53 protein-coding genes and 2 pseudogenes (2 of these 55 cut by a window edge) are annotated in these 56,147 nt (G+C 75.4%); 16 read left to right on the top strand and 39 right to left on the bottom strand.

Features of this window, described 5'->3' with window-relative positions; genetic code table 11:
* Positions 1-516 carry the beginning of an excinuclease ABC subunit UvrC gene (gene uvrC, locus ND486_RS01310; protein WP_208821210.1) on the bottom strand. The gene continues 1,464 nt to the left of window position 1, outside the view, so only the first 516 of its 1,980 coding nucleotides appear in the window; it begins with the start codon at positions 514-516; its stop codon lies off the left edge, out of view.
* Between the two features lie 190 nt (positions 517-706).
* Here uvrC and ND486_RS01305 point away from each other — a divergent pair, with 190 nt between their 5' ends.
* Both ND486_RS01305 and ND486_RS01300 read left to right on the top strand, forming a co-directional pair.
* Positions 707-1,039 (top strand): DUF2786 domain-containing protein, encoded by a 333-nt coding sequence (locus ND486_RS01305; protein WP_251782389.1) that lies wholly within the window; start codon positions 707-709, stop codon positions 1,037-1,039.
* On the top strand, positions 1,039-1,506 hold the full coding sequence (locus ND486_RS01300) for a hypothetical protein (protein ID WP_251782388.1): 468 nt from the start codon (positions 1,039-1,041) through the stop codon (positions 1,504-1,506). Before ND486_RS01305 ends, ND486_RS01300 begins: the two co-directional genes overlap by 1 nt.
* A 4-nt stretch (positions 1,507-1,510) precedes the next feature.
* On the opposite strand, the gene ND486_RS01295 is transcribed toward ND486_RS01300, so the two are convergent.
* The 11 genes and pseudogenes from ND486_RS01295 to metK all read right to left on the bottom strand — a co-directional run bounded on the left by ND486_RS01295 (position 1,511) and on the right by metK (position 13,612).
* Positions 1,511-2,014, bottom strand: coding sequence for a PH domain-containing protein (locus tag ND486_RS01295; protein WP_374107477.1), 504 nt, complete (start codon positions 2,012-2,014; stop codon positions 1,511-1,513).
* Positions 2,015-2,045: 31 nt separating this feature from the next.
* Positions 2,046-2,537, bottom strand: coding sequence for a 6,7-dimethyl-8-ribityllumazine synthase (ribH, locus tag ND486_RS01290; RefSeq protein ID WP_251782387.1), 492 nt, complete (start codon positions 2,535-2,537; stop codon positions 2,046-2,048).
* A 69-nt stretch (positions 2,538-2,606) separates the two neighbouring features.
* Positions 2,607-3,875: a bifunctional 3,4-dihydroxy-2-butanone-4-phosphate synthase/GTP cyclohydrolase II gene (locus ND486_RS01285; RefSeq protein ID WP_251782974.1), complete on the bottom strand. Its 1,269-nt coding sequence runs from the start codon at positions 3,873-3,875 to the stop codon at positions 2,607-2,609.
* Positions 3,876-3,949: 74 nt separating this feature from the next.
* Positions 3,950-4,582, bottom strand: a complete 633-nt coding sequence (locus ND486_RS01280; protein WP_251782386.1) for a riboflavin synthase — start codon at positions 4,580-4,582, stop codon at positions 3,950-3,952.
* 12 nt (positions 4,583-4,594) lie between these two features.
* Positions 4,595-5,626, bottom strand: coding sequence for a bifunctional diaminohydroxyphosphoribosylaminopyrimidine deaminase/5-amino-6-(5-phosphoribosylamino)uracil reductase RibD (ribD, locus tag ND486_RS01275; protein WP_251782973.1), 1,032 nt, complete (start codon positions 5,624-5,626; stop codon positions 4,595-4,597).
* 70 nt (positions 5,627-5,696) lie between these two features.
* On the bottom strand, positions 5,697-6,383 hold the full coding sequence (gene rpe, locus ND486_RS01270) for a ribulose-phosphate 3-epimerase (protein WP_073575281.1): 687 nt from the start codon (positions 6,381-6,383) through the stop codon (positions 5,697-5,699).
* Between the two features lie 77 nt (positions 6,384-6,460).
* Positions 6,461-7,912 (bottom strand): annotated as a pseudogene (locus ND486_RS01265) (RsmB/NOP family class I SAM-dependent RNA methyltransferase); the annotation flags it as partial.
* Between the two features lie 716 nt (positions 7,913-8,628).
* Entirely contained in the window at positions 8,629-9,561 is a 933-nt protein-coding gene (gene fmt, locus ND486_RS01260; protein WP_251782385.1) for a methionyl-tRNA formyltransferase, read from the bottom strand.
* Positions 9,558-10,106, bottom strand: coding sequence for a peptide deformylase (gene def, locus ND486_RS01255; protein WP_062403164.1), 549 nt, complete (start codon positions 10,104-10,106; stop codon positions 9,558-9,560). The genes fmt and def overlap by 4 nt, the downstream gene beginning before the upstream one ends.
* A gap of 103 nt (positions 10,107-10,209) precedes the next feature.
* Positions 10,210-12,312 carry a primosomal protein N' gene (locus ND486_RS01250; protein ID WP_251782384.1) on the bottom strand — a complete coding sequence of 701 codons (2,103 nt, stop codon included), beginning with the start codon at positions 12,310-12,312 and terminating at the stop codon, positions 10,210-10,212.
* A gap of 97 nt (positions 12,313-12,409) precedes the next feature.
* A complete protein-coding gene (gene metK, locus ND486_RS01245) occupies positions 12,410-13,612 on the bottom strand; it encodes a methionine adenosyltransferase (RefSeq protein WP_238590020.1) in 1,203 nt (400 codons plus the stop codon).
* Positions 13,613-13,958: 346 nt separating this feature from the next.
* On the opposite strand from metK, the gene ND486_RS01240 reads away from it, so the two are divergent.
* Positions 13,959-14,480 carry a hypothetical protein gene (locus ND486_RS01240; protein WP_224402321.1) on the top strand — a complete coding sequence of 174 codons (522 nt, stop codon included), beginning with the start codon at positions 13,959-13,961 and terminating at the stop codon, positions 14,478-14,480.
* Between the two features lie 73 nt (positions 14,481-14,553).
* Here ND486_RS01240 and coaBC read toward each other — a convergent pair whose 3' ends face one another.
* From coaBC to pyrR, 10 genes and pseudogenes are all read right to left on the bottom strand, one after another.
* Positions 14,554-15,771, bottom strand: a complete 1,218-nt coding sequence (gene coaBC, locus ND486_RS01235) for a bifunctional phosphopantothenoylcysteine decarboxylase/phosphopantothenate--cysteine ligase CoaBC (protein WP_251782383.1) — start codon at positions 15,769-15,771, stop codon at positions 14,554-14,556.
* Between the two features lie 9 nt (positions 15,772-15,780).
* On the bottom strand, positions 15,781-16,050 hold the full coding sequence (gene rpoZ / locus ND486_RS01230; protein ID WP_020627644.1) for a DNA-directed RNA polymerase subunit omega: 270 nt from the start codon (positions 16,048-16,050) through the stop codon (positions 15,781-15,783).
* A gap of 38 nt (positions 16,051-16,088) precedes the next feature.
* Positions 16,089-16,679 (bottom strand): guanylate kinase, encoded by a 591-nt coding sequence (gene gmk / locus ND486_RS01225; RefSeq protein ID WP_251782972.1) that lies wholly within the window; start codon positions 16,677-16,679, stop codon positions 16,089-16,091.
* A gap of 33 nt (positions 16,680-16,712) precedes the next feature.
* A complete protein-coding gene (gene mihF, locus ND486_RS01220; protein WP_020627642.1) occupies positions 16,713-17,027 on the bottom strand; it encodes an integration host factor, actinobacterial type in 315 nt (104 codons plus the stop codon).
* A 509-nt stretch (positions 17,028-17,536) separates the two neighbouring features.
* The gene (gene pyrF / locus ND486_RS01215; RefSeq protein WP_251782382.1) at positions 17,537-18,370 is read right to left on the bottom strand and encodes an orotidine-5'-phosphate decarboxylase; all 834 of its coding nucleotides are present in this window, start codon (positions 18,368-18,370) and stop codon (positions 17,537-17,539) included.
* Positions 18,367-21,678 (bottom strand): carbamoyl-phosphate synthase large subunit, encoded by a 3,312-nt coding sequence (carB, locus tag ND486_RS01210; RefSeq protein WP_251782381.1) that lies wholly within the window; start codon positions 21,676-21,678, stop codon positions 18,367-18,369. The genes pyrF and carB overlap by 4 nt, the downstream gene beginning before the upstream one ends.
* A 680-nt stretch (positions 21,679-22,358) precedes the next feature.
* Positions 22,359-23,462: pseudogene (gene carA / locus ND486_RS01205) on the bottom strand (glutamine-hydrolyzing carbamoyl-phosphate synthase small subunit); the annotation flags it as partial.
* Complete coding sequence (locus ND486_RS01200) at positions 23,462-24,754, bottom strand: dihydroorotase (RefSeq protein ID WP_100877621.1); 1,293 nt, start codon at positions 24,752-24,754, stop codon at positions 23,462-23,464. The gene ND486_RS01200 and the pseudogene carA, both read right to left, overlap by 1 nt.
* The gene (locus ND486_RS01195) at positions 24,751-25,695 is read right to left on the bottom strand and encodes an aspartate carbamoyltransferase catalytic subunit (RefSeq protein WP_179762644.1); all 945 of its coding nucleotides are present in this window, start codon (positions 25,693-25,695) and stop codon (positions 24,751-24,753) included. The genes ND486_RS01200 and ND486_RS01195 overlap by 4 nt, the downstream gene beginning before the upstream one ends.
* On the bottom strand, positions 25,692-26,285 hold the full coding sequence (gene pyrR / locus ND486_RS01190) for a bifunctional pyr operon transcriptional regulator/uracil phosphoribosyltransferase PyrR (RefSeq protein WP_062395627.1): 594 nt from the start codon (positions 26,283-26,285) through the stop codon (positions 25,692-25,694). The genes ND486_RS01195 and pyrR overlap by 4 nt, the downstream gene beginning before the upstream one ends.
* Positions 26,286-26,868: 583 nt before the next feature.
* Between pyrR and ND486_RS01185 the strand changes: the two genes are divergently transcribed.
* Positions 26,869-27,360, top strand: coding sequence for a transcriptional regulator (locus ND486_RS01185; protein WP_020625790.1), 492 nt, complete (start codon positions 26,869-26,871; stop codon positions 27,358-27,360).
* A gap of 107 nt (positions 27,361-27,467) precedes the next feature.
* Here ND486_RS01185 and nusB read toward each other — a convergent pair whose 3' ends face one another.
* Together nusB and efp are read right to left on the bottom strand one after the other, a co-directional pair.
* Positions 27,468-27,887 (bottom strand): transcription antitermination factor NusB, encoded by a 420-nt coding sequence (gene nusB / locus ND486_RS01180; protein WP_073574690.1) that lies wholly within the window; start codon positions 27,885-27,887, stop codon positions 27,468-27,470.
* 1 nt (position 27,888) lies between these two features.
* Positions 27,889-28,449 carry an elongation factor P gene (efp, locus tag ND486_RS01175; RefSeq protein WP_073574689.1) on the bottom strand — a complete coding sequence of 187 codons (561 nt, stop codon included), beginning with the start codon at positions 28,447-28,449 and terminating at the stop codon, positions 27,889-27,891.
* Between the two features lie 105 nt (positions 28,450-28,554).
* Between efp and ND486_RS01170 the strand changes: the two genes are divergently transcribed.
* The 4 genes from ND486_RS01170 to ND486_RS01155 are packed head-to-tail and all read left to right on the top strand — an operon-like array spanning position 28,555 to position 33,476.
* Positions 28,555-29,220, top strand: coding sequence for a response regulator transcription factor (locus ND486_RS01170; RefSeq protein ID WP_073574688.1), 666 nt, complete (start codon positions 28,555-28,557; stop codon positions 29,218-29,220).
* Complete coding sequence (locus tag ND486_RS01165) at positions 29,207-31,312, top strand: histidine kinase (protein ID WP_251782380.1); 2,106 nt, start codon at positions 29,207-29,209, stop codon at positions 31,310-31,312. Before ND486_RS01170 ends, ND486_RS01165 begins: the two co-directional genes overlap by 14 nt.
* Positions 31,313-31,341: 29 nt before the next feature.
* The gene (locus ND486_RS01160) at positions 31,342-32,277 is read left to right on the top strand and encodes an ABC transporter ATP-binding protein (RefSeq protein WP_251782379.1); all 936 of its coding nucleotides are present in this window, start codon (positions 31,342-31,344) and stop codon (positions 32,275-32,277) included.
* Positions 32,274-33,476 (top strand): ABC transporter permease, encoded by a 1,203-nt coding sequence (locus ND486_RS01155; protein WP_251782378.1) that lies wholly within the window; start codon positions 32,274-32,276, stop codon positions 33,474-33,476. The genes ND486_RS01160 and ND486_RS01155 overlap by 4 nt, the downstream gene beginning before the upstream one ends.
* Here the strand turns inward: ND486_RS01155 and ND486_RS01150 are convergent.
* Complete coding sequence (locus tag ND486_RS01150; RefSeq protein WP_251782377.1) at positions 33,463-34,542, bottom strand: Xaa-Pro peptidase family protein; 1,080 nt, start codon at positions 34,540-34,542, stop codon at positions 33,463-33,465. The two genes, ND486_RS01155 and ND486_RS01150, sit on opposite strands and share 14 nt — an antisense overlap.
* Before the next feature lie 46 nt (positions 34,543-34,588).
* On the opposite strand from ND486_RS01150, the gene ND486_RS01145 reads away from it, so the two are divergent.
* Both ND486_RS01145 and ND486_RS01140 read left to right on the top strand, forming a co-directional pair.
* Positions 34,589-35,305 (top strand): MBL fold metallo-hydrolase, encoded by a 717-nt coding sequence (locus ND486_RS01145; RefSeq protein ID WP_251782376.1) that lies wholly within the window; start codon positions 34,589-34,591, stop codon positions 35,303-35,305.
* Positions 35,306-35,329: 24 nt separating this feature from the next.
* The gene (locus ND486_RS01140) at positions 35,330-35,845 is read left to right on the top strand and encodes a hypothetical protein (protein ID WP_251782375.1); all 516 of its coding nucleotides are present in this window, start codon (positions 35,330-35,332) and stop codon (positions 35,843-35,845) included.
* Here the strand turns inward: ND486_RS01140 and ND486_RS01135 are convergent.
* Positions 35,801-36,748: a YhjD/YihY/BrkB family envelope integrity protein gene (locus ND486_RS01135; RefSeq protein ID WP_308215785.1), complete on the bottom strand. Its 948-nt coding sequence runs from the start codon at positions 36,746-36,748 to the stop codon at positions 35,801-35,803. The genes ND486_RS01140 and ND486_RS01135 overlap by 45 nt on opposite strands.
* Before the next feature lie 122 nt (positions 36,749-36,870).
* Here ND486_RS01135 and ND486_RS01130 point away from each other — a divergent pair, with 122 nt between their 5' ends.
* Complete coding sequence (locus ND486_RS01130; RefSeq protein WP_251782374.1) at positions 36,871-37,455, top strand: HdeD family acid-resistance protein; 585 nt, start codon at positions 36,871-36,873, stop codon at positions 37,453-37,455.
* Between the two features lie 18 nt (positions 37,456-37,473).
* Here the strand turns inward: ND486_RS01130 and aroB are convergent, their stop codons facing one another.
* From aroB to ND486_RS01110, 4 genes are read right to left on the bottom strand one after another with little or no spacing between them, the layout of a single operon-like run.
* The gene (aroB, locus tag ND486_RS01125; protein ID WP_251782373.1) at positions 37,474-38,607 is read right to left on the bottom strand and encodes a 3-dehydroquinate synthase; all 1,134 of its coding nucleotides are present in this window, start codon (positions 38,605-38,607) and stop codon (positions 37,474-37,476) included.
* Positions 38,604-39,290, bottom strand: a complete 687-nt coding sequence (locus tag ND486_RS01120) for a shikimate kinase (RefSeq protein WP_307799306.1) — start codon at positions 39,288-39,290, stop codon at positions 38,604-38,606. The genes aroB and ND486_RS01120 overlap by 4 nt, the downstream gene beginning before the upstream one ends.
* Entirely contained in the window at positions 39,287-40,489 is a 1,203-nt protein-coding gene (aroC, locus tag ND486_RS01115; protein WP_073575277.1) for a chorismate synthase, read from the bottom strand. The genes ND486_RS01120 and aroC overlap by 4 nt, the downstream gene beginning before the upstream one ends.
* A 13-nt stretch (positions 40,490-40,502) precedes the next feature.
* Complete coding sequence (locus ND486_RS01110; protein WP_251782372.1) at positions 40,503-41,180, bottom strand: A24 family peptidase; 678 nt, start codon at positions 41,178-41,180, stop codon at positions 40,503-40,505.
* An 87-nt stretch (positions 41,181-41,267) separates the two neighbouring features.
* On the opposite strand from ND486_RS01110, the gene ND486_RS01105 reads away from it, so the two are divergent.
* The gene (locus ND486_RS01105; RefSeq protein ID WP_251782371.1) at positions 41,268-42,140 is read left to right on the top strand and encodes a spermidine synthase; all 873 of its coding nucleotides are present in this window, start codon (positions 41,268-41,270) and stop codon (positions 42,138-42,140) included.
* Positions 42,141-42,148: 8 nt separating this feature from the next.
* Here ND486_RS01105 and ND486_RS01100 read toward each other — a convergent pair whose 3' ends face one another.
* The 5 genes from ND486_RS01100 to shbA all read right to left on the bottom strand — a co-directional run bounded on the left by ND486_RS01100 (position 42,149) and on the right by shbA (position 48,669).
* Positions 42,149-43,201: a 2,3-butanediol dehydrogenase gene (locus tag ND486_RS01100; RefSeq protein ID WP_251782370.1), complete on the bottom strand. Its 1,053-nt coding sequence runs from the start codon at positions 43,199-43,201 to the stop codon at positions 42,149-42,151.
* A gap of 104 nt (positions 43,202-43,305) precedes the next feature.
* Positions 43,306-44,400: an endolytic transglycosylase MltG gene (gene mltG, locus ND486_RS01095; RefSeq protein WP_251782369.1), complete on the bottom strand. Its 1,095-nt coding sequence runs from the start codon at positions 44,398-44,400 to the stop codon at positions 43,306-43,308.
* A 141-nt stretch (positions 44,401-44,541) separates the two neighbouring features.
* On the bottom strand, positions 44,542-44,991 hold the full coding sequence (gene ruvX / locus ND486_RS01090) for a Holliday junction resolvase RuvX (protein ID WP_251782368.1): 450 nt from the start codon (positions 44,989-44,991) through the stop codon (positions 44,542-44,544).
* On the bottom strand, positions 44,988-47,660 hold the full coding sequence (gene alaS / locus ND486_RS01085) for an alanine--tRNA ligase (RefSeq protein ID WP_208826926.1): 2,673 nt from the start codon (positions 47,658-47,660) through the stop codon (positions 44,988-44,990). The genes ruvX and alaS overlap by 4 nt, the downstream gene beginning before the upstream one ends.
* A gap of 259 nt (positions 47,661-47,919) precedes the next feature.
* Positions 47,920-48,669, bottom strand: coding sequence for an RNA polymerase sigma factor ShbA (gene shbA / locus ND486_RS01080; RefSeq protein ID WP_308215784.1), 750 nt, complete (start codon positions 48,667-48,669; stop codon positions 47,920-47,922).
* A gap of 375 nt (positions 48,670-49,044) precedes the next feature.
* Here shbA and ND486_RS01075 point away from each other — a divergent pair, with 375 nt between their 5' ends.
* Positions 49,045-50,097 carry a S1 family peptidase gene (locus tag ND486_RS01075; protein WP_251782367.1) on the top strand — a complete coding sequence of 351 codons (1,053 nt, stop codon included), beginning with the start codon at positions 49,045-49,047 and terminating at the stop codon, positions 50,095-50,097.
* Between the two features lie 10 nt (positions 50,098-50,107).
* Here the strand turns inward: ND486_RS01075 and ND486_RS01070 are convergent, their stop codons facing one another.
* Entirely contained in the window at positions 50,108-51,478 is a 1,371-nt protein-coding gene (locus tag ND486_RS01070) for a replication-associated recombination protein A (RefSeq protein ID WP_251782366.1), read from the bottom strand.
* A gap of 44 nt (positions 51,479-51,522) precedes the next feature.
* Entirely contained in the window at positions 51,523-52,869 is a 1,347-nt protein-coding gene (locus tag ND486_RS01065) for a hypothetical protein (RefSeq protein ID WP_251782365.1), read from the bottom strand.
* A gap of 179 nt (positions 52,870-53,048) precedes the next feature.
* Between ND486_RS01065 and ND486_RS01060 the strand changes: the two genes are divergently transcribed.
* The 3 genes from ND486_RS01060 (at position 53,049) to ND486_RS01050 (ending at position 55,011) form a co-directional block, all read left to right on the top strand.
* Positions 53,049-53,267 (top strand): hypothetical protein, encoded by a 219-nt coding sequence (locus ND486_RS01060; RefSeq protein WP_062395679.1) that lies wholly within the window; start codon positions 53,049-53,051, stop codon positions 53,265-53,267.
* Between the two features lie 77 nt (positions 53,268-53,344).
* Positions 53,345-53,860, top strand: coding sequence for an Lrp/AsnC family transcriptional regulator (locus ND486_RS01055; RefSeq protein WP_073574671.1), 516 nt, complete (start codon positions 53,345-53,347; stop codon positions 53,858-53,860).
* Positions 53,857-55,011 (top strand): aminotransferase class I/II-fold pyridoxal phosphate-dependent enzyme, encoded by a 1,155-nt coding sequence (locus tag ND486_RS01050; protein ID WP_100877600.1) that lies wholly within the window; start codon positions 53,857-53,859, stop codon positions 55,009-55,011. Before ND486_RS01055 ends, ND486_RS01050 begins: the two co-directional genes overlap by 4 nt.
* Before the next feature lie 161 nt (positions 55,012-55,172).
* On the opposite strand, the gene ND486_RS01045 is transcribed toward ND486_RS01050, so the two are convergent.
* Both ND486_RS01045 and ND486_RS01040 read right to left on the bottom strand, forming a co-directional pair.
* Positions 55,173-56,039 carry an SGNH/GDSL hydrolase family protein gene (locus ND486_RS01045; RefSeq protein WP_251782969.1) on the bottom strand — a complete coding sequence of 289 codons (867 nt, stop codon included), beginning with the start codon at positions 56,037-56,039 and terminating at the stop codon, positions 55,173-55,175.
* Positions 56,040-56,135: 96 nt separating this feature from the next.
* Positions 56,136-56,147 carry the final stretch of a hypothetical protein gene (locus tag ND486_RS01040; protein ID WP_251782364.1) on the bottom strand. Its footprint extends 1,185 nt past the window's final position, so the window shows 12 of its 1,197 coding nt (coding positions 1,186-1,197); its start codon lies off the right edge, out of view; the stop codon is at positions 56,136-56,138.

The raw sequence follows: 56,147 nt of genomic DNA, 5'->3' as shown, positions 1-56,147 counted from the left end.
CAGGCAGGGCCGCCCGATCTGGCCGTGCCGCTTGAAGACCCCCGTCGAGCAGGTGCGCGCGGGGAAGACCCGCAGCAGCAGGTCGAGGGTCTCGCGGATGGCCCAGGCGTGGGCGTACGGGCCGAAGTAGCGGACGCCCTTGCGGCGCGGGCCGCGGTAGACGTGCAGCCGCGGGTACTCCTCGTGCATCGTCACGGCGAGCACGGGATAGCTCTTGTCGTCGCGGTAGCGGACGTTGAACCGCGGGTCGTACTCCTTGATCCAGTTGTACTCGAGCTGGAGGGCCTCGACCTCGGTCCCGACGACCGTCCACTCCACCTTCGCCGCGGTGGTGACCATCTGCCGGGTGCGCGGGTGCAGGCCGGACAGGTCGGCGAAGTAGGAGTTCAGCCGCTGCCGCAGGCTCTTGGCCTTGCCGACGTAGATCACCCGGCCACGGGGGTCGGAGAAGCGGTACACCCCAGGCGACTCCGGGATCGTCCCGGTCGCCGGACGGTAGGTGCTGGGGTCGGCCATGGTGACTCCCAGGGTAGTTGCGGGCACCGACGGTCCCGGTCCGGCCCCGGCCTCGGCGCGGGCCCCGGACGAGGTGTAGGGACGCGTGTCGGCCGGGGACCTCGCGCGGCCCCACCGGAACTGTCGGTAGGGTCCGGTACACCTCGCCCTCGAACACGAGTTCGACCATACCGAGCCCGAGGAGACCGCCGTGAGCACCGCGCAGGAGACCGGCCCCCGCACCGACATCGGCACCGCGCCGGGTGAGCAGGTGCCCGGGGCCCGGCTGGACCGGATCCGCAAGCTACTGGCGAAGGCGGAGCGGGCCGGCACGCCGGACGAGGCCGAGATCTACACCGACAAGGCGTTCGCCCTGATGGCACGGCACGGGATCGACGAGGCGCTGCTCGCGGCGGCCCCGGCGCCGGGGCGGCGCGGGCCGACCCGATCGGGCGGAGCCGGATCACCGTCGACAACCCCTACAGCGGGGCGAAGGCGCGGCTGCTGGGGTGGACGGCGTCGGCGCTGCGGTGCCGCTGGGTGATGCACGACCAGCGGGGCGGCTCGGTCGCCGCGGTCACCGTGTTCGGGTTCGCCTCGGACCGGGAGCGGGTGGAGCTGCTCTACACCTCGCTGTTGCTGCAGGCCACGGCCGCGCTGGCCGCGGTCCGCCCGCCGGACCCCGGCGAGTCGGTGGCGGCCTACCGGCGGTCCTGGATCTACGGCTTCGCGGGCCGGGTGTACGAGCGGTTGTGCGAGGCCGAGCGCTCCGCGCTGGGCGAGACCGAGGCGGAGACCGGGCGGGCGGCGGCGTCGACCGAGCTGGTGCTGGCCGACCGGGGCGCCGAGGTGGACCGCGCCTACGACGCCGAGTTCGGCCGGCTGCGCCGCGCCCGCCGCCCGCAGGTGTCGGGCAGCGGTTTCCGGCACGGGGCCGCCGCGGCCGACCGGGCCGACCTGGGCGGCCCGCGCCTGGACGGCCGGGCCGGGGCGCCGAGCATCGGCGCCTGACCCGTCACTCCCCCAGGACGGCGGTGCGGTGCAGGGTGCGCAGGGTGCGGACGTGGCGCACGGCCAGCCCGCGGTCGACGGCCTGCACGGCGAGCACCGACTGGTACTCGTCGTCGGGCAGCTCCAGGCGGGCCGAGGCGGCACCGTCGGGGAACGAGACGCCGTGCACGTCGGCCCAGTCGTACCACCGGGCGGTGATGACGTTGCGGACCTCGATGCCGTGGCTGTCGGCGCGCACCCGGGGGCGGGCCATGAGCAGCAGACCGCCGGCGACGAACGCCCCGATGACCATCATCGCGACCTGGTCGGCCGGCTGGAAGATGACCCCGGTGTCCTCGGCGGGCATGAAGTAGGCCGCGATGAGGAAGAACACCATCACGCCGGCGGCGCTGAGCCAGGCGGTCCAGCGGATGACCCGCGGGCGCAGGGTCACCGCGTCCGGTCCGGGTCCGGTCCGGGTCTGCGCCGCCGGGGCGGGGGCGGTGGAGTCGGTCGGCTGCTCGGTCACTGGAGTCTCCCTGTGCTGACCCGGGTCGGGATCACGGGCGGGTCGGGGCGCCGGCGCGCAGGTCGCGCAGCGTCAGCGCCGATTCGAGTGCGGCGATGCAGGCCTCGGACCCCTTGTCCTCGGCGGCGCCCGGCGCACCGGAGCGGTCGACCGCCTGGTCCACCGTGTCGGTGGTGAGCACGCCGTTGCCGACCGGGGTCGACTCGTCGAGCGCCACGCGGGTGAGGCCCGCGGTGACGGCGTCGCAGACGTACTCGAAGTGCGGGGTGCCGCCGCGGACGACGACACCGAGCGCGACGACGGCGTCGTGGCCGCGGGCCAGCTCCTGGGCGACGACCGGCAGCTCGACGGTGCCGGGTACCCGCACGACGGTGGGCTCGGCACCGGCCTCCCGGGCCGTGGCGACCGCCCGTTCCAGCAGCCGGTCCACGATCTCGGCGTGCCAGCGGGCCGCCACCACCCCGACCCGCAGTCCGCTCGCGTCCAGCTGCGTGGCCCCGGAGGGCCGGCCCTCACCGCTCATGGGCCGATTCTCGCCTCCCGGCCCGCGCGCCGCGCCACGGGGTCTCCCGGTGCGCGGTGCGCGGCCGGGTCACAGCGCCGGATCGGCGACCTCGCCGAGGTCGGGCAGGTCGTGGCCCATCCGGTCGCGCTTGGTACGCAGGTAGCGCAGGTTCTGCGGGGTCGCGCGCACCGGCATCGGCTCGCGGCCGACCACGCGCAGTCCGTAGCCCTCCAGCCCGGCCCGCTTGTCCGGGTTGTTGGTGAGCAGCCGCATCGACCTGACGCCGAGGTCGGCGAGGATCTGGGCGCCGATGCCGTAGTCCCGGGCGTCGGCGGGCAGCCCCATCGCGAGGTTGGCGTCGACGGTGTCGGCGCCGGCCTCCTGGAGCTGGTAGGCCTGCAGCTTGTGCAGCAGGCCGATCCCCCGGCCCTCGTGTCCGCGCATGTAGAGCACGACGCCGCGGCCCTCCTTCGCGACGGCCTCCAGGGCCGCGTCGAGCTGGGGGCCGCAGTCGCAGCGCAGCGAGCCGAGGACGTCGCCGGTGAGGCACTCGGAGTGCACCCGGACGAGCACGTTCTCGCCGTCGTCGGCGGGGGTGGCGATGTCGCCCATCACCATGGCGATGTGCTCGGTGCCGTCGAGGGTGCAGTCGTAGCCGTGCGCGAGGAAGTCACCGTGGCCGGTGGGGATCCGCGCGGTGGCGACCCGCTCGACGTGCTTCTCGTAGCGGCGCCGGTAGGCGATGAGGTCGGCGATGGTGATCAGCGTGAGGTCGTGGTCGGCGGCGAACACGCCGAGCTCCTCGCCGCGGGCCATCTCGCCGGTGTTCTTCTCCGAGACGATCTCGCACAGCGCGCCGGCGGCGGGCAGGCCCGCCATCCGGGCGAGGTCGACCGCGGCCTCGGTGTGCCCGGGGCGGCGCAGCACGCCGCCCTCGCGGGCCTGCAGCGGCACGACGTGACCGGGCCGGACCAGGTCGTGCCGGTCGGTCCCCGGGTCGGCGAGCGTGCGGATCGTGTGCGCGCGGTCCTGGGCGGAGATGCCGGTGGTGATGCCCTCCTTCGCGTCCACGGTGACCGTGTACGCGGTGCGGAAGGAGTCGCGGTTGGTGTGGTGCATCGGCGGCAGGTCGAGCCGCTCGCAGGCCTCCCCGGTGATGGCCACGCAGACGTAGCCGGAGGTGTAGCGGACGGTGAACGCCAGCAGCTCCGCGGTCGCCTTCGACGCGGCGAAGATCAGGTCGCCCTCGTTCTCGCGGTCCTCGTCGTCCATCACGACGACCGGCTTGCCCTCGGCGATGTCGGCGATGGCCTTCTCGATCTGGGCGAAGCGCTCGGCCCGCTCCGAGGGGGACATCGCGGTGTGCGGGGCGTCGGGCAGCTTGCCCGACCCCTGGCCTGCCGGAGTGACCGGCGACGTCAACGGCTCGCTCACCGGGCGGCCCCTTCCTGTCCGGACCCGGGCCCCTGCAGGTACCCCGCGGTCATGCGTTCCACGTACTTGGCGATCACGTCGACCTCCAGGTTGACCGGGTCCCCCGGGGTGCGCGACCCCAGTGTGGTCTCGGCGAGGGTCGTCGGGATCAGCGCCACCCCGAACCCGTCCGGGTACACGGTGGCGACGGTCAGCGAGACACCGTCGACGGCGACGGAGCCCTTCTCCACGACGTAGCGGGCGAGCTCGGCGGGCAGCGAGAAGCGGACCTCGTCGCTGCGCTCGCCGGGGGTGCGGGAGACGACGGTGCCGACGCCGTCCACGTGCCCCTGCACGATGTGGCCGTCGAGCCGGCCCCCGGCGGGTACGGCGCGCTCCAGGTTGACCCCGGACCCGGCGCCGACGGCGCCGAGCGAGGTCCGCTTCAGCGTCTCGGGCACCAGCTCCAGGGTGAGCGTGGCCGCGCCCGGCCCGGTGACGACGGCGGTGAGGCAACAGCCGTTCACCGCGACCGACTCCCCGTGCCCGACCTCGGCGGCCAGGGCCGCGCGCACGGTCAGCACGACGACGTCGTCGTCGGTGCGGACGTCGACGACCTCGCCGACCTCCTCCACGATCCCGGTGAACATCGCCCGTCCCTCCTACTGCGGCACGTCCGGCCCGGTCGGGCCGGATGCCGGTCGTGCGTCGATGACCACGTCGTCGCCGGCGCGGTGGACCTCGTCCACGTGCAACCGCACGATGTCGGCGATCGTTACCACGCCCGCGTCGCCGAGGGCGTGCGGTCCCGCGCCGAGCAGGGCCGGGGCCAGGTGCACGAGCACCCGGTCGACGAGTCCTGCGGCGACGAACGCACCGGCGAGGGTCGGTCCGCCCTCGAGGAGCACGTCCACCACGGTCCGGTGGCTGAGCTCGGCGAGCACCTCCCCCGGATCGCGGGTGCGGAGGTGGACCACGTCGGCGGTGCCGGTTTCGTCGGTCCGGGCCAGCCGGGCGCCGGGCGGGACGTCGCGGTGTCCCACCACCACCCGCAGGGGCTGGTGGTCGAACAGGGTGCCGTCGGGCCGGCGGGCGGTCAGCGCCGGGTCGTCGGACAGGACGGTACCCGTGCCCGCGACGATCGCGTCCATCCTGCGGCGCAGGTCATGCACCGTGCCGCGCGCGACCGGGCCGGTGATCCAGCGGCTGGTGCCGTCGGCGGCGGCGACGCGGCCGTCGAGCGTGGTGGCGACCTTCCAGGTCACGTGGGGACGTCCGGTGCGCGTGCGGTGCAGCCAGCCGCGCAGCGGACCGAGCGCGACCTCGTCGGCGAGCGTGCCGAGTGTCACATCCACCCCGGCGGCGCGCAGCCGGTCCAGACCGCCCGCGGCGACCGGGTTCGGGTCGGCGACCGCGGCGTGCACGCGGGCGACACCCGCCTCCAGGAGAGCTCCCACGCACGGCGGGGTGCGGCCGGTGTGGTTGCACGGTTCGAGGGTGACCACCGCGGTGCCGCCCGCGGCCCGCGCGCCCGCCGCGGCGAGTGCGACCCGTTCGGCGTGCGGGCCGCCGGGTGGCGCGGTGGCGCCGACGCCTGCCACCTCGCCGTGCCGGTCGAGGATGACGCAGCCGACCGCCGGGTTGGGGCTGGTCGTGCCGTGGACCTCCACGGACGCGGCCAGCGCACGGCGCATCGCCGCCACCGTGCGGCGGTCCGGGCCGGTCGGGTCGTCCACTGCTCCTCGCTCCGGGGCCGGGGCGGGCTCAGCCGGCCCAGCGGTGCGGGTTCGCGCGGCGGACGCTGTCGCGCAGCGCGGCGACGGCGCGGCCCGGGTCCTCGGCGCCGTAGACCGCCGACCCGGCGACGAAGCAGTCGACGCCGGCCTCGGCGGCCGCGTCGATGGTGTCGGCGTTGATGCCGCCGTCGATCTCGACGAGCACGGTGAGGTGCCCGGTGTCGACCAGGTTGCGGACGGTGCGGACCTTGTCGAGGACCTCGGGGATGAAGCTCTGCCCGCCGAAGCCGGGCTCGACGCTCATGACCAGCAGCGTGTCGTAGTGGCGGAGCACCTCGACCCAGGGGTCGAGCGGGGTGCCGGGCTTGATCGACAGCCCGGCGAGGGACCCGGCGGCGCGCAGGTTCTTGGCGAGCATCACCGGATCGTGGGCGGCCTCGGCGTGCACGGTGACGTTGCGGGCGCCCGCCTCGGCGTAGCCCGGGGCCCAGCGGTCCGGGTCCTCGATCATCAGGTGGCAGTCGAGCGGGATGTCGGTGGCGGCGCGCAGGCTCTGCACCACCGGCAGGCCGAGCGTCAGGTTCGGCACGAAGTGCGCGTCCATGACGTCGACGTGCAGCCAGTCCGCGCCGTTCCCGGTCCCGTCGCCGCCCACGGCGGCGGCCTCCTCGCCGAGTCGGGCGAAGTCGGCCGAGAGGATGCTGGGCGCGATCATCGGGTGCACGCCGAGGAGGTTACTGGCCGCTCGCCGGCGGCCCCGCACCCGTGGGCGAGGCCGCCGTCACACCGCGGTCAGCCCTCGAGCGGTCGGCGCAGCAGCGCCAGGAACATCGCGTCGGTGCCGTGCACGTGCGGCCACAGCTGGACGGTCGGCCCGTCCCCGAGGCCGGGGACCTCGCCGGGCAGCCAGGCGCGCGCGTCGAGCTGGTCGACGGCACCGGCCGGGCCGGGGCGTCCCTCGCGGCCGACGATCCGGCCGACGACGCCGACGGTCTCCGACACGTGCGGCGAGCAGGTGACGTAGGCGACGACGCCGCCGGGGCGGACGTGCCGCAGCGCGGCGACGAGCAGCTCGCGCTGCAGCCGGGTCAGCGTCGCGATGTCCTCGGGGCGGCGCCGCCAGCGGGCCTCGGGGCGGCGGCGCAGCGCGCCCAGCCCGGTGCAGGGCGCGTCGACGAGCACCCGGTCGTAGCCGCCGTCGGGCAGCGGGGCCTCCCGGCCGTCGGCGACGTGCACGGTGACCGGCAGCTCCGCGACGGACCGGCGCACGAGGTCGGCGCGGTGCTCGCTGGACTCGACCGCGTCGAGCGTCCCGCCCCGCGCGGCGACGAGCCCGCCCAGCAGCGACGCCTTGCCGCCCGGCCCGGCGCACAGGTCGAGCCAGCGGCCGGTGTCCTCACCCAGCAGCTCGGCCCGGGCGAGCGCGGCGGCGACGAGCTGGCTGCCCTCGTCCTGGACGATCGCGAGCCCCTCGGCGACGGCGTCGAGCTCGCCGACGTCGCCGCTGCCCGGTTCCAGGTGCACCCCGTAGGGCGAGTAGGGCGCCTGCTCGCCGCCGGTGGCCAGGGCCAGCTCCTCGGCGGTGATCTCACCGGGCCGGGCGAGCAGGTGCACGCGCGGCCGGGTGTCGTCGGCGGCGAGGGCGGCGGTCAGCTCCTCGCCGGTGCCGCCGAGCGCGTCGGCGAAGGCCTGCGCGATCCAGCGCGGGTGGGCGTGGCGCAGCGCGGCGTCGCCGACCGGGTCCTCGGCGGGGTCGGGGGCGAGGCGGTCGAGCCACTCGGCCTCGGTGTGCTCGCCGATGCGGCGCAGCACCGCGTTGACGAACCCGGCCGACTGCGAACCGTGGTCGGACCGGACCAGCTCGACGCAGGTGGTGACGGCCGCGTGGTCGGGCACCCGGGTGCGCAGCAGCTGGTAGGCGCCCAGGCGCAGCGCGTCGAGCAGGGCGTGCTCGATCTTGGCCAGCGGGCGGTCGGTGCAGGCGTCGATGATCGTGTCGAGCAGGCCCTGGGCGCGCAGGGTGCCGTAGCCGAGCTCGGTCGCCAGGCCGGCGTCGCGGTCGCGCAGCCGGTGGCGGCGCAGGATGCCGGGCAGGGCGAGGTTGGCGTAGGCGTCGCGCTCGCGGACGGCGGTCAGCAGCTCGTAGGCCGCCTGCCGGGCGGGGTCGACGGCCGGGGGCCTGCCGGGGCCGCTGCGGCCACGGGGCGGGCCGGAGTTGCGGGGGCCGGAGGTGCGCTCGCGGCGGGGGCCGCGGTCGCCGCCACGGTCCCCGCGGTCGTCGTGGCCGCCGCGGCGGTCGTCCCCGCGGTCGGGGCGGGGGCGGTCGCCCTGCGGGCGGTCACTGCGGGGACGGTCGCTGCGCGCGCGGTCGCCCTGGGGTCGGTCGTCACGTCGGCGGTCGTCGCGCCGGTCGGGGCGGGGCCCGTCGCCGCGGGCGCGGTCGCCGCGCGGGCGGTCGTCACGATCCCTGTGCGGGCGGTCCCCACGGGGACGGTCGTCGCGGGAGCGGTCCCCGCCGTCGCGCGGGCGGGCCACGTCGCCGCCGGAGCGGGAGTGGCTGGGCCGGTCGGAGTCGCGCCACCCACCGCCACGGCGCTCCCCGGAGCCACCCGGACCACCGGAGCCGGACCCGCCGCGCCGGCCGCCGGACCCCGGGCCGCCGCCCCAGCCGGACCCGGTGCGCGGGCCGCGGTCGTCGCGCGACCGGTCACCGCGGGCCCGGTCGCCGCCCGACCGGTCACCGCCGGGCCTGTCGCCGCCGCGGTGCCGGTCGTCGCCGGCGCGCCGCTCGGGGCGGTCGGACCGGCCGGGCCGGTCGCGGTCGGGTCGGGGGTCCTGCTCGCTCACGTGGTCTCCTCGGCGGGGTCCGCCGTGGCCGGGGGCCGGCCGTCGTCCGGGATGTCGGGAAGTCGGTGTGGTGTCGGGAGGTCGGTGCGCCGGACCGGGGCGGGTGGCGGCGGTCAGCCCAGGTACTCGACGCCGTCGATCCGGGCGCCGCGGGCCCAGTCCGGCGCGGGCATGAACCGCTTGCCCTTCGGCTTCACCTCGCCCAGCTCGACCGGGACGGTCGCGGTCCCGGCCAGCACCCGGCGGCGCTCGACCCGCAGCTCCCCCGGAGCGAGCTCCACCTCACCGGTGCGCAACGGGCGGACCGGGCCGAGCCCGAGGCGGTCGTCGCGGAACCCGCACCACGCACCGGGCTCGGGGGTGACCGAGCGGATCAGCCGGTCCAGCGCGGCGGCCGGGGTGGTGAAGTCGGCGCGGGCATCGGAGGTCGTGACCTTCGGCGCGAGCGAGACCCCCTCGGCGGGCTGCGGGACGGCGGTCAGCGTGCCGTCGGCGATGCCGTCCAGGGTCGCGGCGAGCAGCCGGGCACCGGACTCGGCGAGCCTGCCCAGCAGGTCGCCCGCGGTGTCGGTCGCGCCGACGGTCTCGGTGACCAGGCCGTAGGTGGGCCCGGTGTCCATGCCCTCCTCGAGCCGGAACGTGGTGGCGCCGGTGACGTCGTCGCCGTGCCGGATCGCGGACTGCACCGGGGCCGCGCCGCGCCAGGCGGGCAGCAGCGAGAAGTGCAGGTTGACCCAGCCGTGGACGGGCACGTCCAGCACCGGGCGGGGCAGCAGCGCCCCGTAGGCGACGACCGGTGCGCAGTCCGGGGCGAGCGCGCGCAGGGTGTCGAGGAACTCCGGGTCCGACGGCTTCGCGGGGGTCAGCACCGGGACCCCCGCCGCGTCGGCGAGCTCACCGACCGGGGAGCGGGTGAGCCTGCGGCCGCGCCCGGCGGGGGCGTCCGGGCGGGTCAGCACCGCGACGACCTCGTGGCCGGGGTGCTCCAGCAGCGCCCGCAGCGACGGCACCGCCGGGTCGGGGGTGCCGGCGAACAGCAGCCTCATCGAGCCTTGCCGAACATGGGGTGCGGGCTCGCCTTGACCACCGGCTCGGGCTCGCCGAACCAGGCGGCCTCCCGGATCTCGCGCATCGCCAGCTTGCGGGTCTCGGCGTCGAGCCGGTCGACGAACAGCACGCCGTCGAGGTGGTCGGTCTCGTGCTGGATGGCCCGCGCCAGCAGCTCGGAGCCCTCGACCACCTGCGGCTCGCCGTGCATGTCCCAGCCCCGCGCGACGACGTGCAGCTTGCGCCGGCAGTCCCAGCCGAGCCCGGGGATGGACAGGCAGCCCTCCATGCCGAACTGCTCGTCCTCGCCGACGGCCTCCCAGGTCGGGTTGACCAGGTGCCCGGAGAAGCCGTCGCAGTCGTAGACGAACACCCGCTTGCCGACGCCGATCTGCGGCGCGGCCAGACCGGCGCCGCCCTCGTCGTGCATGGTGTCGGTCAGGTCGCTGACGAGCTTGCGCAGCTCCGCGTCGAAGTCGGTGACCTCGGTGGCGCGGGTGCGCAGGACCGGGTCGCCGAACAGCCGGACGGGCTGGATGGGCACGGGCTTCCCCTCACGGCGGACGAGTGCGGTGATCAGCGCTCCATTGTGCCACTGCGGCACCGCCGCTCCCGTCCGGTGTCACGGCGGTGACGCGGCGCACCGCTCAGTCGATCTCGTCGGGGTCGAGCCGGACCCGGACGGTCTCGGGGGCCTTGCGGGCGGTGCGCAGGGCCTGCGCGTCGTGCAGGGCACGGGCCAGATCGCGACCGGCGCGGCGCGGGACCCGCAGCAGCGCACGCTCGCGGACCTCGTCGGCGGCGCCGTGACCGGCGCCGGGCCGGTCCGGCGGGTCGATCTCGACCGGTCCGAGCAGCTCCACCCCCTCGGGCGGGGCCGGGTCGACGCGCCCGGTGCCGAGCACCGCGTCGCAGATCTCGGCGACGGCGGCGGGCGGCCCCTCCACCGAGGCCATCCGGATCGCGGGCGGGAACCCCACCTCGGCGCGTTCGGCGAGCTCGGCCTCGGCGTGCCCGGCCGGGTCCCACCGCACCAGCGCCTGCACCGTCGGCACCGACGCCTCGGCCACGACGACGACCCGTCCGCCGTCGGTGTGCGGCACGACCCCGGCGGCCGCGGCGAACCAGCGGCGCAGCGTCTCCTCGGCGACGCGCAGGTCGGGCCGGGCGAGCATCGCCCAGCCGTCGAGCAGCAGCGCGGCGCCGTAGCCGGCCCCGCCGCCGTCGACGACCGGCTCCGCCCCCGGCGTGGCGACGACCAGCGCGGGCCCGGCCGGGACGGTGTCGAGGACCTCGGCGCCCCCGCCGGAGGTCCGCACGGTGATACCGGGGAAGGCGCGACCGAGCTCCTCGGCGGTGCGCCCGGCGCCGACCACTCCGGCCCGCAGCCGTCGCGACCCGCAGTGCCCGCAGCGAAACGCCGGCTCGGCCCGGCCGCACCAGCGGCAGGCGGGCAGTGCACCCTCGGAACCCGCGCCGGAACGCGGCAGGCCCAGCGGGCCCGCGCAGTGCCGGCAGCGGGCGGCGTCGCGGCAGGACGCGCACGCCAGGAACGGCAGGTAGCCCGACCGCGGCACCTGCACCAGCACCGGGCGCCCGGCGGTCAGCGCGGCGCGTGCGGCCTCGAACGCGACGCCCGGGACGCGGGCCGCGCGGGCGGCCGGGTCACGCACGAGCTGGGTGTCGGTCTCCCCGATCGCGGTGACCCGTGGCATCCGGGCACGCACCCCGGCACGGTCGGCCGCGATGGGACTCGCCCAGCGGGTCTCGACGAGCACCTGCGCCTCGGCGGTCCGGGCGAACCCCGCGAGCAGCAGCGCGGCGCCCTCGCGGTGCGCGCGCAGCACCAGTACGTCGCGGACCTGCGGGTAGGGGGCGCGGGGCTCGGAGTGGGAGTCGTCGCCGTCGTCCCAGACGGCCAGCAGGCCGAGCTCGCCGAGCGGGGCGAACGCCGCGGACCGGGTGCCGACGACGACGCGCACGCTCCCCCGCCGCACCGCCAGCCAGCGCCGGTAGCGCTCGGCGGGCCCGAGCTCCGCGGTCAGGGCGACCACCCCGTCCTCGCCGAGCAGCGCCGCGCAGGCGCCGTGCAGCCGGGCGACGTCGCGCTGGTCGGGGACCACGAGCAGGGCCGAGCGGCCGGCCGACCGGGTGGCGACGGCGGCCTCGGCCAGCCGGGCCGCCCACTCCTCCCCCGGCAGCGCCTGCCAGACGGCGTGCGCGGCGCGCCCGCCCGCCAGCGCGTCGAGGAACGCACCGCCGCGCGGGTAGGCCTCCCAGCCCGCACGGTCGACCGGGGCGGGCTCGGCGGCGCCGCGTTCCCGCGGGGTCTCGGACTCGACGCGGGCGTGCCGGGCGGGTACCGCGAGGCGCACGACGTCGGCCATCACCCCGGCGTAGCGGTCGGCGACGGCCCGGGCCAGCCCGGCCACCTCGGCGGTGAGCACCGGTTCGGGCGAGACGACCTTGTCGACCCAGGCGAGCTTCCCGGCGTGGGCGGTGTCGTCGGAGCGCTCCAGCAGGAACCCGTCGACCAGCCGGCCGGCGAACCGCACCCGCACCCGTACACCGGGGACGGCGGCGTCGTCGAGATGGGTCGGGACGCGGTAGTCGAAGGCCCGGTCCAGGTGCGGCAGCGCGACGTCGACCAGCACCCGCGCGACCGGACGGGCCGGGGCGGGCTGCCACTGCCCCCGGTCGCGCCCCGGGCGGCGGGCGCGGGCCGCCGGGGCCGTACGCGGAGAGCTCACGCCGAGGGTCTACCACGCGGCACCGACGCCCCCCGGAGACGCCCGTGGCCGCCGACCGCGCGGGGCGGTCGACGGCCACGGGGCACGTGCTCGGCGCTCAGCCGCCGGCGACCGACTTCAGGGCGTCGGCGCGGGAGGTGTCCTCCCACGGCAGCTCGACGTCGGTGCGGCCGAAGTGGCCGTACGCGGCGGTCGGGCCGTAGATCGGGCGCAGCAGCTTCAGGTCGCGGATGATCGCGGCCGGGCGCAGGTCGAAGACCTCCTCGATGGCGGCCTGGATCCGCGCCGGGTCGACGTTCTCCGTGCCGAAGGTCTCCACGAACAGCCCGACCGGGGCGGCCTTGCCGATCGCGTAGGCGACCTGGACCTCGATCCGCCCGGCGAGCCCGGCGGCGACGGCGTTCTTGGCGACCCACCGCATGGCGTACGCGGCGGAGCGGTCGACCTTCGACGGGTCCTTGCCGGAGAAGGCGCCGCCACCGTGGCGGGCCATGCCGCCGTAGGTGTCGACGATGATCTTGCGGCCGGTGAGGCCCGCGTCACCCATCGGGCCGCCGAGCACGAAGCGGCCGGTCGGGTTGACCAGCAGCCGCGGCTGCGACGGGTCCCAGCCCAGCGCCTCCACCTCGGGGGTGACGACGTGCTTGAGGATGTCGGGGGCCAGCATGCCGTCGAGGTCGACGTCCGCGGCGTGCTGGGAGGACAGGACCACGGTGTCGAGGCGGACCGGCTTGTCGCCGTCGTACTCGATGGTGACCTGGGTCTTCCCGTCCGGGCGCAGGTACGGCAGCGTGCCGTTCTTGCGGACCTCGGTCAGCCGGCGCGACAGGCGGTGCGCCAGCGCGATCGGCAGCGGCATCAGCTCGGGGGTGTCCTCGCAGGCGTAGCCGAACATCAGGCCCTGGTCGCCCGCGCCCTGCTTGGCGATCTCGTCCTCGGCGGACTCGACGCGCTTCTCGTAGGCGGTGTCGACGCCCTGGGCGATGTCGGGCGACTGCGCACCGATCGCGATGTTGACGCCGCAGGACGCGCCGTCGAAGCCCTTGGCGGAGGAGTCGTAGCCGATCTCGAGGATCTTGTCCCGGACCAGCTGCGGGATCTCGACGTAGGCGTTGGTGGTGACCTCCCCGGCGACGTGCACCTGACCGGTGGTCACCAGGGTCTCGACGGCCACCCGGCTGCTCGGGTCCTGCGCGAGCATCGCGTCGAGGATGGTGTCGCTGACCGCGTCACAGATCTTGTCGGGGTGGCCCTCGGTGACCGACTCGCTGGTGAACAGGCGACGGCTCGTGGTTGACACGCGCAGTTTCTCCATCCCGTTGGAAACGTTCTCCGCTCCGGCGCGACGACCCCGCCGCGCTCGCTCGGACGCACGACCATGATCGCGAGCGCCCCTCGGGATGCAGGGTAGTCCAGACCGGCCGCCCGTACGGGACTCGCACGAGGGAACTCACACACGGAGCGTGACAACACCCGGCGAGCTCGCTACCCGGCGTCGCCGGATGGGGTGATTGACCCTCCGCTCACGAATCGAACGGGCGTCGGCTCGTTGGGCGGGACAACACCTCGCACGCCCCGCGGGGTCGCCCACGAACGGATCCGCACGGTGGCCGCCCCGGCCCCGGCGGCACGGAGGTTGTTCCACCATGAAGCCGAACTCGCGACGCGTCGCAGCCGTCCTCGGCGCACTGGCCGTGGCCGGCGTCACCACCACCGGGATCATCGCCGGCACCGCGTCGGCCGCCGGTACCGGCACCTGCACCCAGAGCGTCAACGTCCGCTCCGAGCCCGAGGCCGACGCGCCGATCGTCGGTGTGTGCGAGCGGGGTGAGTCCACCTCGACCGGGGAGACCCAGGACGGGTTCGTCGAGCTCCCCGAGTACGGCGGCTGGGCGATGTCCCGGTACGTCTCGACCTCCGGCGCCGAGCGCTCCGGGTCCTCGGAGGACTCGCTGACCCCGAGCAGCACCGAGCGGTCGGCCCCGTCGACCTCGTCGCCGTCGACCGCGAGCCCGCGGTCGACCTCCTCGGCGACGCCGTCCACGTCCTCGCCGCGGTCGACCTCGTCGGCCACGCCGTCCACGTCGGGTGAGGGGTCGGGCGAGGGGTCCGACTCCTCCTCCGACGAGGCGGAGCCGACGCGCAGCTCCTTCTTCGACGAGGACTGAGTCCGGTCGCACACGACGACGGGCCCGCGCCGGGAGTTCTCCGGTGCGGGCCCGTCGTCGTGTGCGGGGATGCTCAGCGCAGGCGCGGGACGACCGCGTCCCAGATGCGGGAGGCGAGCAGCGCCTTGGAGCCGAACGGCAGCTCGTCCTCGCCGCCGTCGCGGGCGAGCAGCCAGCCGGCGTTGTCCGTGGTCTCGAAGGCCTTGCCGTCGCCGACCGCGTTCACCACCAGCAGGTCACAGCCCTTGCGGGTGAGCTTGGCGCGGCCGTGGTGGAGCACGTCGCCGTCGGCGTCGCCGGTCTCGGCGGCGAACCCGACCACGACCTGACCCGGCCGCGGCGGGTCGGCCACGAGCCCGGCGAGGATGTCGGGATTCTGGGTCAGGCGCAGCGGCGCCGGCTCCGCGTCGCCGCGCTTGATCTTGTCGGCGGCGGTGTCGACCGGCCGGAAGTCCGCGACGGCGGCGGCCATCACCACGGCGTCCGCGTCGGCGGCGGCACCGCGGACGGCGGCCTCCATGGCGACGGCGGTCCCCGCGGCGACCACGTCCACCCCGGCCGGGGCGCCGAGGTCCGCGGTGTGCCCGGCGACGAGCGTCACCCGTGCGCCGCGCTGGGCGGCGACCCGGGCCAGCGCCCAGCCCTGCCGGCCCGAGGACCGGTTGCCGAGGAACCGGACCGGGTCGAGGTCCTCCCGGGTCCCGCCGGCACTGACGACCACGTGGCGGCCCTCCAGGTCGCGCGGCAGCGCGTCCGGGCGCTCCAGCAGCAGCCGGGCCAGGTCGACGATCTCGGCCGGGTCGGGCAGCCGGCCTTTGCCGGTGTCCGCGCCGGTCAGCCGGCCGGCGGCGGGCTCGATCACCACGGTGCCGCGGGCGCGCAGCAGGGCGACGTTGTCGACCGTCGCGGGGTGCTCCCACATCTCGGTGTGCATCGCGGGCGCCAGCACCACCGGGCACCGGGCGGTCAGCAGCGCGGCGGTCAGCAGGTCGTCGGAGCGGCCGTGTGCGAGGCGGGCCATGAGGTCCGCGGTCGCCGGGGCGACGACGACGAGGTCCGCGCCCTTGCCCAGGGCCACGTGCGGCACCTCGTGGACGTCGTGGAACACCCCGGTGGCGACGGGACGGCCGGACAGGGCCTCGAACGTCGCGGCCCCGACGAACCGCAGCGCGGACTCGGTGGGGATCACCCGCACCGCGTGGCCGGACTCGGTCAGGCGACGCAGCACCTCGGCGCTCTTGTAGGCGGCGATGCCGCCGGAGACGCCGAGGAGCACCTCGGGAGGAGCCATCGAGAGGTCTTACTCGCCCTCGGTGTGCTCGAGCATCCCCGCCTGGATCTCGCGCATCGCGATCGACAGCGGCTTCTCGCGCGGGCCCGGCTCGACGAGCGGGCCGACGTACTCGAGCAGGCCCTCACCGAGCTGGGAGTAGTAGTCGTTGATCTGCCGGGCGCGCTTGGCCGCGTAGATGACCAGCGCGTACTTCGAGCTGACCTGGCCAAGCAGGTCGTCGATCGGCGGGTAGGTGATGCCCTCGGGGGCGGTGGAGGTGCCGGTGGGCGTGCTCACGTGGTGGACTCCTGAAGAACGAGGGGGACCGGGGGCGCTCAGACGGCGCCGCGGTCGACCGCCAATGCTACCAACCGGCCGATCACGGCCTGCAGGTCGTCGTTGACGACCACCTCGTCGAACTCCCCCTGGGCGTCCATCTCCTCGATGGCGGTCCGCAGCCGGCGCTCGCGCTGCTCGGGGGTGTCCGTGCCGCGGTCGGTGAGCCGGCGGGCCAGCTCCTCCATCGACGGCGGCGCGACGAAGACGGTGACGGCCTCGGGACGGACCCGCTTGACCGACCGGGCGCCCTGCAGGTCGACCTCGACCAGGACCGGGCGGCCCTGGGCGAGCGCCTGCTCGACGGGCGCGGCGGGGGTGCCGGAGCGCTGCAGCCCGCCGTGCACCTCGGCCCACTCGAGGAGTTCGCCGCGCTCGACGAGCGCGTCGAACTCCTCGCGGGACACGAAGCGGTAGTCACGGCCGTCCACCTCGCCCGGCCGCGCGGGCCGGGTCGTGGCGGACACGCTGAACAGCAGCTCCGGCAGCGCCTCACGCAGTCCCGCGACCACGCTGCTCTTGCCCACCCCGGAGGGCCCGGCCAGCACGAGCAGCCGCCCGCGGGCGGGGCCGGTCCGGCCGGAGGACATGACGGAGGAGGTGTCGGTCACGGGACGCCCGGATCAGCTCGGGTAGCGCTCGAGCAGCGCCTTGCGCTGGCGGTCACCCAGGCCACGCAGACGGCGGCTGGTCGCGATCTCCAGCTCCTCCATGATCTGCTGGGCGCGGACCTTGCCGACGTTCGGCAGGGCCTCGAGCAGCGCCGAGACCTTCATCTTGCCGAGGACCTCGTCGGTCTCGGCCTTCTTCAGCACCTCCTCGAGGGTGGTGCCGCCGCGCTTGAGGCGGTCCTTCAGCTCGGCCCGGGCCCGGCGCGCGGCCGCGGCCTTCTCCAGCGCGGCGGCGCGCTGTTCCTCGGTCAGCTGGGGAAGGGCCACGGTTGGTTCCTCCGTACTTTCCTGTGTCGTTCTCGTCGTTCTCGCCGCCGTGATCCCGGCTCGCGCCGGGGTGTCGCGTCAGCGATCGGGTGGTGGGTCGCACCGACCCGTCCGGGGGACGTCCCCGGCGTCGTATTCGAACGTACCCACGACCTCCACGGAAGCGTCAATGGGGGTCCCACCTCCGGTTTCGGCCGCCAGGAGGTGATCAACGGCACCCTGTTCGAACCACGACAGGAGTGCCATCCGGCTCCCCCGTAGGGCGGGTCGGCGCAGTGCTGCCCGCCGGACGGGGCAGCCGGCCCACCACCGGACGCGCCCGATCGACGTCCCGGTGCGCCCGGGGGCGCCCGGCGGGTGGAGCGGACCGTCCGGCGCGCGTCCGGCGTCGCCGGCCCACCACCGGGCCCACGCCGTCCGGGAGTCCGTGATCGCGACGCGTGAGGTGTCCGGTGCCGGATCCGGCACCGGACACCTCACGGCGGACGATCACCGGGACCGGCGCCCGCTCAGTGCGACCCGGCGGCGGTGGAGGCCAGCTCCTCCCCGAGCAGGTGCGCCGCGTCCCGCAGGGCGACGGCGTCGGGGCCGGCCTGCAGCACACCGCGCGCCGACACCGGCAGGACCGGGCCCGCGGTGCCCGCGAACCGCGACACCACGTCGGCCGGGCTCGCGCCCTGGGCACCGAGCCCGGGCACCAGCACCGGGCCGTTCAGCGCGGTCAGGTCGAGGCCGTGCTCGTGGGTGCCGCCGACGACGACGCCCACCGCGCCGCGGGGCCGGGCACCGGCGTTGCGGGCGGCGGCGTCGTCGACCATCCGCTGGGCGACGCTCACCCCGTCCGCCGTCGTGGCGCACTGCACCGCGGCACCGTCCGGGTTGGACGTGCGGGCCAGCACGAACACCCCGCGCCCGGCCTCGTCGGCGGCGGTCAGCGCCGGCTCCAGCGACCCGAACCCCAGGTAGGGCGACAGCGTGAGCGCGTCCGCCCCGAGCGGCGCGCCGACGCGCAGGTAGGCGTCGGCGTAGCCGTCCATGGTGGAGCCGATGTCGCCGCGCTTGGCGTCGAGCAGGGTCAGGGTGCCCGAGCCCGCGAACCCGGCGAGCAGCCGTTCCAGCACCGCGACGCCGGCCGAGCCGTGCCGCTCGAAGAACGCCGCCTGCGGCTTCACCACCGACACCGCCCCGGCGAACGCCGCGTGGCAGCGGTCGGCGAACGCGGCGAGGCCGTCGGCGTCGTCGGTGAGGTCCCAGGCCGCCAGCAGTGCCGGGTGCGGGTCGATCCCGACGCACAGCGGCCCGTGCGCGGCGACGGCCCCGTCGAGCCGGGCGGCGAAGCTCACGCCTTGGCCTTCAGCGCCGCGTGCGCCTGCTGCAGCGACCGCACGCCGATCCCGCCCGAGGCGAGCGCCTCGATGCCCTGCACCGCGGCCGCGGTCCCCTGCACCGTGGTAATGCACGGCACCCCGCGCGACACCGCGGCGGCGCGGATCTCGTAGCCGTCGACGCGCGGGCCGGGGTTCCCGACCGGGGTGTTGACGATCAGGTCGACGTCCCCGGCGAGGATGGTGTCGACGATCGTCGGGGTCTCCGGTCCGGAGCCCTCGCTGTGCTTGCGCACCACGGTGACGTCGATCCCGTTGCGGCGCAGCATCTCCGCGGTGCCCTCGGTGGCGAGGACCTGGAAGCCCATGTCGGCCAGGCGGCGGATCGGGAACACCATCGCCCGCTTGTCGCGGTCGGCGATGGACACGAACACCGTGCCCGAGGTCGGCAGCGAGCCGTAGGCGGCGGCCTGCGACTTGGCGAACGCCGGGCCGAAGGCGGAGTCGAAGCCCATGACCTCGCCGGTGGACTTCATCTCCGGGCCGAGCAGCGGGTCGACGCCCTGGCCCGCGGTGTTGCGGAACCGGTTGAACGGCAGCACCGCCTCCTTGACCGCGACCGGGGAGTCGGCGGGCAGCGCGCCGCCGTCGCCGATCGCCGGGAGCAGGCCCTCGCCGCGCAGGTCGGCGATGGTGGCGCCGAGCATGATCCGGGCGGCGGCCTTGGCCAGCGGCACCGACGTCGCCTTGGACACGAACGGCACCGTCCGCGACGCCCGCGGGTTGGCCTCCAGCACGTAGAGCACGTCGCCGTGCAGGGCGTACTGGACGTTGAGCAGCCCGCGCACGCCGACGCCGTGCGCGATGGCGGCGGTCGCCTCGCGGACCTTCGCCAGCACCGAGGAGCCCAGCGTGATCGGCGGTAGGGTGCAGGAGGAGTCCCCGGAGTGGACCCCGGCCTCCTCGATGTGCTCCATCACGCCGCCGAGGTAGATCTCCTCGCCGTCGCACAGGGCGTCGACGTCGATCTCGATGGCGTCGTCGAGGAACTTGTCGACCAGCACCGGGCGGTCCGGGGAGATGGTGGTGGCGCGGGCGATGTAGCCGGCGAGGGTCGCCTCGTCGTAGACGATCTCCATGCCGCGGCCGCCGAGCACGTAGGACGGCCGCACGAGCACCGGGTAGCCGATCCGGGTGGCGATCCCCCGGGCCTGCTCGAAGGAGGTGGCCATGCCGAACTCCGGGGCGGGCAGGCCGGCCTTGCGCAGGACCTCGCCGAACGCGCCGCGGTCCTCGGCCAGGTCGATCGCGGCCGCGGAGGTCCCGACGACGGGCACCCCGGCGTCGGTGAGACGCTGCGCGAGCCCCAGCGGGGTCTGCCCGCCGAGCTGCACGATGACGCCCGCGACGGTGCCGGAGGCCTGCTCGGCGTGCACGACCTCCAGGACGTCCTCGAAGGTCAGCGGCTCGAAGTAGAGACGGTCGGCGGTGTCGTAGTCGGTGGACACCGTCTCCGGGTTGCAGTTGACCATGACGGTCTCGAACCCGGCGGCGCGCAGCGCCATGACCGCGTGCACGCAGGAGTAGTCGAACTCGATGCCCTGCCCGATGCGGTTCGGGCCGGAGCCGAGGATCAGGACCTTCGGCTTCTCGGTCTGCGGGGCGATCTCCGACTCGGCCGCGGGGTCGGTCTCGTAGGCCGAGTAGTGGTACGGCGTCCTCGCCGCGAACTCGGCGGCGCAGGTGTCGACGGTCTTGTAGACCGGCCGGATGCCGAGGCGGTGGCGCAGGGTGCGCACGCCGTCCTCACCGGCGAACTCGGGGCGCACCGCGGCGAGCTGACGGTCGGACAGGCCGTGGCGCTTGGCCCGGCGCAGCAGGTCGGCGTCGAGGACGGGGGCGGCCTCGAGCTCGGCGCGGATCTCCCCCAGCAGCGCGATCTGGTCGACGAACCAGGGGTCGATGCCGGAGTTCTTGGCCACGTCGTCGACCGACTGGCCGGAGCGGAGCGCCCGCTCGACCTCGTAGATGCGGCCGTCGACCGGGACGGTGTACTGCGGTTCGCCCTCCGGGTCGGGAGCGGTCCAGAACCCGGCCCGGGCCCGCTCCATCGAGCGGAGCGCCTTGCCCAGCGCCTCCGGGAACGAGCGGCCCAGCGCCATCGCCTCGCCGACGGACTTCATGGTCGTCGTCAGCTCGGGGTCGGCGCCGGGGAACTTCTCGAACGCGAACCGCGGGATCTTGACCGCGACGTAGTCCAGCGACGGCTCGAACGCGGCGATGGTCTCGCCGGTGATGTCGTTGCGGATCTCGTCGAGGGTGTAGCCGACGGCGAGCTTCGCGGCGATCTTGGCGATCGGGAAGCCGGTGGCCTTCGACGCCAGCGCCGAGGACCGGGAGACCCGGGGGTTCATCTCGATCACGACCAGGCGCCCGGTCTCGGGGTGGATCGCGAACTGGATGTTGCAGCCGCCGGTGTCGACGCCGACCGCGCGCAGCACGGCGATACCGACGTCGCGCATGTGCTGGTACTCGCGGTCGGTCAGGGTCATCGCCGGGGCGACGGTGATCGAGTCACCGGTGTGCACGCCCATCGGGTCGATGTTCTCGATGGAGCAGATGACGACCACGTTGTCGTGGTGGTCGCGCATGAGCTCCAGCTCGTACTCCTTCCAGCCGAGCACCGACTCCTCGATGAGGACCTCGGTGACCGGGGAGGCGGCGAGCCCGGCGCCGGCGAGGCGCTCCAGGTCCTGCGCCGAGTGCGCCATGCCCGAGCCGAGCCCGCCCATGGTGAACGACGGCCGGATGACCACGGGCAGGCCCAGCTCGTCGGCGGCGGAGCGGACCTCCTCCATGGAGTGGCAGACCCGGGAGCGGGGGACGTCGCCGCCGACCCCGATCACGATGTCCTTGAACTTGAGCCGGTCCTCGCCGCGCTCGATCGCGTCGACGTCGGCGCCGATCAGCTCGACGCCGTGGCGCTCCAGGGCACCGTTCTCGTGCAGCGCGATCGCGGTGTTGAGCGCGGTCTGCCCGCCGAGGGTCGCGAGCATCGCGGTGACCGGGGTGCCGTTGTCGCGCTCGGCGACGATGACCTTCTCGACGAACTCCGGGGTGATCGGCTCGACGTAGGTGGCGTCGGCGAACTCCGGGTCGGTCATGATCGTCGCCGGGTTGGAGTTGACCAGGGAGACCCGGATGCCCTCGGCCTGCAGCACCCGGCACGCCTGGGTGCCGGAGTAGTCGAACTCGCAGGCCTGGCCGATGACGATCGGCCCGGAGCCGATCACCATGACGTGGTCGATGTCGTCGCGGCGGGGCATCAGTGGTCCTCCTGCCGGGCCTGGTCGTGCCGGTCCGGGTGCTGCGGGGTGGATGGGGATCCGGTGGGCGGTGGCGGCCACGGGCGGTCGTCGACGGGCCGGGCACGGCCGGACACCGGGTCGCCGCCCGGTGCCGGCTCGGCCGGGATGTCCTCGGCGTCCGGGTCGGCGGTGGCGCCCGGGTGGGCGGGCGTACCGCCGTCGCGGCGCAGCGCGTCCTCGATGTCGGAGAACGGCGCCGTCAGCGGGTCCGGGGTGCCGGGGCGGCCCACGGCGGGCATCCGGCTGGTGGGCGGCTCGATCTCGCCGCGGCCGGTGGCCGGGGTCCCGGCCGGCGGGGTGACGGGCAGCCGGGTGGTGTGCTCGTCGGCGTCCGTTCCGGCGTCGGCCCCGCCGTGCGGGCCCTCCGGGCTGCCCGGCTCGAACCCGCCCGCGGCCGGGGCCGTGGCCGTGGCCGGGGCGGCCGGGGTGGGCCGCAGGTCGACCGACGGGGCCGCGGTCGCCGTCGGCGGCGTGGCCGGGTCGGGCTGGGCGGTCATCGCCGGCGCGGCCTCGGTCCCGGCCCCGGGCCGGGCCTCGGCCTCGGAGTGGGTCTCGGCCTCGGGCCGCGGGTACGGCGCGGGTGCGGTGCCCTCGGGCCGCTGCCCGGCGACGCCGGCGTAGCCGACCGGGTACTCGGTCATGAGCTCCACGAAGCGGTCGAACAGGTCCGACGCGTCGTGCGGGCCCGCGGCGGCCTCCGGGTGGTACTGCACGGAGAACGCCGGGAAGTCGAGCCCGGCCATGCCCTCGACGCAGCCGTCGTTGGGGCAGGTGTGGGTGATCTGCGCGCGGCCGTACGGGGTGTCGAACTCCTCGCCCGCCTCGCCGGACACCGCGAAGCCGTGGTTCTGCGAGGTGATCGCGATCCGCCCGGTGGCGTGCTCGACGACCGGGATGTTGATGCCCCGGTGGCCGTAGCGCAGCTTGTAGGTGGACCGGCCGAGCGCGCGGCCGAGGATCTGGTTGCCGAAGCAGATCCCGAACAGCGGGATGCGCCGCTCCAGGACCTGCCGGGCGAGCGCGACGGGGCCGTCGGCGGTGGCCGGGTCACCCGGGCCGTTGGCCAGGAAGAAGCCGTCCGGACGCAGCGACTCGACGGTCTCGATGGTGCTCGACGCGGGCAGCACGTGCACCTCGATGCCGCGGGCGGCCATCATCCGCGGGGTGTTGAACTTGATGCCGACGTCCAGGGCGGCGACGACGAAGCGCCGCTCCCCCACCGCGGGCACCACGTAGGCCTCGGCGGTGGTGACGGCGCCGTAGAGGTCGGCGCCCTCCATCTGCGGGGACTGCGTGACCCGCTCGACCAGCTCGTCGTCGGGGGCGAGGCCGGGGCCGGAGAAGATCCCGGCGCGCATGGCGCCCTGCTCGCGCAGGTGGCGCACCGCGGCGCGGGTGTCGATCCCGGCGATCCCGACGATCCCCTGGGCCCGCAGTGCGTCCTCCAGCGAGCCGGTGGCCCGCCAGTTCGACGCCCGCCGGGCGGGGTCGCGCACGACGTAGCCGGCGACCTGGATCGCCCGCGACTCGTCGTCCTCGTCGTTCCAGCCCGTGTTGCCGATCTGCGGTGCGGTCTGCAGCACGATCTGGCGGTGGTACGACGGGTCGGTCAGGGTCTCCTGGTACCCGGTCATGCCGGTGGTGAACACGGCCTCACCGAGTGTCTCCCCGGTGGCGCCGTACGCCTGTCCGCGGAAGATCCGCCCGTCCTCGAGCACCAGTAGCGCTGTCCTGTCCCCCATCACTGCACAACCTTCCCGTCCTGCGCGGTGATGCGTCCCCGCAGCACCGTCGCGACCACCGTTCCGGGCAGCCGCATTCCCTCGTACGGCGTGTTCGCCGCCTTGCTCGCCAGCTCCGCACCGCGGACCGTCCAGACCCCGTCCGGGTCGACCAGCGCGAACGTCGCCGGCTCCCCCTCCGCGATCGGACGGCCCTGGTCGGGCAGGTTCCCGATCTCCGCGGGGCGCTCCGACAGCACCCGCGCGACGCCGTGCCAGTCCAGCAGGCCCGGCTCCACCATCGTCTCGACCAGCACCGACAGCGCGGTCTGCAGGCCCAGCATGCCCGGCTTCGCGGCCTGCCACTCGGTGTCCTTGTACTGCGCGGCGTGCGGGGCGTGGTCGGTCGCGACGACGTCGATCACGCCCTCGGCCAGCGCCTCGCGCATCGCGCGGGTGTCGTCGGCGGTGCGCAGCGGCGGGTTGACCTTGTTCACCGGGTCGTAGCCGGTCAGCCGGGAGTCGGTGAGCAGCAGGTGGTGCGGGGTGACCTCGGCCGACACCCGCACGCCCTGGGCCTTGGCCGCGCGCAGCACGTCGATCGTGCGGGCGGTGGAGATGTGGCAGACGTGCAGCCGCGCGCCGGCCTCGCGGGCCAGCGCGCAGTCGCGGGCGACGATCGTCTCCTCCGCGGTGGCGGGCCACCCGGCGAGCCCGAGGCGCGCGGCGACGGCACCCTCGTGCGCCTGGGCGCCGCCGGTGAGGCGGTGGTCCTCGGCGTGCTGGGCGATGACGACGTCGAGCGCGGATGCGTACTCCAGCGCGCGGCGCATGATCAGCGGGTCGTTCACGCAGCGGCCGTCGTCGGAGAACATCCGCACCGCGGCGCGGGAGGCGGCCATCGTGCCGAGCTCGGCGAGCTTCTCGCCGCCGAGGCCGACGGTGACCGCACCGACCGGGTGCACGTCGACCAGCCCGATCTCCTCGCCGCGCCGGCGCACGTGCTCGACGACCACGTCGGAGTCGGCGACCGGGGTGGTGTTCGGCATCGCGAACACGGCGGTGAACCCGCCGAGCGCCGCGGCACGGCTGCCGGTCTCGATGGTCTCGGACTCCTCGCCGCCGGGCTCGCGCAGGTGCACGTGCAGGTCGACGAAGCCGGGCAGCAGCACGGCGCCGTCGGCGTCGAGGACCTCCGCACCCTCGGGCGCGGTCAGGCCGGTGCCGATGGTGGCGACGACGCCGTCGGCGACGAGCACGTCGACCGGGTCCCCGCCGTAGGGCCGGGTGTTGCGGATCAGCAGGTCGGTCATTCGGGAGCTCCGGCGAGAAGGTGGTAGAGGACGGCCATCCGCACGTGCACGCCGTTGCGCACCTGGGCCAGGACGGCGGAGTTGGGGGCGTCGGCGACCGCGGGGGCGATCTCCATGCCGCGGATCATCGGGCCGGGGTGCAGGACGACCGCGTGGTCGGGCAGGAGCCTCGCGCGGTCCTCGGACAGCCCGAAGCGCACCGCGTACTCGCGCGCGGAGGGGAAGAAGCCGCCGTGCATCCGCTCGGACTGCACGCGCAGCATCATGACCGCGTCGAGCGCGGGCAGCTCGGCGTCCAGCTCGTGGGACACCCGGCACGGCCAGGACTCGACGCCGGTGGGCAGCAGCGTCGGCGGCGCGACGAGCACGACCTCGGCCCCGAGGGTCGCGAGCAGCAGCACGTTGGACCGGGCGACCCGGGAGTGCAGGACGTCGCCGACGATCCCGATCCGCCGCCCGGCGATGCCGCCGAGCCGGTCGCGCAGGGTCGCGGCGTCGAGCAGCGCCTGGGTGGGGTGCTCGTGGGTGCCGTCACCGGCGTTGACGATCGCGGTGGGGGTGCCGGTGACCTCGCGGTCGGCGTCCGCCCAGTGCGCGAGCCGGTGCGCCGACCCCGAGGCGGGGTGGCGCACGACCACGCAGTCCGCACCCATCGAGGACAGGGTCAGCGCGGTGTCGCGCAGCGACTCGCCCTTGGAGACCGAGGAGCCGGAGGCGGACACGTTCACGGTGTCGGCGCTCATCCACTTGCCGGCGATCTCGAACGACACCCGGGTGCGGGTGGAGTTCTCGTAGAACATCGTGATGACCGTGCGGCCGCGCAGCGTCGGCAGCTTGCGCACCTCGCGGCCGAGCAGCGCCTCGCGCAGCCGGTCGGAGGTGTCGAGCAGCGCGGTGGCCTCGGCGGCGTCGAGGTCGGCGACCGAGAGCAGGTGTCTCACCTGTCCCCCTCTCCCTGGGTGATCCAGACGCCGTCGCTGCCGTCGATCTCGGTCAGCGAGACCAGGATCTGCTCCGAGCGCGACGTCGGGACGTTCTTGCCGACGTAGTCGGCGCGGATCGGGAGCTCCCGGTGGCCGCGGTCGATCAGCACGGCGAGCTGCACCGCACGCGGACGGCCCTCGTCGCGCAGGGCGTCGAGCGCGGCGCGGGTGGTGCGCCCGGACATGAGGACGTCGTCGACGAGCACGACGAGCCGGTCGTCCACGCCGCCCTCGGGCACCGCGGTGGACTCCAGCGCACGGGCCGGGCCGCGGCGCAGGTCGTCGCGGTAGAGGGTGGCGTCGACCGAGCCGACGGCCGGTGCGGCGCCGGCGAAGTCGGTGATCGCGGCGGCGAGCCGGTGGGCCAGGTGCACGCCGCGGGTGGGGACGCCCAGGAGCACGAGCCCGTCGGGGTTCTCGGCGCTGAAGGCGGTCTTCTCGATGATCTGGTGCGCGATGCGCGCGACGGTGCGGGTGACGTCGGCGGCGGACAGCAGTTCCCGTGCGGGCTGCTGTGCGTCGGCGTCCCCGCGGCGGTTCTGCGCCACGAGGTGGTCTCCTTCCCCGCCTCACCGGACGGGTCTTAAAGGACGGTCGTACACGAGCTGTGCGCCAACCTAGCAACTCGGCGGGTGCCCGCGCGGGACGGCCGCAGCGCGTCACACCGCGAGCCGCGCCACAGCCGCGTCACCCGTTCGAGGTCACGTTCCCGTCACGATGCGCGATGGCCGACGGCCGTCCGGCACGACACCTTGCGATACCCGATTCTGCCCATGCGCACCCACAGGGGCGGGTGGTGGGATCGCGTACCCACACCCTGCGCTACCGCTGACGAGGGACGTGGACTGCCCCGTTCGTGTGGGAAACCGCTCGTCAACCCCCCGAGCAGGGGGTCGAACTTGACGGTGCCGGACCGGACCCGGAGGATTACTCTCCGTATCAATCAGCACGCGTGCAGCAGCGCCGCGACGAGCGGGACGGCCGGGACGCCGGCACCCGCCGGAGCTGCCGCCCCGAACGGGACCACCCACAGGGGCGACGACGCGGCAGGCGCGACAACGCCACCGGTGCACCGCCGGTGACCGGCCGGTCCGGCCACACCGGTACGGACCGTCAGGAACGAGGAGATCGATGGGCGACTACGCCAAGGCGCTCGGGGGCAAGCTCCGGGCGATCAGGCAGCAACAGGGGCTCTCCCTGCACGGCGTCGAGCAGAAGTCGGGCGGACGCTGGAAGGCGGTCGTCGTGGGCTCCTACGAGCGCGGGGACCGTGCGGTCACCGTGCAGAAGCTGGCCGAGCTGGCCGACTTCTACGGCGTCCCGGTGGCCGAGCTGCTCCCCGAGGGCCGCATCCCCTCCGGCAGCGAGCCCGCGACGAAGATCGTGATCAACCTGGAGCGGCTGCAGCAGCTCCCCGCGGACAAGGTCGGGCCGCTGGCCCGCTACGCCGCGGCCATCCAGAGCCAGCGCGGCGACTACAACGGCAAGGTGCTCTCGATCCGCGCCGAGGACCTGCGTTCGCTCGCGATCATCTACGACATGTCCCCCGGCGAGCTGACCGACCAGCTCATCGACTGGGGAGTGCTCCCGCCCGAGGCGCGTCCCGGGCAGCACGTGGGATGATCTGTTCCACCGGCCGCGTCCCAGGGGAAGGGTGACGCGACCGGTCGGGCGGTGGCCGGGGTCTGCACAGTCCCCCGGCCACCGCCCTTCGTGCGTTCAGGCCCTGGTCAGAGGGTCGCGCGCAGGTGCTCGGCGATGTCGGAGATCTGGCCGAGCACCCCGTTGACGTAGCGCGGGGAGTCGTCGGTCGACAGCGTCCGGGCCAGCTCGACGGCCTCGGTGATCGCGACCGGGTCGTCGACGTCGTCGACCCACAGCAGCTCGTAGATCCCGAGCCGCAGCAGGCCGCGGTCGACCGCGGGCATCCGGTCGACGTCCCAGCCCTCGGCGTGCTCGGCGATCAGCTGGTCGATCCGGTCCCGGTGGGTCGCGACGCCCTCGACGAGCCGCGCCGCGTAGTCCTGCACGGGCGGCGCGTCGTCGGTCTCGCGGCGCGCGGCGAGCACGGACAGGGCGTCCTCACCGCGGGCCTCGGCCTCGAAGAGGATGTCCAGTGCCCGTTTACGGGCCTTGGTGCGTGCGCGCACCTCAGCTCACGCGGCCGAGGTAACGGCCGTCCCGGGTGTCGACCTTGACCTTGGTGCCGCTCTCCAGGAACAGCGGCACCTGGATCTCGGCGCCGGTCTCCAGGGTCGCGGGCTTGGTGCCGCCGGTGGAGCGGTCACCCTGCAGGCCCGGGTCGGTGTGGGAGATGACCAGCTCGACCGAGGTCGGGAGCTCGATGAACAGCGGCTCACCCTCGTGCAGCGACACCTGGGCGGAGGCATTCTCCAGCAGGTAGCGCGCGGCGTCGCCGACGGCCTTCTCCGGGATCGGGATCTGGTCGAAGGTGTCGCCGTCCATGAAGACGAAGTCGGTGCCCTCGCGGTACAGGTAGGTCATGTCGCGGCGGTCCACCGTCGCGGTGTCGACCTTGGTGCCCGCGTTGAAGGTCCGGTCCACGACCTTCCCGGACATCACGTTCTTCAGCGTGGTGCGAACGAACGCACCGCCCTTGCCGGGCTTGACGTGCTGGAACGCCGTCACGGTCCACAGCTGGCCCTCGATGTTCAGGACCAGGCCGTTCTTCAGGTCGTTCGTGGTCGCCACGTGCGCGCTCTCCTGCTCGGATCTCGGATTCGTGCGTCGGTCAGGGTACCGCCACCCGGTTCACCGGCCCGCCCGAGGGGCGGGCGACCTGCCAGGATGGGCGCCATGACGGTGCGGGTGGTGGTGGCCGACGACCAGGCGGTGGTGCGGGCGGGTCTGCGGACGGTGCTCGCGGCGGCGCCGGACATCGACGTCGTCGGGGAGGCCGGGGACGGCGCGGAGGCCGCCGAGCTGGCCGAGACCCTGCGCCCGGACGTCGTGCTGATGGACGTCCGGATGCCCGGCACCGACGGCATCGAGGGGACCCGGCGGATCCGCGCGCTGCGCGACCCCGGCATCCGTGTGCTGGTGGTGACGACGTTCGACCTGGACCGCCACGTCTACGACGCCCTGCGGGCCGGCGCGTCCGGCTTCGTGCTGAAGGACGTCGAGCCGGAGGACCTCCAGGTCGCGGTCCGCACCGTGCACGCCGGGCACGAGCTGTTCGCGCCGTCGGTCACCCGCAGGCTCGTCGGCTCGTTCGTCCCGGCCGACCCGCCCGCTCCGGCCGGGCCCGCGGCCGGGCTGACCGAGCGGGAGCGGGAGGTGCTCGGGCTGGTCGCCGCCGGGCTGTCCAACGCCGAGATCGCCGACCGGCTGGTGCTGGGCGGCACGACGGTCAAGACCCACGTCTCGAACCTGCTCACCAAGCTGGGGCTGCGCGACCGGGTGCAGCTGGTGGTGTTCGCCTACGAGCACGGGCTGGTGGGAGCGGCCGGTGCCGACGGCTGAGCCCGGCCCGGACGCCCCCGCTCCCGCCCCCACGCCGCTGCCCGGCACGCGCGCCGGGGACGTCGCGCTGGCGGTGCTGGCGCTGATCCTGGTCGCACAGGAGCTGGTCACCGCCCTGGTCCTGGAGATCCCCGGCTACACCCACCGGCTCGCCCTGCCGCTGTCCGTGGCGCTGGCGGCGGTGCTGAGCCCGGCGATGGCCGCCACCGTGCTGCTGCGCCGCCACCGGCCGCGGCGCGCCTACCTGGTCCTGGCCGTGCTCGCCGCCCCGGCGATGGCGTTCCTCACCGGGTTCGCGGCGCTGCTGTGGCCGCTGCTGGCCTTCTCCGTCGCGCGGGCCCCGCAGCGCGGACCGGTCGGCGCGGCGGCCTGGGTGACGCTGCCCTGGCTCGGGGCGCTCGGCCTGGCCGGGCTCCTGCGCGTCCCGCTGTCGCCGGACCCGGCGACCGAGGCGGGGATGCTCGTCGGCGGCTCGACGGTGGTGGCGCCGCTGCTGGTGATCGCCGCCCTCGCGGGGCGCTGGAGCCGGTCCGCCGCGTTGCGCGCCGACCGGGAACGGGCCGAGACCGACCGGCTGCGGCACGGCACCGCGCTGGACGCCGAGCGGTCCCGGATCGCCGAGGAGATCGGCGGCGGGGTGCTCAGCGGTCTGCGTGGCCTGGTCGCCCAGGCCGGGGCGCTGGGTCCCGGCGCGACCGAGGCCGACCTGCGTGCCGTACGGGAACGGGCCCGGTCGGTGCTGGCCGCGATGCGCCGGGTCCTGGGCGTGCTCCGCGCGCCCGCCGCCGTCGAGCCGGGCCCCGTCGCCGTCGCGGTGCCGGAGCCCGCCGCACCCCCGCGCCGGCGCCGGCTGCCGGTACCCGACCGGGCCGGGCTGTGGGCGCTCGTCGCGTTCGTGGTCCCGGCACTGCTGATGGGGGCGCTGGTCGCCCCGGTGGCCGGCGTGGACACCGGGCAGCCGGTCGTCGACGGGTTCCTGCGCATGCTGGCGCTGCCGTGGCGGAACCCGGTCGCGGCGGTCGTCGTGGTGGCGCAGTTCGCACTCGTCGCCTGGTGGCGGACCGCGCCGGTGCCGGCGCTGCTGCTCGCCGGGGCCGGGTCGTTCGCCGCGGGTCTGCTCGACGGCTCGAACGTGTTCGCCGAGTCGGCCTGGGTCCTGCTGGTCTGGGGCGCTGCGACGGCGGCGCCGGTCGTGCCGTCCGCGGTGGCCGTGGTCGTGTCGACGCTCGTCGTCGTCGCCGGGGGTGTCCTGACGGGGGTGTGGGACCGGCTCGGCTACCCGGAGTCGGTGGTGGTGCTGAACTTCCTGGCCGTGGTGCCGCTGTGGGCGGCCGGGGTCGCGGTCCGCCACCACCGGCTCGACACCGCGGCCCGGCGGCGCGCGCTCACCGAGGCGGGCGTGCGCGACGCACTCACCCGCGAACGCCTGCGCGTGGCCCGCGACCTGCACGACGTCGTCGCCCACCACGTCTCCGCGGTGGCGGTGCAGGCCGGGGCCGCGCGGCTCGCCGCCGACCCGGCGACGCGCGCCGAGGCGCTCGGGCACATCGCCGACTCGGTCCGGCGGGTCGCCGAGGCGCTGCCCGCACTGGCCGACCTGGGTCCGGACCCGGACGGCGCGGACCTGTCCCCCGCCGCGCTGGAGGCGCTGGTCGCGCCGTCCCGCTCGGCGGGTCTGCCGGTCGAGGTGACCGTCGGGGGCTCCCCGGCGGGGACGCCCGGTGAGGCGGAGCTGTTCGCGCGGCGCATCGTCACCGAGGCCCTGACCAACACCCTGCGCCACGCCGGGCCGACCCCCACCCGGGTGCGGGTCACCCGGGGCGGCGACGGCGGCCCCGTCGTCGTGGAGGTCGACGACGACGGCCCGGTCCCCGGCCACCGGCCCGACGGCACCGGCTCCGGCCTGGGCCTGCTCGGCATGCGGGAGCGGGTCGCGCTGCTCGGCGGCGACCTGTACACCGGCCCCGGCGACGGTCCGGGGTGGACGGTCCGCGCGGTGCTGCCCCGCAGCCCGCTCGTCCGCGAGGACGACCCCGCCGCGTCGCCGATCTCGTCCTGCGCGCCGATCCGCGAGGGGGCACCCGGCTCGTAGCGTCGGCCCCCACGAGCGGGGAGGGACCGATGACAGCACAGCAGCAGCTCCGGACCGGTCCGGTGACCGGCACCGGCGCGACGCTCGAGATCGACGCGCTGACCAAGCGCTACGGCGGCACCGTCGCCCTGGACGGGGTGAGCTTCGACGTCCGCCCGGGCGAGATCTTCGGCTTCGTCGGCTCCAACGGCGCCGGGAAGACGACGACGATGCGGATCGCCCTCGGGGTGCTGGCGGCGGACTCCGGGCAGGTCCGGCTCGGCGGGCGCCCGGTCGATCTCGACGTGCGCCGCACGATCGGCTACATGCCCGAGGAGCGCGGGCTGTACCCGAAGATGAAGGTCGGCGAGCAGCTCACCTACCTGGCCGAGCTGCACGGCGTCGACCGGGCCGCGGCGCGCCGGGCGGTGCTGCGCTGGGCCGAGCAGCTCGGCGTCGATCACCGGCTCGGTGACACCGTCGACGCGCTCAGCCTGGGCAACCAGCAGCGCGTGCAGCTGGCCGCCGCGCTCGTGCACGACCCGGCGGTGCTGGTGCTCGACGAGCCGTTCTCCGGGCTGGACCCGGTCGCCGTCGACGTGATGAGCGAGGTGCTGCGGGAGAAGGCCCGCGCCGGGGTGCCGGTGCTGTTCTCCAGCCACCAGCTCGACCTGGTGCAGCGGCTGTGCGACCGGGTCGGGATCCTCGTGGCCGGGCGGATGCGGACCGTCGGCACCGTCGGTGAGGTGCGCCGCGGTGGCGGCACCCGGCTGGAGGTCCACGCCCCGGCCGCCGCGCCCGGCTGGGCGCAGGGCCTGCCCGGGGTCACCGTGCTCGCCCAGGACCGCGGCCGCACCGTCCTGGCGCTCGGCGACGGCGCCGACGACCAGCGGGTCCTCGCCGCGGCGCTCGCCACCGGGCCGGTGCGCGGCTTCACCGTCACCACGCCGTCGCTGACCGATCTGTACCGGGAGGTCGTCGCATGACCGGGTCCGCCACCCTGCCCGCGCACCGCGCGGTCGCGCTCGTCGCGCGTCGCGAGTTCCGGGTGCAGGTGCACAAGCGCAGCTTCTGGATCAGCAACGCGATCATGGTGCTGGTCATCGTCGGCGGCATGGTCGCCTATGCGGTGTTCGGCTCCGGCGGCGACGACCGTCCCACCGTCGGGGTGGCCGGGGACGCCTCGCTCGCCGCGGCGGTCGCGGCCGCCGGGGAGCGGCTCGGCCTGCCCGTCGAGGTCCGGGAGGTGCCGTCCGCGGCCGCCGGGCGCGACGCCGTCGCCGCCGGGGACCTCGACGTCGCCCTGACCGCGGACGGCCCGGCGGGCGCGGTGGCCGTCGTCGACTCGGACGTGCCGTCGGCGACCCGCGCGGTGCTCGACGCCGCGCTCGCCGACCGGGCCACCGCGGCCGCGCTGACGACGGTGGGCCTCACCCCGGCCGAGCTGGCCGCCGCGACCCCGCCCGCCGGGCTCACCGTCGACGCGCTCGACCCCGCCGATCCCGAGGCCGGGCAGCGCACCGCGCTGTCGTTCGTCGTGCTGATCGTGATGTTCATGCAGATCGTGGGCTTCGGCCTCACCGTCGCCATGGGCGTGGTCGAGGAGAAGTCCAGCCGCGTGGTGGAGCTGCTGCTGTCGACGATCCGCCCGCTGCACCTGCTGTGGGGCAAGGTGCTGGGGATCGGCGCCGTCGGGCTGGTGCAGCTGCTGCTCTACGGCGTCGTCGGCATCGGCGCGGGGATCGCCACCGGACTGCTGACGATCACCGGCACCGCGCTCGGGGTGTTCGGCGCCGCGCTGGGATGGTTCGTCCTCGGCTACGCGTTCTTCGCGGTGCTCTACGCCGCGGCCGGGTCCCTCGTGTCGCGCCAGGAGGACGTCAACAGCACCACCGGGCCGCTGATGATGCTGTTGTTCGCGATGTACGGCGTCTCGTTCTGGTTCCTGGGCTCGCCGGACTCCGCGGTGCTCGGCGTGCTGTCGTGGATCCCTCCGTTCCCGGCGATGCTGATGCCGCTGATGATCGCCGACGGGTCGGCGACCGCGTGGCACGTCGCCGGGTCGGCCCTGGTCATGCTGGTGGCGCTGGTCCTGCTGGCGAAGGCGGGCGCCCGGGTCTACGAGCGGTCGGTGCTGCGGATCGGGGCGACCGTGCCGTGGCGGGAGGCGCTCAGATCTCGATGAGCTCGTGGGGCAGCCCGGTCAGCGGCACGGCCGGGCCGCCCGCGACGACGTGCAGGGTGTCCTCGATCCGCACCCCACCCCGTCCGTCGAGGTAGACGCCCGGCTCGACGGTCACGACGTTGCCGGCGTCGATCCGCCCGGTGGCGGTGGTCCCGAGCCACGGCGTCTCGTGCACCGCGAGCCCGACCCCGTGACCGAGGCCGTGCGGGAACCGTTCGCCGTGCCCGGCGGCGGTGATCACGTCCCGGGCGGCCGCGTCGACGGCGGTCACCGACGCCCCGGCGACGAGTGCGGCCCGCCCGGCCGCGGCGGCGGCGTCGACCAGGGCGTGCAGCTCACGCTGCCAGTCCGCGGCCGGGCCCAGGCAGAACGTGCGCGTGGTGTCGGAGTGGTAGCCGTCCAGCGCCGCCCCGAAGTCGATCTTGACGAGGTCGCCGCGACGCAGCTCGGTGCCGGTGGGGCGGTGGTGCGGCACCGCGGAGTGCGGGCCGGCGGCGAGGATGGTGTCGAAGGCGGGGCCGTCGGCGCCCAGGCGGCGCATCCGGTCGTCGAGGTCGAGCGCGACGTCGGCCTCGGTGCGTCCCGGGCGCAGGCCGCCGTCGTCGAGCAGGGCGCGCAGCGCGGTGTCGGCCAGCGCGCAGGCCGCGGCGATCCGCTCGACCTCGCCGGCGTCCTTGACCGCGCGCAGCCGCCCGGCCAGGCCGGGGGCGCGGCGCAGCCTGCGGCCGGGGACGGCGTCGCGGACCGCGGCCAGTCCGTCGACGGTGAGGGTCGCCGAGTCGTAGCCGAGGGTCAGCCCGGCGGGGACCCGGGCCGCGGCGGCCGGCGCGCTCGGCCGGTCGACGAGGATCTCCAGGTCGGGGCACTGCTCCGCGGCCTGGACCCGGTAGCGCCCGTCGGTGCAGAGCAGATCGCCGCCCGGGCCGGCGGCGATCACCGCGGCGGCGTTGGAGCCGGTGAACCCGGTCAGGTGCCGGACGTCGAGCAGGTCGGTGACCAGCAGCGCGTCCAGTCCGGCGGCGGGGAGCAGGGCGCGCAGGGCGTCGCGCCGGGCGGGGTGGGACATGGCCCGAACCCTATGTGCGGTGTCGCGGCTGTCTAGGGTCACCGGCATGGGCCTCTACTTCCGCCAGCTGCTGTCGGGCCAGGACTACGCCGTGGGTGACCCGGTGGCCACCCAGATGGTCAACTTCTCGTACCTGATCGGCGACGACGAGACCCGCGAGGCCGTCGTCGTCGACCCGGCCTACTCCCCCGACGAGCTGCTCGCGACCCTCGACGCCGACGGCATGCGCCTGACCGGGGTGCTGGCCACGCACCACCACCCCGACCACGTCGGTGGCACGATGATGGGCTTCGACCTCGTCGGCGTCGCGCAGCTGATCGGGTCGCACCCGGTGCCGATCCACGTGCAGCGCGCCGAGGCCGACTACGTGACGCGGGTGACCGGGCTGTCGGCGACCGACCTGACCCCGCACGACCACGACGACGTCGTCGAGGTGGGGAACGTCGCGATCCGGCTGCTGCACACCCCCGGCCACACCCCGGGCAGCCAGTGCTTCCTGGTGCCCGGCCCGGACGGCGACCGGCTCGTCGCCGGGGACACGCTGTTCCTGCAGGGCTGCGGACGCACCGACTTCCCGGGCGGCGACACCGCGCAGATGTACCACTCGCTGCAGCAGCTGGCAGCGCTGAAGGGCAACCCGACGGTCTACCCGGGGCACTGGTACTCGCCGGCGTCGAACGCCCCGCTCGACGACGTGCGGGCCACCAACACCGTCTACCGGGCGACCTCGGCCGAGCAGTTCGTGGCCGCGTTCGGGTCATGACGGTCGGACCGTGACGGCCGGGTCGTGACCCCGGCCGCGGTGGTGCTCGTCGAGGGGGCCAGCGACGCCGCGGTGCTCGAAACCCTCGCGCGACGTCGCGGCACCCCGCCCGGCGACGTGGCGATCGTCGTCCTGCACGGCTACACCAATTTGGGCACCGCCCTGGCGGCCCTCGCCCCGGCCGCCCCGGACCGGGTCGCCGTGCTGTGCGACGCCGGGGCCGCGGCGTACTGCCGCCGGGCCGCCGGGACGGCGGTGCCGGTCCGGGTGTGCGACGCCGACCTGGAGGACGAGCTGCTGCGCGCGCTCGGCACCGCGCGGGTGCACGCCGTCCTCGACGCCTGCGGTGAGCTCGCCGCGCTGCACGCCCTGGCCCGTCAGCCCGGCCGCCGCGGCCGCGGCGACGACGAGAACCTGCGCCGGTTCCTCTCGGCGCGCTCCGGGCGCAAGGCCCGCTACGGCGCGCTGTTCGCCGCCGAGCTGGACCTGCGGGCGCTACCGGACCCGCTGCGCCGGGTCCTCGACGACGTCGGTCTCTGACCGGGGTGCGGGGTCGGTCCCGTCGGTCGCGATCCACGCCGCGGAGAACACCAGCAGCCGCGACAGCAGGAACAGGAAGAACAGCGTCGCGAGCACGGTGCCGAACACGGCCCCGCCCGCGGTGTCGGACACGGCGCCGACGACGAGCGCGACCCCGAGCTTGAGCAGCTCCAGCGCGACCGCGCCGACGGCGGCGGGACGCACGACCCGGCCCGGCGGGACCGGCCGGCGCGGCAGCCGGGCCAGTACGAAGCAGAACACGGCCCAGTCCAGGACCAGCACCACGACGGCGCCGAGCACCCGCAGCGCGACCCGGCCGCCGAGCGCGTCGCGGACGCCGACCAGCTCCAGGGTGAACCCGGCCAGCCCGGTCACGGCGAACGTCACCACCACCGAGGCGAGGACGGCCGCGCCGAGCACGGCCAGCGCGCCCAGGTCCCACAGGACCCGGCGCGGCGAGACGATCCGCTCGGCGGGCAGCCGGAACTGCGCGGACAGCGCCTCCCGCAGGTACGACGTCCACGTCGACCCGGCCCACAGCACCCCGAGCGCACCGATCCCGACGAGCGACCCGCTGCGGTCGGCGGCGGCCTCCACCGCGGGGGCGACGGCGCCGGTCAGCCCGGCCGGGAACGCCGCCTCGACGGCGAGGACCAGGTCGTCGCGGGTGGTGGTGCGCCAGAACACGAGCAGCCCGAGGGCGAAGAACAGGACGAGCAGCAGCGGCACCGCCGCGATCACGGTGTAGAACGCGACCGCGGCGGACAGGTGGTTGCCGCGCTGGTGGCGGTAGCGGTCGGCGGCCCGGCGGGCGTGCCCCGCCAGAGGCGACCGGGCGGGGAGCTCCCGGAGCCGTCGCAGGCCGTCCCGCATCACGTCGCGCACCCGGTCATCCTCTCCCACGGTCCCCACCGCGATCCGCGCCGGAACGCCGGTGCCGCGGGGGGACCTTCGCCCCGGTCGCGGCTCCGGTGCGGGTGGAATCGTTCCCCGCCACAACCCCTCCACCCGGACGGAGCACGACCATGGTCGACGCGAGTGACGGAACAGGACGGGCGCCCACCGCCGAGGACGCCACGTCGCACGGGGTCCGCGGACTCGTCGTGCTCCGCGGTGTCCTGGTCCTGCTGTTCGGGCTGGCCGTGCTGGTGACCCCTGGCCTGGCCCTGCTGGTGCTGATCTACGTCTTCGCCGCGTACGCGCTGGTCGACGGCGTCGTCGCGGTCGTGCTCGGGATCCGGCACCGGGGCGAGCGCCCCGGCTGGGGTTGGGCCGTCGCGCAGGGCGTGGTGTCGGTCGTCGCCGGTCTGGCGGCCTTCGCGCTGCCCGGGACCGCGGCGCTGTTCTTCCTCTACGTGGTCGCGTTCTGGGCGATCGTCGCCGGGGTCGTCACCGCGGTCTCGGCCAACGAGGTCCGCAGGCACGGCGGGCCGTGGGGCTGGGTCGCCGGACGGGCCGTTCTCGACGTGCTGTTCGGAGTACTGCTGCTGCTGTGGCCCGCGTCCGGGATCCTCGCGATGCTGTGGCTGGTCGGGACGTTCGCCCTGGCCGCAGGGGTGCTGCTGCTCGTGCAGGCCGTCGGGTCGCGTACCCACCCCGCCCTCGGCTGAGGTGTGCCGACCGCGGTCTCAGCCGGAGATCGCGGCGTACGCGGTCTCCAGCAGCGCCGGGTCCGGGCCCTCCAGCCGCCCCGGCTCGGCGAGGCCGTCGAGCACGACGAAGCGCAGCGTCCCGGCCCGGGACTTCTTGTCCCCGCGCATGGTCTCGGTCAGCTCGTCGAGCACGCCGGGCTCGTAGCGCGTCGGCAGCCCGACCAGCTCCAGCACCTCGCGGTGCAGGTCGGCGGTGGCGTCGTCGAGCCGCCCCGCGGCGCGGGCCAGCTCGGCGGCGAAGACCAGGCCGACCGCGACGGCGTTGCCGTGCCGCCACCGGTAGCGCTCGCGGCGCTCCACGGCGTGGCCGAGGGTGTGGCCGTAGTTGAGGATCTCCCGCAGGTGCGACTCGCGCAGGTCCGCCCCGACGACGTCGGCCTTCACCCGGATCGCGCGGCGCACCAGCTCGCCGAGCACCGGCCCGGCCGGGTCCAGCGCGGCCGCCGGGTCGGCGCGGACGCGGTCGAGGATGACCGGGTCGGCGATGAACCCGGCCTTCCACACCTCCGCGGACCCGGCGACGAGCTCGGGACGCGGCAGCGTGCGCAGCGTGTCGAGGTCGACGAGCACCGCGGACGGCTCGTGGAAGGCGCCCACCAGGTTCTTCCCGGCGGCGGTGTTGATGCCGGTCTTCCCGCCGACGGCGGCGTCGACCATCGCGAGCAGTGTGGTCGGGACGTGCACGACCCGCACCCCGCGCATCCAGGTCGCGGCGACGAACCCCGCCAGGTCGGTGACCGCTCCCCCGCCGAACCCGACGACCACGTCGGCCCGGGTCAGCGCGGCACCGGCACAGGCGTCCCAGCAGTCGGCCAGCGAGGCCAGGGACTTGCCGTCCTCGGCGTCGGGCACCTCGTGGGTGAACGCGGCCAGGCCGGCGGACTCCAGCTCGGCGCGGGCGGCACCGGCGCGGTCGGCGAGCGTCGGCGGGTGCAGCACGAGGACCCGGCCCGCACCGGTGCCGACGACGACCTCGGCCAGCCGCGCGGCCACCCCGGCGCCGACGAGCACCGGATAGGGCTGCTCGGTGCGGACGTCGATGCGGACCGAGCCGTCGGGCTCGATGGTGCCGGAGGTGTCGGGCAGCGTGCCGGACGGGGTGGACGTCATCGGGCCTCCGCCCGCTCGGTGCCGGCCCCGTCCTGCGGCGAGCCGAAGCCGGGCGCCGGCAGTGTCGAGTCCTGGCGCGGGGTGGGCCGGTCGAACGGGTCGGCGGCGTCCGGGGAGGCCTCGGGCAGCGCGGACGGGCCGTGCCCGAGCTCGGCCAGCACGGCGGCGACGACCTGGTTGGGGCTGCGGCGCACCGTCGTGACCGCCACGGTGGCGACCTCGGCGTAGAGCGGGGCCCGCTCGGCGAGCAGCGCCCGGAACGTCGCCCGCGGGTTCACCCCGGCCAGCAGCGGGCGCGCGGTGGACATCCCGGTGCGGCGCATCCCGTCGGCGAGGTCCACCTCGAGGGCGACGACGCGGTGCCCGGCGAGCAGTGCGCGGGTCTCGGCGGCCAGCACGGAGCCGCCGCCGAGGGCGAGGACGCCGTGCCCGGCGCGCAGCTCCTCGGCGACGACCTCGCGCTCCAGCGCGCGGAACGCGGCCTCGCCCTCCTGCACGAACATCTCCGCGATCGGCTTGCCGATGCGGGCGACGATCGCGGCGTCGGTGTCGGCGAAGTTCAGGCCGAGCCGCTGCGCGAGCAGCGAGCCGACCGTGCTCTTGCCGGACCCGGGCGGGCCGACGAGCACCACCCAGGGGCGGCCCTCGGCGTCGGGGGCCGGGGTGGGGGCCGGCGCGGTCACCGCTGCCCCGCCAGGTAGGAGGCCAGGTTGCGGCGGGTCTCGTCGAGCGAGTCGCCGCCGAACTTCTCCAGTGCGGCCTGGGCCAGCACCAGCGCCACCATCGTCTCGACGACGACCCCGGCACGCGGCACGGCGCAGGCGTCGGAGCGCTGGTGGATGGCGGTGGCCTCCTCACCGGTGGTGGTGTCGATGGTGCGCAGCGCCCGGGGGACGGTGGAGATGGGCTTCATCGCGACGCGGACCCGGACCGGCTCACCGTTGGTCATGCCGCCCTCGATGCCGCCGGCCCGGTTGGTGAGCCGGGTGACCGGCACGGTGCCCGCCGGACCCTGCCCGGGCGAACCGGCGGGGACCATCTCGTCGTGAGCGACGGAGCCGCGGCGGTGCGCGGTGCGGAAGCCGTCGCCGATCTCGACGCCCTTCATGGCCTGGATGCCCATCAGCGCGGCGGCGAGCCGGGCGTCGAGCCGGCGGTCGGCCTGCACGTAGGTGCCGACGCCGACCGGCATCCCGTAGGCGATGACCTCGATGACCCCGCCGAGGGTGTCGCCCGCCTCGTGCGCGGCGTCGATCTCGGCGGCCATCGCGGCGCCGGTGGCGTCGGTGAAGGCGCGCACCGGGTTGGCGTCGATGCGGTCGAGGTCGGCGGGGCCGGGCAGCGGCTCGTCGTCCGGGGCGTCGACGGCGCCGATGCCCACGACGTGGGACACGATCGTCACGCCGAGGGCCTGCTGCAGGAACGCCTTGGCGACGGTGCCGAGCACGACGCGGGCGGCGGTCTCGCGTGCGCTGGCGCGCTCCAGGACCGGGCGGGCCTCGTCGAAGCCGTACTTGGTCATGCCGGCGAGGTCGGCGTGGCCGGGACGGGGCCGGGTCAGCGGCGCGTTGCGGGCGCGGTGCGCGATCAGCTCCGGGTCCACCGGGTCGGCGGCCATCACCGTCTCCCACTTGGGCCACTCGGTGTTGGCGATGCGGACCGCGACCGGCCCGCCCTGCGTGAGGCCGTGCCGCAGGCCGCCGATGACCTCCAGCTCGTCGGCCTCGAACGCCATCCGCGGGCTGCGGCCGTAGCCGAGCTTGCGGCGGGCCAGCTCGGCCTGCAGCTCCTTGGTGGTGACCGAGACCCCGGCGACCATGCCCTCCAGCACGCCCACCAGGGCCGGACCGTGGGACTCCCCGGCGGTGATCCATCGCAGCACGGCGACCATCCTCTCACCCGGGGATCCGGGCGCCCGACAGCACCACGACCGCGGGCACCACGACCGCCAGTGCCGCACCGAGCAGGACCGGGCCGTGCGGCAGCCTGCTCCCCCACCCGGCCCGCCCGGCCCCGACCGCGACGAGCGCCACCGCCGCCGAGACGACCGCGGCCAGCACCGCGACCACCGGCAGCGCCGCCCATCCCGCACCGGCGGCCGCGGCGCCCACCGGGCCGGCGAGCTTCACGTCGCCGCCGCCCATCGCCCGTGGCGAGACCAGGTGCACCACCAGGTAGGCGCCGCCGAGCAGCACCGCCCCGGCCAGGCCGCGCCCCACCGCGGCGCCCCCGGCCGGCACGAGCGCCGCGGGCACCAGCGCGAGCGCGGGCAGGGTGAGCGCGTTCGGCAGCCGCCGCGCCAGCAGGTCGGTCGCGGATCCCGCCACGGCCAGCCAGGACAGCACCGCGAGCAGCGCCGTCCACCGCGGTTCGAGCAGCCCCGAGACGACCAGCCCCGCCGTCGCCGCCCCGCAGAGCGCCAGCCCCGCCTCACACCACCCGGCCGGTACCGGTGCGCCGCGCGGCAGCCGGGCCAGCCATCGCCGGGTCGCGACGCCGGTGCCCCCGCCGAGGACGGCGGCGACCAGGACGGTGGCGGTGGCGGTGGCGGTGGCGGTGGCGGCGAGGACCATGCCTCGATCCTGGGGCGGGCCGGGCCGTCCGGACCGACGGGTTGCCCGCCTGTGGACAACCCGCCGGGCGCGGGCAGGATGACCGGAATGGGTTCCAGTGCGCCGCAGGGTGACCGCCGGGCCGGGGCGGTGGTCCGCGCCGAGGTCGACCACGGTGTCGCCGAGCTGGTGCAGGATGCGGCGCGGCCGTCGTCGTGGACGCTGCTGCTCGACGGGACGGCCCAGTCCCATGTCGACCTCGACGACCCCGAGCACCTCGAGTTCGAGTACGTCCGCCGGATCGCCCACCTCGTCGACCTCGCCGCGCCGCCCGCGGTGCCGCTGCGGGTGCTGCACCTGGGCGGCGGGGCGTGGACGCTGGCCCGCTACGTCGCCGCGACCCGCCCCGGGTCAGCCCAGACCGTCGTCGAGCTCGACGGCGAGCTGGCCGCCCTGGTCGCGCACCGGCTGCCGGGCCCGGGGGTCGCCGACGGGCTGGCCGTGGTCACCGGGGAGGCGCGCGCCACCCTGGGCCGCTTCGCGCCCGCGTCGTTCGACGTCGTGGTCGCCGACGTGTTCGCCGGGGCCCGCACCCCGGCCCAGGTCACGACGGCGGAGTTCCTCACCGCCGTCCGCCGGGTGCTCGCGCCGACCGGGATGCACGTGGCGAACCTCGGCGACGGCGCCCCCTGGCCGTTCCTGCCCGGCCAGATCGCGACGGCCGGGGCGGCGTTCGCCGAGCTCGCGCTCGTCGCCGCCCCGGACGTGCTGCACGGACGCCGGTTCGGCAACCTCGTGCTGGCCGCGTCGGACCGGGAGCTGCCGGTGCCCGGGGTGACCCGCCGGGCGGCCGGGGACCCGTTCCCGGCGCGGGTCCTCGACGACGCCGGCACCCGCGCCCTCGGGCGCGGCGCGGGCGTCGTCACCGACGCGTGCGCCGCACCCTCGCCCCGGCCGCCGGAGGGCTTCTGGGGGCAGTGACCCCCGGGTCAGGCCAGGGACGGGTCGACCAGGACCTTCATCTTCCGGCCCGCGTGCAGCGCCTCGAAGCCCTCTTCGACGACGTCGCGCATGGCGATCTTCTCCATCCAGCCGGTGGTGTCGTAGTGACCGTTCGCCATCAGCTCGATCACCGCCCGGTAGTCGGCGTGGGTGTAGCAGAGCGAGCCCTGGATGCGGGACTCGCCGAGGACCAGGTTGAGCAGCGGGGTCACCAGCGGCGTCTCGTAGATCGCGACGCTGACCATCGGGCGGCCCGCCCCCAGGGAGTCCAGGGCGGTCGCGACGGCCGGGGCCACCCCCGCGGCGTCGTAGCAGGCGTCGGCGCCGCGGCCGTTCGTCGCCTCCGCCACGATCGCCGGTACGTCCTGGGCGGTCGGGTCGAGGGTCTGCGCGCCGAGCCGCTCGATCGCGCCGCGCCGGGTCGCCGACGGCTCGACGACGCGGACGTCCTCCACGCCCATGCCGCGCAGCGCGAACCACAGGCCGATCCCGATCGGCCCGGCGCCGAACACCAGCGCGGTGTCGCCCGGGTTCACCCCGCCGAGCTTCGCCGCGTGGTAGGCCACGGCCATGGGCTCGACGAGCGCGCCCATCTCCAGCGACACGTTCTCCGGCAGCGGGTGCAGCATGTGCGCAGGGACGACGGTGGTCTCGGCCATGCCGCCGTCGGCCATCAGACCGTGGAAGCCGATCTGCGCGCACACGTTGTAGCGGCCCTCGGAACAGCGTGAGCAGGTCCCGCAGGTGTAGAGCGGCATCACCGCGACCCGGTCGCCCTCGGTGACGCCCTCGACCCCGGCCCCGATCTCGACGACGGTCCCGGAGAACTCGTGGCCGAGGGTCAGCGGCAGCTCGCGGCCGGTCAGCGGGTGCTTCTCCCCGTTCGGGATGAAGATCGGGCCCGCGTAGTACTCGTGCAGGTCCGAGCCGCAGATGCCGTTGAACCCGACCCTCAGCCGGACCTCGCCGGGACCCACCTCGCCCTCGGGCACGTCGGTGATGTCGAGGTCCCCGGGTCCCCGGTAGACGACCGCACGCATCGCTGGCTCCTCTCGCCTGACGTCGCTGTCGGGTCCCGGTCTACCGGCGGGGGGTGAGCGCCGTCATGGGTTGGGCCCAGGTTGCATGCGCGCCCGGTGATGGGTCAGAACGCTCCGGCGGCGCGGGCGCGGTCGACGTTGCCGAGGTGCTCGGGGTAGGTCGTGGCGAAGCAGGAGGCGCCCTCGGTGGTGCACCGCACGAAGAACAGCCACGGGCCCGCGGCCGGGGACTCCGCGGCCGACAGCGCCGCGGTGGACACCGAGGCGACGGGCGTCGGTGGCAGCCCGGTGTTGAGGTAGGTGTTGTACGGCCCGGGGGTGCTGCGGGCCTCGGCCGTGGTGCGCAGCGCCTGCACGTCCAGCGGGTAGTTGACGGTGGAGTCCATCTCCAGGCGCTGGTTCACCGCGAGCCGGTTCTCGATCACCCGGGCCACCTTCGGCATGTCGGGGACGAGCGCCTCCTTCTCCACGACGGAGGCGAGGACGAGGGTGCGGTAGGCGTTCTCCCCGCCCAGCCCGGCGGCCTCCAGCCTGGTCGCCGACGCGGTGAGCACCTGCCGCAGCACCTGCTCCGGGGTGCCGCGCGGATCCAGGTCGTACGGCCCGGGGGCGACCAGTCCCTCCATCCGGCGCTCGGGGGCGGCCGCCCGGTAGCCCGCGCGGGCCCATTCGGGGACGGCGATCGAGGCCGGGTCGGCGTCGGCCATCGCGGCGCGCAGTGCGTCGACGCCGGTGCAGCGGGCGTCCCCGTCCGCGGTGCCGAGGCAGGTGGCACGGGAGATCTGGGACAGCACGCCCGGGGAGACGGTGCCGTCCGGGGCGCGGGTGTCGTCCAGCTGGACACCGCCCTTGACGTCGAAGAACCCGACGCGCCGCTCCGGGTCGAGCAGCCCCTCGACCGCGGAGTCGCCGGACATCTGCGACCGCAGCTCGTAGTAGCCGGGCTGGACCCGCTGGATGCCGGGCTCCTCGGCGGCGGCCTCGACGAACGCGGCCCGGGACTTCACCACGTCCAGCCCGGCCAGGGTCTCCCCGATCGCGCTGGTGGTGTCGCCGGACTCGACGCGCACCACGACCGAACCGCTGCCGGAGCCGGAGTAGTCGTCGGCGCCGCGCAGGTACAGGCCGACGGCGACGAGCACCGCACCGGCCAGCAACGCCGACCCCAGCAGGGCGAGCCGCCGACGCCGGAAGTGCACCGGGGTCGGACGGTGTCGTACGGGCCCCGCGGTCACGCTCACATCGGGCCCCGGGACGTCACGTCGTTCTCGCCGGCGCCGGTCACGGGCTCGAGGGTATCCGCCGCGGGCACGGCCCGTGGTCACCCCCGGTCACGGTGATCAGGTCCCGCGGGTGGTATCCAGCCAGCCCTGCAGGATGGCCACGGCGGCCTGCTGGTCGATGACCGCACGCTGCTTGCGGCCGCGCACGCCGCGCCCGGCCAGCTGCCGGGTCGCGACGACGGTCGTCATCCGCTCGTCGGTCAGCTCGACCGGGACCGCGCAGCCGGCCGCGGCGAGCCCCGCCTCCAGCGCGCCGGCGAACTCCCGTGCGGCGACGGCGGCCGGGCCGTCCTCGCCGCGCAGGTTCCGGGGCAGCCCGAGCACGACGCCGACGACGTCGTGCTCGGCCACCAGCGCGGCGATCCGGCGTACGTCGGCGCCGCCCTCGGCATCGCGGGGCACGGTCTCGACCGGGGTCGCGAGGATCCCGTCCGGGTCGCACATGGCGACCCCGACGCGGACGGCGCCGACGTCGATGCCCAGGCGCCGCCCGCGGGTGGGGGTCACGGACGCAGCGCGGCGCGCAGCTTCTGCACCGCGGCGTCGATCCCGGCCGGGTCGGTGCCACCGCCCTGGGCGAGGTCGGGCTTGCCGCCGCCGCGCCCGCCGACGGCCGCGGCGAACTCCCCGATCAGCTTCCCGGCGGCGATCCCGTTGTCCCGGGCCGCCTTCGTGGTGGCGACGACGAAGGACACCTTCTCCCCGTCGACGCCGAACAGCACGACCACGCCGGGCCGGTCGCCCAGCTTGCCCCGGACGTCGGCGGCGAGGGTCCGCAGGTCGTTGCCACCGACACCGTCCGGCGCGGTGACGGCGACCAGGGCGGTCCCGTCGAGGTCCTCGGCCTGCTGGGCGAGCGCCCCGGCCGAGGCCAGGACGGCGTCGGCGCGGTGCTTCTCCAGGTCGCGCTCGGCGGTCCGCAGCCGCTCGACGATCCCGTTGATCCGCTCCGGCAGCTCCTCCGGGCGGGCCTTGAGCTGGTCGGCGAGCTGGTTGACCAGCAGGTGCTCGGTGGTGGCGTGCTTGAAGGCGTCCAGCCCGACCAGCGCCTCGACGCGGCGCACCCCGGAGCCGATGGAGGCCTCGGACAGCACCCGGACCAGGCCGAGCTCACCGGTGCGCCCGACGTGGGTGCCACCGCACAGCTCGCGCGAGTAGTCGCCCATGTCGACGACACGCACGCGGTCGCCGTACTTCTCGCCGAACAGCATCATCGCGCCGAGCGTGCGGGCCTCGTCGATGGAGGTCTCGTAGGTCTGGATCTCCCGGTCCTCCTGGAGCACCGAGTTCACCTCCTCCTCGATCTCGACCAGCGCCGCGGGCGGCACGGCCCCGGTCGGGGAGGTGAAGTCGAACCGCAGCCGGCCCGGGGCGTTGAGCGACCCGGCCTGGGCGGCGGCGCTGCCGAGCGCGCCGCGGACCCCGGCGTGCACGAGGTGGGTGGCGGTGTGCGCGCGCGAGATCGCGGACCGGCGGGTGCGATCGACCTCGGCGACGACCTCGGCGTCGAGGGTCACGGTGCCGGCGGTGACGACGCCGCGGTGCACCCGCAGCCCGGCGACCGGGGACTGGACGTCGTCGACCCGGACCTCGAAGGACGCGCCGCGCAGCAGGCCGGTGTCGGCCTGCTGGCCGCCCGCCTCGGCGTAGAACGGGGTGCGGTCGAGCAGCACCTCGACCTGCTCGCCCTCGTGGGCGGCGGGCACGGTGGCGCCGTCGCGCAGCAGCCCGACGACGCGGGACTCCGACTGCAGCGTCTGGTAGCCGAGGAAGTCGGTGGCGCCGTGCGTGTCGAGGACGGCGCGGTAGACCGAGGCGTCGACGAAGCCGACCTTGCGCCCGGCGGCGTCGGCCTTGGCCCGCGAGCGCTGCTCGTCCATGAGCGCGGTGAAGCGCTCCCGGTCGACGGTCAGCCCGGCCTCGGCGGCCATCTCCAGCGTCAGGTCGATCGGGAAGCCGTAGGTGTCGTGCAGCGCGAACGCCTGGTCGCCGGGCAGGGTGTCGCTGCCGGCGGAACGGGCACGGGACACCGCGCCCTCGAAGATCCGCTCGCCGGCGGTCAGCGTGGCGCGGAAGGTGTCCTCCTCGGCCCGGATGACCGCGGAGATCCGCTCGAAGTCGGTGGCGAGCTCGGGGTAGGTCGGCGCCATGGTGTCGCGGACGACGGCGGCGAACTCGCCCAGACACGGCCCGGTGACGCCGAGCAGCCGGGCCGAGCGCACGATGCGGCGCAGCAGCCGGCGCAGCACGTAGCCGCGGCCCTCGTTGCCGGGGGTGACGCCGTCGCCGACGATCATCAGCGACGAGCGGGCGTGGTCGGCGATGACGCGGAAGCGCACGTCGTCGATCTCGCCGTCCGGGCCGCCCGCGCCGTAGCGCTTCCCGGACAGCTCCTCGGCCTTGGCGATGACCGGGCGGACGAGGTCGGTCTCGTAGACGTTGTTGACGCCCTGGAGCAGGAACGCGACCCGCTCGACACCCATCCCGGTGTCGATGTTCTTGTGCGGCAGGGTGCCGATCGGGGGGTGCCCCTTCTTCGGGGACAGCGCGCCGCGTTCGTCCTGCATGAAGACGAGGTTCCAGATCTCGAGGTAGCGGTCCTCGTCGGCCTCGGGGCCGCCCTCGGCGCCGAACTCCGGGCCGCGGTCGACGTAGATCTCCGAGCAGGGGCCGCCGGGCCCGGGGACGCCCATGTCCCAGTAGTTGTCGTCGCCGCCGCGGCGCTGGATGCGCTCCTCGGGCAGGCCGGCGATCTCCTTCCAGAGCGCGATCGCCTCGTCGTCGTCGTGGTAGACGGTGACCCAGATGATCTCGGGATCGAAGCCGTAGCCGCCCTCGTCCTGGCTGCGGGTGATCAGCGACCAGGCGAACTCGATGGCGCCGCGCTTGAAGTAGTCGCCGAAGGAGAAGTTCCCGGCCATCTGGAAGAACGTGGTGTGCCGGGTGGTCTTGCCGACCTCGTCGATGTCCGGGGTGCGGACGCACTTCTGGATCGACGTCGCGCGCGGGTAGGGCGCGGGGACGTCGCCGAGGAAGTACGGCTTGAACTGCACCATGCCCGCGTTGACGAACAGCAGCTGCGGGTCCTCGAGGATCAGCGAGGCGCTGGGGACGGGCGTGTGCCCGTTGCTCTCGAAGTGGGCGGTGAAACGACGGACGATCTCGTGGGTCTGCACCGGTGGGTCTCTCGTGACGGGTACGGCTGGCGACGGGTCGGCGACGGGGCGGGCGCCCTGCGCCCGCGCCACACCGTAGGCCGCGCGGCGTGGGGACGCCGCGGGAGGCCGGTCGTACCAGGTTACCGGCACCCGGAGGAGGGAACGGCCGGTGCCGGTGCGCGCCCGAGCGCACCGGCACCGGCCGTCTGCGGGTCCCGCCGTGCTCCCGGTCCGGGGGGTCGACCGGAGGGCCGGCGGGTCCGCCGTCTCGCTCCGGTCAGACCGCGACCGGCAGCGGGGCGTCGAGGGGGGTCCGCGGCGCGGGGACGAGGACGCGGGGGGTGCGGACGGGGGTCCGCGGGGCGGGGACGGCGACGACCCGGACGCCGGCCCGGCGGGACGCGCGCTCCTCGAGCTCGCGGCGCAGCCGCTGCAGCGCGCGGTGCTGGGCGACGCGGACCGCACCGGGGGTGGAGCCGAGCGCGTCGGCGGTCTCCTCCGCGGTCAGCCCGACCGCGATGCGCAGCGTGAGGATCTCGACCTGGCGCGGGCCGAGCAGGCCCATGAGATCGGACAGGCGGTCGTTGCGCTCGGCGTCGAGCACGACCTGCTCCGGGTCGTCCTCGCGGCTGAGCCGCTCGGGGAGCTCCTCGACGGCGTCGCAGCGGTTGCGGGCCATCGCCCGGAACGCGTCGGCGATCTTGTGCCGGGCGATGCCGAACACGAACGCCCGGAACGACATCCCCGACGGCCGGTAGTCCGGGAGCACGGAGAGCACGGCCATGCAGACGTCCTGCGCAACGTCGTCGGCCGAGCCGAGGATCGTCTCGCGCCGGCCCAGCCTGGCCCGGCAGAAGCGCTCCACCTGCGGGTGCACCTTCGCCAGGAGCAGCGCGACCGCGCGCTCGTCGCCGGCGACGGCCGCGGCCAGCATCTCCGGCGGGAGGAGGTCCGCCGCCTGCCGGGAGTCGACCTCCTCGGCGGCGTCCTCGGGTGCGGTCGCGATGGCCACGGGTCCGTCGTGCATCTGCCCAGCTCTCCTCGGTCGCGACCCGGGGGCCGCGTCAGGCGCCGGCACCGCCCGTCCGACCCAGGAGAGGTCGGGCGGTGCGACTGTCGCGCTGTCCTCCGCCGGTGGTGGTCGGCGCTGCCGGCAGGTCCGCTCGGCCGCGCCCCGGCCTGCGATCAACCCTTCCGGTGCACCCTTTCGGGGTCAATCAACATGCACAATTTGCGGTATACGTGGACGGACAGTAGGGACTTTGGTCCTGATGGGGGCAACCTCGGGCTCGGGCGGGCGTCCACCCCTGTCGGAGGGGTGTCCTCCGCCTGCGGGCCGTGACCCGGGCGGAGCGGCGTCGTTGGGCCGGGTGTCACGCTCCGCTCGCCCGAAGGACCGCTCGTGTCTCTGCGTCGCCCGCACCGCCTCCTGCTCGCCGCTCTCGGCACCGTCGCGATCGGTGTGGGGGTGGCCGTGCCGGCGACCGCGGCCCCGGCGCTCCCCCCGGTCACGGTCGGCGAGGACGCGGCCGCGGCGCTGGTGCCCGCGGTGACCGAGGCCCTCGGGCCCGCGCTGGCCGGGACGTGGCTGGCCGACGGGCGGCTGATGGTGGGCACCTGGGACGCCGCGGCCGCCCCGCTGGTCACCGCGCTCGGCGCGACGCCGGTGGTGCGCGACGAGCCGCGCCGCGACCCGGCCGCGGTGCTCTCGGCGCTGGCCGGGCGCACCGCGACGGGGATGCCCGCCGGTCTGGACTCCTACGGTGTCGACCCCCGCACCGAGCAGGTCGTCGTGAGCGTCGTCGACGGGCCGGGCGCCGACGCGCTGGCCGCGGACCTGACCGGCGGTCTCGACCCGTCCGCGGTGCGGGTGGAGCGGGTGGCGGCGCCGGCGCACCGGCAGGCCGCGGTCGGTGGGGGCGACACCATCACCGACGGGACCCGCCGCTGCACGGCCGGGTTCGCCGCCTCCGACGGCAGCAGCGACTGGCTGATCACCGCCGGGCACTGCACCCGGGGCTCGTCGTCCTGGTACGCCACCGACGGTTCGACGATCGGCTCCGAGGTCGAGACCGCGGGCCGCGGGGTGGACGTCGGCGCGATCGCGGTCGAGTCGGGCAGCGTGTCGGCGACCGTGTCGGGGATCCGGGTGGCCGGGAGCCGTCCGGCGCCGGTGGGCTCCACGGTCTGCCTGTACGGGTCCACCAGCGGGCGGTCCTGCGGCACGGTCCAGCGCACCGACATGACGGTGAACTTCGAGGGCCAGAGCCAGTCCGGGCTGACCTCGGTGGCGGCGTGCGCCCAGGAGGGCGACTCCGGCGCCCCCTACATCACCTCGTCCGGGCAGGCCCAGGGCGTGCACACCGGTGCGGGCGGCGAAGGCAACTGCACCAGCTACTTCACCCCGATCCGCACCGCGACCGGGGCGCTCGGGCTGACCCTGACCACCGGCTGAGCGCGCCGGCTCAGTCCCGGGTGCCGCGTACGACGCGGCGCAGCTTGGGCAGGCGCTCGGCGAGGACGCGTTCGTGCCCGCGCCCGGACGGCGCGTAGTAGTCGACGCCGACGACGTCGTCGGGCGGGTACTGCTGGCGCAGGACCCCGTCCGGGTCGTCGTGCGGGTAGCGGTAGCCGACGGCGTTGCCGAGCTTCTGCGCGCCGGCGTAGTGGCCGTCGCGCAGGTGCGGGGGCACCCCGCCGACCCTGCCGGAGCGGACGTCGGCCATCGCGGCGTCGATCGCGGTGATCACGGCGTTCGACTTGGGTGCGGTCGCCAGGTGCACGGTGACCTGGGCGAGCGCGATCCGCGCCTCCGGCATCCCGACGAGTTGCACGACCTGGGCGGCCGCCGTCGCGGCGGGCAGCGCGGTCGGGTCGGCCAGCCCGACGTCCTCCGAGGCGTGGATCATCAGCCGGCGCGCGATGAACCGGGCGTCCTCCCCCGCGACGAGCATCCGGGCCAGGTAGTGCAGGGCGGCGTCGGGGTCGGAGCCGCGGATGGACTTGATGAACGCGCTGATGACGTCGTAGTGCTGGTCGCCCGCGCGGTCGTAGCGCACGGCGACCTCGGTGACGGCGCGCTCGACGGCGGCGAGGTCGATCACCGGGTCGCCGCCGGCGCCGAGGACACCGTCGGCGGCCGCCTCCAGCGCGGTGAGCGCGCGGCGACCGTCGCCCGCGGAGAGCCGGACCAGTGCCTGTTCGCCGTCCTCGGCGAGCTGGACGGCCGCGTTCAGGCCCCGCTCGGAGGTGACGGCGCGCCGGAGCAGGGTGCGCACGTCGTCCTCCCCGAGGGACTGCAGCTGCAGCACCAGGGAGCGGGACAGCAGCGGGGACACGACCGAGAACGACGGGTTCTCGGTGGTCGCGGCGACGAGCAGGACGAGCCGGTCCTCGACCGCTCCGAGCAGGGCGTCCTGCTGGGTGCGGGAGAAGCGGTGCACCTCGTCGATGAACAGCACCGTGGTGGTGCCGCTGAGGTCGCGACGCCGGCGGGCCTCGGAGATGACGGCCCGCAGCTCCTTCACCCCGGCCGAGAGCGCCGACAGGGCGACGAAGTGCCGCTCCGCTCCCCCGGCGCCGGCCATCAGCCGGGCGAGGGTGGTCTTGCCGGTGCCGGGCGGGCCGTAGAGCAGCACCGACGCCGCGGCCCCGCCGTCGAGCAGTCGGCGCAGCGGCGCACCGGGTGTGAGCAGGTCGGCCTGGCCGACGACCTCGTCGAGGGTGCGCGGGCGCATCCGCGCGGCGAGCGGCGCGTCGGGGCGGACGGCGTCGCCGTCACCGGTGTCGCCCTCGTCGCCCCCGGGGTCGATGTCGAACAGGCCGTCGGTGCTCATCGCATCCAGCCTGCCAGGACACCGGCCCCGGGGGGACGGGCGGCTCAGGCGCGGTCGATCTCGTCGGCGAGGACGGGGGTGTGCACCGGGTTGTGCTCGTGGAAGCGGCACTCGGCGTAGGTGACGATCATCGCGGCGACGCCGGCGATCTGCACGGGCAGCTGCAGCAGGGTCCCCACGACCTGCCCCAGGACGGGGCTGAGGTACGTCAGCGGCGCGACGACGACCAGCGAGGTCACCAGCGAGTACACGATCGCGATCAGGAAGAAGACCACGAGCCGGCCGAACACGGGGAAGAACCGGGGGTTGACCAGCGTGAACGTGCGGCCGATCCCGGCCCGCTCGATCACGACGACCCCGATCAGCGCGCCGGTGAACACCACGCCCAGGTAGATGGCCGGGATGACCAGCAGGAAGAAGCCGATGACGAACAGCAGCCCGGCCAGCAGCGACCAGCCGATCACCGGGAGCGCGCGGTTCTTCGCGAACGCGATGACCTGGTCCTGGCTCCACGGGCGCTGGGCCGCGTCGCGCACGACGACGAACACCGACGCCGCGTAGCCGAGCGCGGACAGCACGATCGCGATGACGGCCAGGACCAGGCTGGTCAGGCCGAGGCCCGCCACGAACCCCGTGCTGAGGTCGAGGTCGACGGGGTCGAACGACGACCGCGGACCCCCGTCGAGGAGGTAGCTGATGCCGCTGAGGACCGCGGTCGGGACCAGCACGATCAGGTTGATGATCAGCAGCGGCTTCCAGCTGCGCTGCAGCACGCCGATGATCTTCGAGAACCAGTCGCCGAAGGAGAACGGCACCAGCGGGTCCGGTGAGGTGCCGCTGGGCGGGGCGCCGCCGGAGGGGTAGGCGGGCTGGCCGTAGCCGCCCTGCGGGTACTGGCCGCCGTACTGCTGACCGGTCGGGTACTGGCCCGGGTACTGCTGCCCGGCCCCGGGGTACTGGCCGGGATACTGGGCCCCGTACTGCTGCTGGCCGTACTGGCCTGCGCCGGGGTACTGCTGCTGTCCGGGGTACTGCTGCTGCCCGTAGGGCTGGCCGGGGTACTGCTGGCCCGGGGCCTGACCGTACGGGGCCTGGCCGTACTGCGGGCCGTACTGCTGGCCGGGGTCCTGCGCGTACGGCCGGCCGTACTGCTGCCCGGGGTCCTGGCCGTACTGCTGGCCGTGCTGGGACGGGGCGGCGGTGCCGTGCTGTCCCGGCTCCTGCGCGCCGGTGGCGTCGTCCTGCCCGGCCTGCTGCCCGCCGGGGTACGGCGTGCCCGGCTGGTCCCCGCTCCCGGCCGCCTGCCCGGGCTCCTGGGCGCCACCGGGCGTCGCGGCTCCCCCGGGACCGGCCTGCGGGTCCTCGCCCCGCGGCGGTTCGTTGCTGCTCATGCGCGCGGACCCTAGTTGCGGGCGGGGTACGGCGGTGCCGAATTCACCGGCTCGCCCCCGATTCGTGACCGACGCGTACGCAGCGTGATCGACTCCGACCCCGGATCGTCGCCGGATCGCAACGCCGCGGACGCGCGGTGTCACCGGCCCGCAACAGACCCCGTGCACGCTCATGGGGCATGGACACGATCCCGAGTTGCCCGCTCTGCTCCCGTCCGCGCACCCCCGCCGACGTCCGCGGACTCGCCTGGAGCAGCCACCACGGCCCGGCCGGCACGGTGTACGTGTGCGGTCCGTGCACGCGCACCCACCTCGTCGACCTCGAGTGCGGGCTGCTCGACCCGGCACGCGGCGGTGTCGCTCCGGACGCCGCGGCCCCGCTGCCGCACGCGGCCTGACCGGTCGGACGGGGCGGGCCACCACCGACCCGCCCGGCCCGCGGCACGGCGACGGGCGGCCGTCGTAGGGTCACGCCGTGCGCGAGATCCTCGAGTTGCTCGAACGTGACGCGTCGTTGAGCCACGACACCGTCGCCACCATGCTGGGTCTGCCCCGGGACGAGGTCGACGCCCGGATCGCGGAGTGGGAACGCTCCGGGGTGATCCGCAGGCACAAGGCCGTCGTGGACTGGGCCCGGTACGAGGACGGCGGGAACGGCCACTCCGGCGCCGGCCGCGCCGGGGCGCAGGTGACGGCGTTCATCGACGTGTCGGTCGCCCCGGCCCGCGGGGTCGGGTTCGACGACGTCGCCGCCCGCATCTCCCGCTTCGACGAGGTCCGCGACTGCTACCTCGTCTCCGGTGGGCACGACCTGCGCTGCACGGTCGTCGGCCCGGACATCCGCGCGGTCAGCGACTTCGTGTCCCAGAAGCTGTCCACGATCGACCGGGTCCGTTCGACCGCCACGCACTTCGTGCTGGCCACGCACAAGCGCGACGGCGACTCCTTCGCCGAGCCGGAGCCCGACCACCGGCTGCCGGTGACCCCGTGAAGGCGCTCAACGCGACGATCTCGGCGATCCCGCCGTCGGGGATCCGGCGGTTCTTCGACATCGCCGCCGAGATGGACGACGTCATCTCCCTCGGTGTCGGTGAGCCCGACTTCGTGACGCCGTGGCGCATCCGCGAGGCCGGGATCTACGCCCTGGAGCGCGGCTACACCACCTACACCGGGAACGCGGGCCTGCCGAAGCTGCGTGAGCTGGTGTGCGCGGACCTGGCGTCGCGTTACGACGCCCACTACGACCCCGCCACCGAGTGCCTGGTGACGACCGGGGTGTCCGAGGGGCTGGACCTGGCGTTCCGGGTGCTGCTGAACCCGGGCGAGGAGGTCATCGTCCCGGAGCCCTGCTACGTCGCCTACCAGCCGTGCGTGGCGTTCGCCGGTGGGGTGCCGGTCGGGGTGCCGACCCGCGCCGAGGACGGGTTCGCGATCGACATCGCCGCGGTCGAGGCCGCGGTGACGCCGCGGACGAAGGCGATCCTGATCGGCTCCCCGGCCAACCCGACCGGCGCGGTGCAGCCGCCCGAGGTGCTGCGCGAGCTCGTCGCGCTGGCCGAGCGGCACGACCTGTACCTGCTCTCCGACGAGATCTACGACCGCCTCACCTATACCGGCGCCCACACCTGCCTGGGCGCGGTCCCGGGTGCCCGGGAGCGGACGGTGGTCCTGGGCGGGTTCTCCAAGGCCCAGGCGATGACGGGGTGGCGGGTCGGCTGGCTCGCCGCGCCGGAGCCGATCGCGGAGCTGTGCCTGCGGGTGCACCAGTACACGATGCTGTGCGCGCCGCACATCTCTCAGATCGCCGCCGTGGAGGCGCTGACCAGCGCGGAGGGCGACGTCGCGGAGATGGTGGCCGACTACGACCGTCGCCGCCGGGTGTTCGTGAAGGGGCTGCGCGAGGCCGGGCTGGACTGCCCGGAGCCGGCGGGCGCGTTCTACGCGTTCCCCTCGATCCGCGCCTCCGGGCTGGACTCGGAGACCTTCGCCGAGCGGCTGCTGCGGGAGGAGTCGGTCGCGGTCGTCCCGGGCAGCGTGTTCGGGCCCTCCGGCGAGGGGCACATCCGCTGCTCGTACGCGACGGCGCTGCCGCAGCTGGAGCAGGCCGTGGAGCGGATCGGGAACTTCCTGCGACGCCTGTGACCGGGCCGCACCCGGGCGATGTGCCGGCCGGGTGGTTCGCGGACGTGGTGGTGGAACTCGCACACCCCACGCCCGTTCCCCGGCTCCGTCGACCGCGCCGGGCCCGACCACGGCGGGCACGCCCCGCGCCGGAGTGATCGACTGCGACCGGGTCGGCGGGATCAGGCGGGCACCTTCCGCACCCGCGCCCCCTCCACGAGCCCCCGCACCATCACCGGCCCGAGGTCCCGGGACCGCCGCACGAGCCACGGCACCCCCTGCACCACCAGCCACGCCCCCCGCTGCCAGGCCGTCACCTCCCGCCCGCCGGCGGCGTCGAGCCCGATCTCCCCCGGCACCACGAACCCTGCGGCGCCGAGCAGCGCGGCGAAACCACGCGCCAGCAACCGGTGCCCCAGCTCGGACGGGTGCAACCGGTCCACGCTCCACGCCGCCGGGTCGTAGCTGCCGGCGGTGTCGAGGTCGAGGATCCCGACGGCGGACCGTCCCGTCGCGGCGACGGCGTCGGCCACCGCTCCGTCGACGGCCCCGTTCAGGGCGGCGATCCGGGTGGCGAGCGCCCGCTGCAACGGCCCCGGCAGCGGCCAGACGCGGGTGTGGTCGTGGAAGCGGAGCAGCAGCACGGTCGCACCGGCCCGCAGCAGCAGCTCCAGCGACCCGGCGCAGTCCCGCCGGATCGCGGCCGGGTCGAAGTCCGAGCGCAGGGTGTCGTTCATCCCGGCGCACAGCACGACGACGTCGGGCCCCGACGCCGCGGCCGCGGGCACCTGCCCGTGCCGGGCGTCGGCCATCCGCGCCCCGGTCCGGGCGTGGTTGTCCAGCCGGACCGAGCCGGGGTGGGCGGGATCGTCGAGGGCGTCGCGCAGCAGCGGGCCGAACCCACGCCAGCCACCGCCGGGCAGGGGGTCACCCAGCCCGACGGCGGTGGAGTCGCCCAGCAGGACGAGGTGCCGGACGGGCCGGCCGGTCACGTGCGGTACGGCGACGGGGCGGAGGACCGGATCGACGACGGACGGGCGCACGGTCATCGGGGACACGCCGACACGATCACCGCCGCAGCCACCGTTTCCGTGTGCAACCGGTGACGGGTCCCGTACCGCCGTGGGAACTCTCGGGGCGGGCCCCTACCACTCGCC

This window comes from Pseudonocardia sp. DR1-2 (genome assembly GCF_023717215.1).
GTDB classification, from domain to species: Bacteria; Actinomycetota; Actinomycetes; order Mycobacteriales; family Pseudonocardiaceae; genus Pseudonocardia; species Pseudonocardia alni.
This window is presented reverse-complemented; position numbering and strand designations above follow the sequence as displayed.

Excerpts from the sequence above, each read along its gene's own strand:
- fmt (WP_251782385.1), bottom strand. The coding sequence starts at position 9,561 with ATGAGGCTGCTGTTCGCCGGCACCCCCGACCCGGCGGTGCCGTCGCTG.
- coaBC (WP_251782383.1), bottom strand. The coding sequence starts at position 15,771 with ATGGCTCCTCCCGAGGTGCTCCTCGGCGTCTCCGGCGGCATCGCCGCC.
- ND486_RS01045 (WP_251782969.1), bottom strand. The coding sequence starts at position 56,039 with ATGACCGTGCGCCCGTCCGTCGTCGATCCGGTCCTCCGCCCCGTCGCC.
- aroB (WP_251782373.1), bottom strand. The coding sequence starts at position 38,607 with ATGACGTCCACCCCGTCCGGCACGCTGCCCGACACCTCCGGCACCATC.
- ND486_RS01060 (WP_062395679.1), top strand. The coding sequence starts at position 53,049 with ATGGACACGATCCCGAGTTGCCCGCTCTGCTCCCGTCCGCGCACCCCC.
- ND486_RS01185 (WP_020625790.1), top strand. The coding sequence starts at position 26,869 with ATGGGCGACTACGCCAAGGCGCTCGGGGGCAAGCTCCGGGCGATCAGG.
- ND486_RS01150 (WP_251782377.1), bottom strand. The coding sequence starts at position 34,542 with ATGTCCCACCCCGCCCGGCGCGACGCCCTGCGCGCCCTGCTCCCCGCC.
- ribH (WP_251782387.1), bottom strand. The coding sequence starts at position 2,537 with ATGAGCGGTGAGGGCCGGCCCTCCGGGGCCACGCAGCTGGACGCGAGC.
- ribD (WP_251782973.1), bottom strand. The coding sequence starts at position 5,626 with ATGCGCCGTGCGCTGGCCGCGTCCGTGGAGGTCCACGGCACGACCAGC.
- carB (WP_251782381.1), bottom strand. The coding sequence starts at position 21,678 with ATGCCCCGCCGCGACGACATCGACCACGTCATGGTGATCGGCTCCGGG.
- ND486_RS01100 (WP_251782370.1), bottom strand. The coding sequence starts at position 43,201 with ATGCGTGCGGTCGTCTACCGGGGACCCGGGGACCTCGACATCACCGAC.
- ND486_RS01170 (WP_073574688.1), top strand. The coding sequence starts at position 28,555 with ATGACGGTGCGGGTGGTGGTGGCCGACGACCAGGCGGTGGTGCGGGCG.
- ND486_RS01280 (WP_251782386.1), bottom strand. The coding sequence starts at position 4,582 with ATGTTCACCGGGATCGTGGAGGAGGTCGGCGAGGTCGTCGACGTCCGC.
- ND486_RS01130 (WP_251782374.1), top strand. The coding sequence starts at position 36,871 with ATGGTCGACGCGAGTGACGGAACAGGACGGGCGCCCACCGCCGAGGAC.
- gmk (WP_251782972.1), bottom strand. The coding sequence starts at position 16,679 with ATGTCCTCCGGCCGGACCGGCCCCGCCCGCGGGCGGCTGCTCGTGCTG.
- ND486_RS01155 (WP_251782378.1), top strand. The coding sequence starts at position 32,274 with ATGACCGGGTCCGCCACCCTGCCCGCGCACCGCGCGGTCGCGCTCGTC.
- ND486_RS01065 (WP_251782365.1), bottom strand. The coding sequence starts at position 52,869 with ATGAGCAGCAACGAACCGCCGCGGGGCGAGGACCCGCAGGCCGGTCCC.
- ND486_RS01105 (WP_251782371.1), top strand. The coding sequence starts at position 41,268 with ATGGGTTCCAGTGCGCCGCAGGGTGACCGCCGGGCCGGGGCGGTGGTC.
- ND486_RS01200 (WP_100877621.1), bottom strand. The coding sequence starts at position 24,754 with ATGACCGACCTGCTGATCCGCAACACCCGGCCCTACGGCGGGGACCCG.
- ND486_RS01145 (WP_251782376.1), top strand. The coding sequence starts at position 34,589 with ATGGGCCTCTACTTCCGCCAGCTGCTGTCGGGCCAGGACTACGCCGTG.
- ND486_RS01110 (WP_251782372.1), bottom strand. The coding sequence starts at position 41,180 with ATGGTCCTCGCCGCCACCGCCACCGCCACCGCCACCGCCACCGTCCTG.
- ND486_RS01240 (WP_224402321.1), top strand. The coding sequence starts at position 13,959 with ATGAAGCCGAACTCGCGACGCGTCGCAGCCGTCCTCGGCGCACTGGCC.
- shbA (WP_308215784.1), bottom strand. The coding sequence starts at position 48,669 with ATGCACGACGGACCCGTGGCCATCGCGACCGCACCCGAGGACGCCGCC.
- ND486_RS01160 (WP_251782379.1), top strand. The coding sequence starts at position 31,342 with ATGACAGCACAGCAGCAGCTCCGGACCGGTCCGGTGACCGGCACCGGC.
- ND486_RS01070 (WP_251782366.1), bottom strand. The coding sequence starts at position 51,478 with ATGAGCACCGACGGCCTGTTCGACATCGACCCCGGGGGCGACGAGGGC.
- ND486_RS01285 (WP_251782974.1), bottom strand. The coding sequence starts at position 3,875 with ATGTCCCCCTCGGAGCGGGCCGAGCGCTTCGCCCAGATCGAGAAGGCC.
- rpe (WP_073575281.1), bottom strand. The coding sequence starts at position 6,383 with ATGATCGCGCCCAGCATCCTCTCGGCCGACTTCGCCCGACTCGGCGAG.
- ND486_RS01300 (WP_251782388.1), top strand. The coding sequence starts at position 1,039 with ATGCACGACCAGCGGGGCGGCTCGGTCGCCGCGGTCACCGTGTTCGGG.